The 56,954-nt window shown below is 71.3% G+C and carries 53 protein-coding genes (2 of these 53 cut by a window edge); 23 read left to right on the top strand and 30 right to left on the bottom strand.

Annotation, left to right across the window (positions count from 1 at the left end; all coding sequences use genetic code 11):
- The 3 genes in view from IE325_RS27195 to IE325_RS27205 are tightly spaced (at most 10 nt apart) and all read left to right on the top strand, a layout consistent with a single transcriptional unit that may run on beyond the window.
- Positions 1-1,077 carry the 3' end of an FHA domain-containing protein gene (locus tag IE325_RS27195; protein ID WP_190072709.1) on the top strand. The gene continues 1,269 nt to the left of window position 1, outside the view, so only the last 1,077 of its 2,346 coding nucleotides appear in the window; the start codon falls outside the window, past its left edge; the stop codon is at positions 1,075-1,077.
- A 10-nt stretch (positions 1,078-1,087) separates the two neighbouring features.
- Entirely contained in the window at positions 1,088-1,633 is a 546-nt protein-coding gene (locus IE325_RS27200) for an SH3 domain-containing protein (protein ID WP_190072710.1), read from the top strand.
- Positions 1,623-2,618: a serine/threonine-protein kinase gene (locus tag IE325_RS27205; RefSeq protein WP_190072711.1), complete on the top strand. Its 996-nt coding sequence runs from the start codon at positions 1,623-1,625 to the stop codon at positions 2,616-2,618. Before IE325_RS27200 ends, IE325_RS27205 begins: the two co-directional genes overlap by 11 nt.
- A 365-nt stretch (positions 2,619-2,983) precedes the next feature.
- Here the strand turns inward: IE325_RS27205 and IE325_RS27210 are convergent, their stop codons facing one another.
- Positions 2,984-4,270, bottom strand: coding sequence for a streptophobe family protein (locus tag IE325_RS27210; RefSeq protein WP_190072712.1), 1,287 nt, complete (start codon positions 4,268-4,270; stop codon positions 2,984-2,986).
- A 147-nt stretch (positions 4,271-4,417) separates the two neighbouring features.
- On the opposite strand from IE325_RS27210, the gene IE325_RS27215 reads away from it, so the two are divergent.
- From IE325_RS27215 to IE325_RS27230, 4 genes are all read left to right on the top strand, one after another.
- Positions 4,418-5,566, top strand: coding sequence for a DUF6777 domain-containing protein (locus IE325_RS27215; protein ID WP_229912063.1), 1,149 nt, complete (start codon positions 4,418-4,420; stop codon positions 5,564-5,566).
- Between the two features lie 99 nt (positions 5,567-5,665).
- Positions 5,666-6,121: an ATP-binding protein gene (locus tag IE325_RS27220; protein ID WP_190072713.1), complete on the top strand. Its 456-nt coding sequence runs from the start codon at positions 5,666-5,668 to the stop codon at positions 6,119-6,121.
- Positions 6,122-6,185: 64 nt separating this feature from the next.
- A complete protein-coding gene (locus tag IE325_RS27225; protein WP_229912065.1) occupies positions 6,186-6,767 on the top strand; it encodes a DinB family protein in 582 nt (193 codons plus the stop codon).
- A 71-nt stretch (positions 6,768-6,838) separates the two neighbouring features.
- A complete protein-coding gene (locus IE325_RS27230) occupies positions 6,839-7,237 on the top strand; it encodes a helix-turn-helix domain-containing protein (protein ID WP_190072715.1) in 399 nt (132 codons plus the stop codon).
- A 15-nt stretch (positions 7,238-7,252) separates the two neighbouring features.
- On the opposite strand, the gene IE325_RS27235 is transcribed toward IE325_RS27230, so the two are convergent.
- Together IE325_RS27235 and IE325_RS27240 are read right to left on the bottom strand one after the other, a co-directional pair.
- A complete protein-coding gene (locus IE325_RS27235) occupies positions 7,253-7,855 on the bottom strand; it encodes a ClpP family protease (RefSeq protein ID WP_190072716.1) in 603 nt (200 codons plus the stop codon).
- Position 7,856: 1 nt separating this feature from the next.
- Positions 7,857-8,495, bottom strand: coding sequence for a ClpP family protease (locus tag IE325_RS27240; protein WP_190072717.1), 639 nt, complete (start codon positions 8,493-8,495; stop codon positions 7,857-7,859).
- A gap of 186 nt (positions 8,496-8,681) precedes the next feature.
- Between IE325_RS27240 and IE325_RS27245 the strand changes: the two genes are divergently transcribed.
- The gene (locus IE325_RS27245; protein ID WP_190072718.1) at positions 8,682-9,164 is read left to right on the top strand and encodes a VOC family protein; all 483 of its coding nucleotides are present in this window, start codon (positions 8,682-8,684) and stop codon (positions 9,162-9,164) included.
- 9 nt (positions 9,165-9,173) lie between these two features.
- Here the strand turns inward: IE325_RS27245 and IE325_RS27250 are convergent, their stop codons facing one another.
- The 5 genes from IE325_RS27250 to IE325_RS27270 all read right to left on the bottom strand — a co-directional run bounded on the left by IE325_RS27250 (position 9,174) and on the right by IE325_RS27270 (position 14,887).
- Complete coding sequence (locus IE325_RS27250; RefSeq protein ID WP_190072719.1) at positions 9,174-10,055, bottom strand: SGNH/GDSL hydrolase family protein; 882 nt, start codon at positions 10,053-10,055, stop codon at positions 9,174-9,176.
- A gap of 118 nt (positions 10,056-10,173) precedes the next feature.
- Positions 10,174-11,052 carry a geranyl diphosphate 2-C-methyltransferase gene (locus IE325_RS27255; protein WP_190072720.1) on the bottom strand — a complete coding sequence of 293 codons (879 nt, stop codon included), beginning with the start codon at positions 11,050-11,052 and terminating at the stop codon, positions 10,174-10,176.
- A 50-nt stretch (positions 11,053-11,102) separates the two neighbouring features.
- Positions 11,103-12,152, bottom strand: coding sequence for a family 2 encapsulin nanocompartment cargo protein terpene cyclase (locus IE325_RS27260; protein ID WP_190072721.1), 1,050 nt, complete (start codon positions 12,150-12,152; stop codon positions 11,103-11,105).
- 16 nt (positions 12,153-12,168) lie between these two features.
- Positions 12,169-13,602, bottom strand: a complete 1,434-nt coding sequence (locus IE325_RS27265; RefSeq protein WP_190072722.1) for a family 2B encapsulin nanocompartment shell protein — start codon at positions 13,600-13,602, stop codon at positions 12,169-12,171.
- Between the two features lie 292 nt (positions 13,603-13,894).
- The gene (locus tag IE325_RS27270; RefSeq protein ID WP_190072865.1) at positions 13,895-14,887 is read right to left on the bottom strand and encodes a zinc-binding alcohol dehydrogenase family protein; all 993 of its coding nucleotides are present in this window, start codon (positions 14,885-14,887) and stop codon (positions 13,895-13,897) included.
- Between the two features lie 149 nt (positions 14,888-15,036).
- Between IE325_RS27270 and IE325_RS27275 the strand changes: the two genes are divergently transcribed.
- Positions 15,037-15,834 carry a VOC family protein gene (locus IE325_RS27275; RefSeq protein WP_190072723.1) on the top strand — a complete coding sequence of 266 codons (798 nt, stop codon included), beginning with the start codon at positions 15,037-15,039 and terminating at the stop codon, positions 15,832-15,834.
- 34 nt (positions 15,835-15,868) lie between these two features.
- Complete coding sequence (locus IE325_RS27280) at positions 15,869-16,561, top strand: ribonuclease H family protein (RefSeq protein WP_190072724.1); 693 nt, start codon at positions 15,869-15,871, stop codon at positions 16,559-16,561.
- 69 nt (positions 16,562-16,630) lie between these two features.
- Here the strand turns inward: IE325_RS27280 and IE325_RS27285 are convergent, their stop codons facing one another.
- The 3 genes from IE325_RS27285 to melC1 all read right to left on the bottom strand — a co-directional run bounded on the left by IE325_RS27285 (position 16,631) and on the right by melC1 (position 18,155).
- The gene (locus tag IE325_RS27285) at positions 16,631-16,825 is read right to left on the bottom strand and encodes a hypothetical protein (protein ID WP_190072725.1); all 195 of its coding nucleotides are present in this window, start codon (positions 16,823-16,825) and stop codon (positions 16,631-16,633) included.
- Between the two features lie 96 nt (positions 16,826-16,921).
- A complete protein-coding gene (gene melC2, locus IE325_RS27290) occupies positions 16,922-17,746 on the bottom strand; it encodes a tyrosinase MelC2 (RefSeq protein WP_190072726.1) in 825 nt (274 codons plus the stop codon).
- A 34-nt stretch (positions 17,747-17,780) separates the two neighbouring features.
- Positions 17,781-18,155, bottom strand: a complete 375-nt coding sequence (gene melC1, locus IE325_RS27295; protein ID WP_190072727.1) for an apotyrosinase chaperone MelC1 — start codon at positions 18,153-18,155, stop codon at positions 17,781-17,783.
- A gap of 289 nt (positions 18,156-18,444) precedes the next feature.
- Between melC1 and IE325_RS27300 the strand changes: the two genes are divergently transcribed.
- Positions 18,445-19,650: an FAD-dependent monooxygenase gene (locus IE325_RS27300; protein ID WP_190072866.1), complete on the top strand. Its 1,206-nt coding sequence runs from the start codon at positions 18,445-18,447 to the stop codon at positions 19,648-19,650.
- A gap of 7 nt (positions 19,651-19,657) precedes the next feature.
- On the opposite strand, the gene IE325_RS27305 is transcribed toward IE325_RS27300, so the two are convergent.
- The gene (locus tag IE325_RS27305) at positions 19,658-21,352 is read right to left on the bottom strand and encodes a cholesterol oxidase substrate-binding domain-containing protein (RefSeq protein ID WP_190072728.1); all 1,695 of its coding nucleotides are present in this window, start codon (positions 21,350-21,352) and stop codon (positions 19,658-19,660) included.
- 138 nt (positions 21,353-21,490) lie between these two features.
- On the opposite strand from IE325_RS27305, the gene IE325_RS27310 reads away from it, so the two are divergent.
- Positions 21,491-22,474 (top strand): aldo/keto reductase, encoded by a 984-nt coding sequence (locus IE325_RS27310; RefSeq protein WP_190072729.1) that lies wholly within the window; start codon positions 21,491-21,493, stop codon positions 22,472-22,474.
- A gap of 60 nt (positions 22,475-22,534) precedes the next feature.
- Entirely contained in the window at positions 22,535-23,017 is a 483-nt protein-coding gene (locus tag IE325_RS27315) for a DUF6328 family protein (RefSeq protein ID WP_190072730.1), read from the top strand.
- Between the two features lie 29 nt (positions 23,018-23,046).
- Here the strand turns inward: IE325_RS27315 and IE325_RS27320 are convergent, their stop codons facing one another.
- Positions 23,047-24,060, bottom strand: coding sequence for a hypothetical protein (locus IE325_RS27320; RefSeq protein WP_190072731.1), 1,014 nt, complete (start codon positions 24,058-24,060; stop codon positions 23,047-23,049).
- Positions 24,061-24,188: 128 nt separating this feature from the next.
- Between IE325_RS27320 and IE325_RS27325 the strand changes: the two genes are divergently transcribed.
- On the top strand, positions 24,189-25,625 hold the full coding sequence (locus tag IE325_RS27325; protein ID WP_190072732.1) for a serine hydrolase domain-containing protein: 1,437 nt from the start codon (positions 24,189-24,191) through the stop codon (positions 25,623-25,625).
- On the opposite strand, the gene IE325_RS27330 is transcribed toward IE325_RS27325, so the two are convergent.
- The 7 genes from IE325_RS27330 to IE325_RS27360 form a co-directional block, all read right to left on the bottom strand.
- On the bottom strand, positions 25,626-27,239 hold the full coding sequence (locus IE325_RS27330) for a serine/threonine protein kinase (RefSeq protein WP_190072733.1): 1,614 nt from the start codon (positions 27,237-27,239) through the stop codon (positions 25,626-25,628).
- A gap of 158 nt (positions 27,240-27,397) precedes the next feature.
- Positions 27,398-28,357, bottom strand: coding sequence for a threonine/serine dehydratase family protein (locus IE325_RS27335; RefSeq protein ID WP_190072734.1), 960 nt, complete (start codon positions 28,355-28,357; stop codon positions 27,398-27,400).
- 83 nt (positions 28,358-28,440) lie between these two features.
- On the bottom strand, positions 28,441-29,478 hold the full coding sequence (locus IE325_RS27340) for a polyprenyl synthetase family protein (RefSeq protein WP_190072735.1): 1,038 nt from the start codon (positions 29,476-29,478) through the stop codon (positions 28,441-28,443).
- The gene (locus IE325_RS27345) at positions 29,475-30,527 is read right to left on the bottom strand and encodes a tetratricopeptide repeat protein (protein ID WP_190072867.1); all 1,053 of its coding nucleotides are present in this window, start codon (positions 30,525-30,527) and stop codon (positions 29,475-29,477) included. Before IE325_RS27345 ends, IE325_RS27340 begins: the two co-directional genes overlap by 4 nt.
- A gap of 217 nt (positions 30,528-30,744) precedes the next feature.
- Complete coding sequence (locus IE325_RS27350) at positions 30,745-31,422, bottom strand: AIM24 family protein (RefSeq protein WP_190072736.1); 678 nt, start codon at positions 31,420-31,422, stop codon at positions 30,745-30,747.
- A gap of 106 nt (positions 31,423-31,528) precedes the next feature.
- A complete protein-coding gene (locus IE325_RS27355) occupies positions 31,529-32,902 on the bottom strand; it encodes a CAP domain-containing protein (protein WP_190072737.1) in 1,374 nt (457 codons plus the stop codon).
- A gap of 99 nt (positions 32,903-33,001) precedes the next feature.
- The gene (locus IE325_RS27360; RefSeq protein WP_190072738.1) at positions 33,002-34,246 is read right to left on the bottom strand and encodes a serine hydrolase domain-containing protein; all 1,245 of its coding nucleotides are present in this window, start codon (positions 34,244-34,246) and stop codon (positions 33,002-33,004) included.
- A 195-nt stretch (positions 34,247-34,441) separates the two neighbouring features.
- On the opposite strand from IE325_RS27360, the gene IE325_RS27365 reads away from it, so the two are divergent.
- The 4 genes from IE325_RS27365 (at position 34,442) to IE325_RS27380 (ending at position 41,111) form a co-directional block, all read left to right on the top strand.
- Entirely contained in the window at positions 34,442-35,638 is a 1,197-nt protein-coding gene (locus IE325_RS27365) for an ROK family transcriptional regulator (protein ID WP_190072739.1), read from the top strand.
- 24 nt (positions 35,639-35,662) lie between these two features.
- Positions 35,663-37,468: an alpha-galactosidase D gene (locus IE325_RS27370; protein ID WP_190072740.1), complete on the top strand. Its 1,806-nt coding sequence runs from the start codon at positions 35,663-35,665 to the stop codon at positions 37,466-37,468.
- A gap of 62 nt (positions 37,469-37,530) precedes the next feature.
- Complete coding sequence (locus IE325_RS27375) at positions 37,531-39,891, top strand: glycosyl hydrolase family 95 catalytic domain-containing protein (RefSeq protein WP_190072741.1); 2,361 nt, start codon at positions 37,531-37,533, stop codon at positions 39,889-39,891.
- Positions 39,888-41,111, top strand: coding sequence for an SGNH/GDSL hydrolase family protein (locus IE325_RS27380; protein ID WP_229912069.1), 1,224 nt, complete (start codon positions 39,888-39,890; stop codon positions 41,109-41,111). Before IE325_RS27375 ends, IE325_RS27380 begins: the two co-directional genes overlap by 4 nt.
- Here the strand turns inward: IE325_RS27380 and IE325_RS27385 are convergent.
- The 5 genes from IE325_RS27385 to IE325_RS27405 all read right to left on the bottom strand — a co-directional run bounded on the left by IE325_RS27385 (position 41,086) and on the right by IE325_RS27405 (position 48,008).
- A complete protein-coding gene (locus IE325_RS27385) occupies positions 41,086-44,031 on the bottom strand; it encodes a helix-turn-helix transcriptional regulator (RefSeq protein WP_190072742.1) in 2,946 nt (981 codons plus the stop codon). The genes IE325_RS27380 and IE325_RS27385 overlap by 26 nt on opposite strands.
- A 40-nt stretch (positions 44,032-44,071) precedes the next feature.
- Positions 44,072-44,425, bottom strand: coding sequence for a UBP-type zinc finger domain-containing protein (locus IE325_RS27390; protein WP_190072743.1), 354 nt, complete (start codon positions 44,423-44,425; stop codon positions 44,072-44,074).
- Positions 44,422-45,861, bottom strand: coding sequence for an ATP-binding protein (locus IE325_RS27395; RefSeq protein ID WP_190072744.1), 1,440 nt, complete (start codon positions 45,859-45,861; stop codon positions 44,422-44,424). Before IE325_RS27395 ends, IE325_RS27390 begins: the two co-directional genes overlap by 4 nt.
- The gene (locus IE325_RS27400) at positions 45,858-47,534 is read right to left on the bottom strand and encodes an NAD(P)/FAD-dependent oxidoreductase (RefSeq protein ID WP_190072745.1); all 1,677 of its coding nucleotides are present in this window, start codon (positions 47,532-47,534) and stop codon (positions 45,858-45,860) included. The genes IE325_RS27395 and IE325_RS27400 overlap by 4 nt, the downstream gene beginning before the upstream one ends.
- 120 nt (positions 47,535-47,654) lie before the next feature.
- Positions 47,655-48,008 carry a VOC family protein gene (locus tag IE325_RS27405; protein WP_190072746.1) on the bottom strand — a complete coding sequence of 118 codons (354 nt, stop codon included), beginning with the start codon at positions 48,006-48,008 and terminating at the stop codon, positions 47,655-47,657.
- A gap of 61 nt (positions 48,009-48,069) precedes the next feature.
- On the opposite strand from IE325_RS27405, the gene IE325_RS27410 reads away from it, so the two are divergent.
- Positions 48,070-48,942: a universal stress protein gene (locus IE325_RS27410; RefSeq protein ID WP_190072747.1), complete on the top strand. Its 873-nt coding sequence runs from the start codon at positions 48,070-48,072 to the stop codon at positions 48,940-48,942.
- Positions 48,943-48,952: 10 nt separating this feature from the next.
- On the opposite strand, the gene IE325_RS27415 is transcribed toward IE325_RS27410, so the two are convergent.
- The 4 genes from IE325_RS27415 to IE325_RS27430 all read right to left on the bottom strand — a co-directional run bounded on the left by IE325_RS27415 (position 48,953) and on the right by IE325_RS27430 (position 52,939).
- Positions 48,953-50,188, bottom strand: coding sequence for a DUF4032 domain-containing protein (locus tag IE325_RS27415; protein ID WP_190072748.1), 1,236 nt, complete (start codon positions 50,186-50,188; stop codon positions 48,953-48,955).
- Positions 50,189-50,228: 40 nt separating this feature from the next.
- Positions 50,229-50,975, bottom strand: coding sequence for an MBL fold metallo-hydrolase (locus tag IE325_RS27420; protein WP_190072749.1), 747 nt, complete (start codon positions 50,973-50,975; stop codon positions 50,229-50,231).
- A 49-nt stretch (positions 50,976-51,024) separates the two neighbouring features.
- Positions 51,025-52,197: an acyltransferase family protein gene (locus IE325_RS27425; protein ID WP_190072750.1), complete on the bottom strand. Its 1,173-nt coding sequence runs from the start codon at positions 52,195-52,197 to the stop codon at positions 51,025-51,027.
- A gap of 109 nt (positions 52,198-52,306) precedes the next feature.
- A complete protein-coding gene (locus IE325_RS27430) occupies positions 52,307-52,939 on the bottom strand; it encodes an alpha-ketoglutarate-dependent dioxygenase AlkB (protein WP_190072751.1) in 633 nt (210 codons plus the stop codon).
- A gap of 154 nt (positions 52,940-53,093) precedes the next feature.
- Here IE325_RS27430 and IE325_RS27435 point away from each other — a divergent pair, with 154 nt between their 5' ends.
- Positions 53,094-53,720, top strand: coding sequence for a TetR/AcrR family transcriptional regulator (locus tag IE325_RS27435; RefSeq protein ID WP_190072752.1), 627 nt, complete (start codon positions 53,094-53,096; stop codon positions 53,718-53,720).
- A gap of 16 nt (positions 53,721-53,736) precedes the next feature.
- On the top strand, positions 53,737-55,410 hold the full coding sequence (locus IE325_RS27440) for an FAD-binding dehydrogenase (RefSeq protein WP_190072753.1): 1,674 nt from the start codon (positions 53,737-53,739) through the stop codon (positions 55,408-55,410).
- Positions 55,411-55,422: 12 nt separating this feature from the next.
- Here IE325_RS27440 and IE325_RS27445 read toward each other — a convergent pair whose 3' ends face one another.
- Positions 55,423-55,773: a DUF488 domain-containing protein gene (locus tag IE325_RS27445; protein WP_190072754.1), complete on the bottom strand. Its 351-nt coding sequence runs from the start codon at positions 55,771-55,773 to the stop codon at positions 55,423-55,425.
- 77 nt (positions 55,774-55,850) lie between these two features.
- On the opposite strand from IE325_RS27445, the gene IE325_RS27450 reads away from it, so the two are divergent.
- Both IE325_RS27450 and IE325_RS27455 read left to right on the top strand, forming a co-directional pair.
- Positions 55,851-56,591 (top strand): L,D-transpeptidase family protein, encoded by a 741-nt coding sequence (locus IE325_RS27450; protein ID WP_190072755.1) that lies wholly within the window; start codon positions 55,851-55,853, stop codon positions 56,589-56,591.
- Between the two features lie 29 nt (positions 56,592-56,620).
- Positions 56,621-56,954: the start of a response regulator transcription factor gene (locus IE325_RS27455; protein WP_190072756.1), read on the top strand. 362 nt of this gene lie beyond the right edge of the window; 334 of the gene's 696 nt are visible here — the first part of the coding sequence; its start codon is at positions 56,621-56,623; its stop codon lies off the right edge, out of view.

The following is a 56,954-nucleotide window of genomic DNA, read 5'->3' on the forward strand; positions in this document are numbered from 1 at the left end:
CTCAGCCTCGACATCTGCGACCGCCTACTCGTCCTCGCCCCCGGCGGCCGTATCGCCTACTACGGACCGCCCGAGGAGGCCCTGACCTACTTCGGCTTCGAGAACTGGCCCGAGGCGTTCGAGGCATTCGAACGCGACCAGGACCGGGACTGGGCGACCCACTACCGGACCTCGCTCTTCCAGCAGCAGTACGTCGCCGACGCGACCGCCCAGCCGCGCAGACCCGACTCCGCGCCCGTCGCCATCAGCCGCCCGCCCCGGCCCCGCACCCGCGGCGCCCAGCTGAACACCCTGATCCGCCGCTACATCGCGGCGCTCAGCGCCGACCGCACCTTCATCGTCATCATGATCGCCCTGCCGTTCGTGATGGGGGCGATGACCCGCGCCCTGTCCGGCGGCAGTCTGACCCAGGACAAGGCGACGGCCGCGCTGCTCATCCTGTGCGTCGGCGGAGTCCTCACGGGCGCGGCGAACGCCGTACGCGAACTCGTCAAGGAACGGGTCATCTACCAGCGCGAACGCGCCGTAGGCCTGTCCAGATCGGCGTACGTGCTGTCCAAGGTGGTGGTCCTCGGGACGATCACCGTGCTCCAGGCGATCGTGCTGACCCTGGTGGCGCTGCTCGGCGTCGACCTCAAGGCCCCCGGCGGCGAAGGTGTGCTGATGCCGCCCCTGGTCGAGATCACCATCGCCGTCGCGCTGCTCGCCTTCACGGCGATGATGCTCGGGCTGGTCATCTCCGCGCTGGTCAGCAAGGAAGAGGTGACCATGCCGCTGCTGGTGCTGGTCGCCATCGTCCAGGTGGTCTTCTGCGGCGCCCTGCTCAAGCTCGACGGCGTCGTCGTGCTGGAGCAGCTGTCCTGGCTGGTGCCCTCGCGCTGGGCGTTCGCCGCGATGGCCGGCACCGTCGAACTGTCCCGGATCGCGCCCGGCGACCTGACCGCCGATCCGCTGTTCGAGCACTCGGCCGGGGTGTGGCTGTTGAACCTGGCCGTACTGGTCGTGCTCTCGGTGATCTTCGGCTTCCTCGTCTCCTGGCTGCTGCGCCGCCGCGAACCCGTAGTGATGCGGAAGTAGGCGCAAGGCGATGGCCACCCCCGGCTTCCGGCCCACGCATGTCGTCCCCGGGGACGGCATGCCCGCCTGGCAGGCCCCCGACCCCGCCCGGCCCACCGTGCCCCTGGACGCGTTCCTGCCGGTCCAGCTCGTCGAACGCCGCGGCGACTGGGGGCGCGTCCTGTGCGCCAACGGCTGGTCCGCCTGGGTCGACGGCCGCTTCCTGGTCGCCGTACCGCAGGACCCGCCCACCACCGACGCCGGCCCGCTCGCCCGCACCGCCGACCCCCGCCCGCTCCTCGCCCGCGCCGAGCGGGCCCTGTCCGACTACCGGGCCTCGGTCGAGGACTTCGCGGCCGGCGGCCTCGGCGGCGAGGCCTTCCGCGCTCGCACCCGGGGACTGCGGCTCGGGGTGGTCGTCGACGGCGAGTCCGTGTGGCTGTACGACGCCGACCACGGGCGGTGGGTGTACGCCGACGGAACACGGCTGAGCACCTACGCCACGGACGACGGGCCCCACGCCGAAGCGGAGCCCCGGCACACCTCGACCCGGGTCGTGACCCCCGATGGCCCGTGACACCAGCCTGTTCTCGGGCCGGCCCTCCGAGCTGATCGGCCGCCAGGTCGCCGACTACCGCATCGAGAGCGAGATCGGCCGGGGCGGGATGGCCGTGGTCTACCGGGCCCGGGATCTGCGCCTGGACCGAACCGTCGCGCTGAAGCTCCTCGCGCCCGAGCTCGCCCGCAACGACACCTTCCGTCGGCGCTTCACCCATGAGTCCCGCACCGCCGCAGCGATCGACCACCCGCACATCGTGCCGGTCTTCGAGGCGGGCGAGACGGACGGCGTGCTGTACATCGCCATGCGCTACGTCGCCGGACGTGACCTGCGTTCCCTCCTCGACCGACAGGGCCCCCTGCCGCCGGGGACCGCGCTGCGCATCGCCGCCCAGGTCGCCTCCGCCCTCGACGCGGCCCATGAGCACGGCCTGGTCCACCGGGACGTGAAACCCGGCAACATCCTCGTGGCGCGCGGCACCGACAGCGACCACCCCGAGCACGTCTATCTCACCGACTTCGGCCTGACGAAGAAGTCGCTGTCCTTGACCGGGTTCACCACCGTCGGCCAGTTCGTCGGCACCCTCGACTACGTCTCGCCCGAGCAGATCTCCGGCAAGCCGGTCGACGCCCGGTGCGATGTCTACGGGTTCGCCTGCGTGGTCTACGAGTGCCTGGCGGGCCACCCTCCGTTCCGCCGCGACGATGACATGGCCCTGCTGTGGGCCCACCAGTTCGACGAGCCACCGCCACTGACCGAGGCCCGTCCCGACCTCGCCCCGCCGGTCGACGCCGTATTCGCCCAGGCGCTGGCCAAGAGCCCCGACCACCGCCAGGACTCCTGCCTCGCCTTCGTCGCCGACCTGCGCGCCGCGATGGCCGGCGGCGCGACGAGCGGGCACGCGCCGACGGAGGTCGATCACAGGGTTATGGAACCGGGGACGAAGCCGGGTGAGGACGGGCCGAAGCCACCGCCGGGATGGGCCGCGCCGGTGTTTCCGTAGGGGGCAGGTCTTGGGGTGGGAGGCGCGGGGGCCTGTCATGGCCTCGGCGCGATGCTGGCGCGGCTGTGCCCGCGCCCGTCGGTCGATCACAGGGTTGTAGAACCGGCGAAGAAGCCGGGCGAGGACGGGCCGAAGCCACCTCCGAGTTGGGCCGCGCCGGTGTTTCCGTAGGGTCTTGGAGGTGCCAGGGGGCAGGTCTTGGCCTCGGCTCGATGCCGGTGCGGCTGTGCCCTTAGCCCGTCCCGGAGCAGGTCCGGGGCATGACGCGCTCAGCGGCGGGCCCCTGCCAAGGCCACGCCCCGATGCCGCACGAGCCGCGCCCGCATCCCGCCACTGAACAGGCCCCACGCACATGACACGACCCCTCAGCCCCCCGCCCCCGCCACGACCTCGCCCCGATGCCGCACCCGTCGCGCCAGCAGCCCGCCGAGGAACCCGGTGACCAGGCCCCACAGCAGCGCGAGCCCCATGGCCGACCACACCTCGGGTCTCAGGAAGAGCTCGCCGCCCAGATCACCGCCCAGGTCGCCGATGCCCAGGACCGACAGGCCGTAGTGCGCGGAGATCCGGCCGACGAGGCAGATCATCAGCACCGTCAGCGCCAGCGCCACCGCCATGTGCACGCCGTGCTGCCAGGCGCGCATCCGGGCCGGTGAACGCCTCGCCATGACGAACGCGGCGGCCAGCAGCGCGGCCGCGTCCACGGCCACCAGCCACCACACCCGCCCGTCGTGCTCGGCGAGCGTGCCCAGATTGAGCTCGGCGGTCTGCTTGCCGCGCAGCACCTCGTCCAGCACATGCGGCATCGGCAGCCCGAACGGCCCGTCCACCCGGCCGTTCCAGGTCGCGCCCAGCCCGATCGTCAGGGCCAGCCACACCAGGTTCGGCAGCCCGAGCAGGATCACCGCGAAGGTCTCCGCCACATGACCGCGGGTCGCCGCGACGACCAGGCCGATGACCACACCCAGCCCGACATACCCGAGCAGCAGCGCCACCATCGCGTACGCCGCCGGCCGCACCGACTCCTGGAAGCGCAGCAGCCGCCCCGGCAGCGGGGCCCCGCGCGAGACCAGCAGGGCCAGCACCAGCACACCGGCCAGCCACAGCAGGCCGAAGAACACGCTCGCCACCACGTCCGTGGCGAATCCGACCTCGGGCGAGATGTCCAGCAGATCGCCGAGGTCACCGAGCTCGTCCTGCCCGAGGTCACTGAGCGAGAGGGAGAAGTTCTGGCGGGCGGAGAAGGCCAGCCCCAGCAGTCCGGCCAGCCACAGCACGGCGATCCTCACGGCCCACCCCGCCAGCTCCCCGGCGCCCGCGACCGCCCGGTGCCGCAGCGGCCACAGGAAACCGGCCGCCAGCACCAGCGCACCGGTGAGCGTGACCGACAGCGGGATCACCGTCAGACCGACATCGGACTCGGCCAGATCCCCGGCGCTCCCCGACAGCTCGACCGTGCCGCCGACCGCCGTGATCACGGTCGCCGCGACGACCCGGGGGAAGGCGCCGTCCGGGAGATCGCCCGCGCCGGCCGCCCACAGCCCGAGCGCGGCGACCACCCCCATCGCGGCCAGCCCGGCCAGCACCGTGGCGAGGGCCTGCACCCAGCCATGGGCGGCCACAGCCGGACGGGAGGGGGTCGGCACACTCACCCTGCCCACGCTAAGCAGCACTTCAGCGGCGCGCTCGCCGGGAGGTCCGTCCGCGTCGGCTTGCGGGCGGCGAGGGCTCGGAACACAGAATGGGAGCGTTGCGAAATGCCGCGAACGGTGCGAAAGCCGCGCCGGGAAGAAGGCCTCGTGAGCGTCGAACCTCCGTCGTCGGGCCGCCCCACAGGACCGCCCTCCGGCCCCCTGTCGGGCCCCTCCGAACCGCCGTCCGGCCCGCCCCCGTCACCCCCGACCGGCGGCGGCCCGGCGAGTCCAGGCCCCGAACCCGGGCGGCCCTGGTGGCGGTCCGCACCCAGGATCGCGGTGCTCACCACCGCGGTCGTGGCCGCCGTGGTCCTCGCCGTCGTCTTCTCCCGCGGCGGCGGTGGTGGCGGAGGCGGCGGTCAGAGCGGGGAACTCTTCCTCCAGGCGGCGGACAAGTCGGGCCCCGACCCGTTCACCGAATCCACCGCGACGGACACTTCCGCCGCGCCCGCCACCCCGTCCTCCCCCACCGGGACGGCGACGTCGAACGTGGTGCGCGGCGTGGACGGCGGCTCGCCCGGCCTCTACGGCGGCAGCCGCAAGGTCGCCGCCTGCGACGTCGAGAAGCAGATCAAGTACCTCCAGGCGGCCCCGGACAAGAACGACGCGTTCGCCTCCGTGGCCCGGGTCGAGCCCTCCGGCGTCCCCGCCTACCTGCGCTCCCTCACCCCCGTCCAGCTGCGTCTGGACACCCGCGTCACCAACCACGGCTACGTCGACGGCGCCGCCACCAGCTACCAGGCCGTCCTCCAGACGGGCACCGCCGTCCTCGTCGACGACCGCGGGGAGCCCCGGGTGCGATGCGCCTGCGGCAACCCGCTGACCCGGCCGATCGCCCAGCAGGGCACGATCAAGCACACCGGCGACTCCTGGCCGTCGTTCCGCGCTTCCGATGTCGTGGTGATCGCGCCCTCGACGACCGTCGTCGACGTCTTCGTCATCTACGACGCCGACGGCGACGAGTGGGTCGCCCGCCACCGCGGCGACGACGGCGACAAGGACCGCAGGACCCGCCCGCCGGCCCGGCCCTCCCCGTCGGTCAGCATGTCCACGCCGACGTCACCGACCTCCCCGACGAGCCCGCCCACGTCGACACCGGAGACCTCCGAGCCGGAGACATCCACGCCGAGCACACCGTCGGAACCCCCGACGAGCGAGCCCGAGTCGCCCGATACCTCCAGCGCGCTCTCCCCGCCGGAGGAGGAGACGACCACCACGTCACAGTCGGCCCCGTCGCTCTCGCCGTCGCTGTGACGTACGGCGCCACCTGCACGGTGACTGCGCGGCTCCGCTCTGGGTACGAGGACTGGTGCAACAGCGTCCGGCCAGTTCCGGCTTCCGAGAGAGAAACGCATGACCGAGCACGTGGACGGTGCAGTGATTACGACTGGTTTCGACGTGCCCGTCGAACCGCTGCGGCGGGCGGCGCACTACAGCGGTGAACCGGGATGCATCGCCGAGGCGCGGACCTTCGCCGCGCTGTTCCTCGGCCGGCTCAGGACCGAGTGGTGCGCCACGATCGGCGCGCCCGCCGAGGACAAGGTGCTCCTGGTGGTCAGCGAGCTGGTCACCAACGCCGACCGGCACAGCAACGGCCCGTACATCCTGGACCTGGAGGGCACCGACGACGCGGTGACGGTCTGCGTGTACGACAGTAGCTCCGCCCTGCCCCGCCGCTACCCCCGGGACCCGGAGCGGGTCGGCCGGCACGGCCTGGAGATAGTGCACGCCCTCGCGACCGAGGTCGCGGTGGAGCGGGTGCCCGTCGGCAAGCGGGTGCGGGCCCTGCTGCGGCTCGACGAGGAGTGACGGCGTCCCGCCACGGCCGGAAATCGGGTGGCGGTCCCGATGCCGACCGCCCATGCTCGCCCGTATGACCGATGTGACGGAGTCGGACGACGCGCTGCCCGAACGCAGCTTCGGCTGGTGGGACATGTGGGTCGGCCCCGCGGAGGACCCCCGCAGCGACGGCGGCTACGTCGGTGAACTCGCGACCCTCGTCGGCTACCTGAGCGACCAGCGCCTCACCTTCGAGATGAAGTGCGCCGACCTGGACGCCGAGGCCATGGCCCGCCGCTCGGTCCCCCCGTCCAACCTCTCCCTGCTGGGCCTGCTGCGCCATCTGGCCGGTGTCGAACAGGGCTGGTTCCGCCGTGTCATGGCCGGACAGGACGTCCCCCGGCACTACCGCACCGAGGCCGACCCCAACGGCGACTTCGACGGCGCCGTGCCCGACCCCGCGGTCGTCGCCGAGGCCTGGGCGACCTGGCGGTCCGAAGTCGCCTTCGCGGAACGCTTCGTGGACGAGGCACCGAGCCTCGACATCATCGGCAACGGCGCCGACGAGCCGATCGCCCTGCGCGAACTGCTGGTCCACATGATCGAGGAGTACGCCCGGCACAACGGCCACGCCGACTTCCTGCGGGAGCGGATCGACGGCCGGGTGGGGCAGTGACAGCCGGGGATTTCCCCCAGGGCGGAACGCCGATGCCTTCCCCTCCCGCCCCATGTTCCTAGGCTGGGAAGGTGACCGAACAAGCGTCGAAAGAAGCCCGCGTCATTCCCCTGCGCCCGGGAACGACCCGCCCCACGTCCGAACGCCCTGCCCCCGCCCCACCCCGGCCCCCCGCCCCCAAGGAACCCCTCTGGCGCGACCTGGTCGGCGACGTCCTGCGCCGTGAGCGGCTCGCCCAGGAGCGCACGCTCAAGGACGTGGCCGACGCCGCGCGGATCTCCATGCCGTATCTCTCGGAGGTGGAGCGCGGCCGCAAGGAGGCCTCCTCGGAGGTTCTCGCGGCCGCCGCCCACGCCCTGGGACTCGGCCTCGGCGACCTGCTGTCGCTGGCACAGGGCGAGCTCGTGCGGCACGCCTCCCGCCCAGTCAGGACAAGGGCGCCGTACGACGGGCTGTGCCTGGCCGCATGAGGCTGCGCCGGCGCCTCAGACCCGCACGAGGCGCCGGCTCACCACCTCGTCGGCCAGCCCGTACGCCACCGCCTCCGGTGCGGTGAACACCTTGTCGCGGTCCATGTCGGCCCGCAGTGTCGCGAGGTCGTGTTGGGTGTGCCTGGCCAGCACCTCTTCGACCTGCGCGCGGATCCGGACCATCTCCTTGGCCTGGACGGCGAGGTCGGAGATCATGCCCCGGCTGCCGCCCGCGGCGGGCTGACCGAGCAGCACACGCGCGTGCTCCAGTACGAACCGCCGCCCCGGATCCCCTCCGGCCAGCAGCACGGCGGCCGTCGATGCCGCCTGCCCGACACAGAACGTGGAGATCGGCGCCTGCACATACGTCATGGTGTCGTAGATCGCCATGAGCGAAGTGAACGAGCCGCCGGGGGAGTTGATGTAGATCGCGATCTCGTTCTCCGGCGCCGCGGACTCCAGATGGAGCAGCTGCGCGATGACGACGTTGGCGACGCCGTCGTCGATCTCGGTGCCGAGGAAGATGATGCGCTCCGACAGCAAGCGACTGAAGACGTCCGAGGACCGCTCGCCGTGTGCGGTCCGCTCCACGACGTACGGAATCGTGTAGTTCCCCATGTCACAGCCCCATCCGTCGCTTGGAGGTGGCCGGGCGGACGTCCGCGAGGGACTGGACGACCTGGTCCACCATGCCGTACTCCCTGGCCTCCTCGGCCGTGAACCAGCGGTCGCGGTCACCGTCCCGGGAGATGGTCTCCGGGGTCTGGCCGGTGTTCTCGGCGAGGAGCCGCTCCATGGTCCGCTTGCTGTGGTCCAGGTTCTCCGCCTGGATCTCGATGTCGGCGGCAGTGCCCCCGATGCCCGCCGACCCCTGGTGCATCATGATCCGCGCGTTCGGCAGGGCGTACCGCTTGCCGGGCGCGCCGCCGCAGAGCAGGAACTGGCCCATGCTGGCCGCGAAACCCATGGCGAGCGTGGAGACGTCGTTCGGGACGAGTCGCATCGTGTCGTAGATCGCGAGACCGGCGTACACGGACCCGCCGGGGCTGTTGATGTACAGGCTGATGTCGGTACGCGGGTCTTCCGCCGACAGCAGGAGCAGCTGGGCGCAGACCCGGTTCGCGGAGGCCTCGGTGACCTCAGTGCCGAGCAGCACGATGCGCTGGCCGAGCAGTTGGGCGGCGAGATGGTCGTCGAACCGGGTCGGTGAGGCATCCCCCTCCTCGGCCCGGGGCGCGAACGCGGCGAGTGCAGTCATCAGGTCTCCTCGTGGTGGTCGGAATGCCGATGACTCCACCCTCGGCCCCGGACGGCGCCGACGACCGATTTCTCTGCCCGTGGCAGATCAGCTGACGGCAGAGCCCTCCCGACCGATGAGTTTCGCGGCGCGCGCCAGTCGACACACATGACAGCGGATCCCCGCTCCACGCTCCAGGAGGAACTCATGGCAACCGACGGTTTCACCACCTGTCTCTGGTTCGACGGGCAGGCCGAGGACGCCGCCCATTTCTACGTCTCCGTCTTCAAGAACTCCAGCGTCGGCAAGATCGCACGCTACCCGGAGGGCGCGATGCAGCCCGCCGGCAGTGTGATGACGGTCGAGTTCACGGCCAACGGCCACAAGTTCCTCGGGCTCAACGGCGGGCCCCAGTTCAAGTTCACCGAGGCGACCTCCTTCATGCTGTTCTGCGAGAACCAGGAGGAGATCGACTACTACTGGACCAAGCTCACCGAGAACGGCGGCGAGCCCGGCCCCTGCGGCTGGCTCAAGGACAGGTTCGGCGTGTCCTGGCAGGTCGTCCCGGACCGGCTCGACGCGATGGTCACCGACCCCGACCCGGTGAAGGCGGCCCGCGTGACCAAGGCGTTCATGGCGATGCACAAGTTCGACATCGCCGCCCTGGAGAGGGCGTACGCGGGGGAGTGAGCCCCCGTTCTACGGGTTCTCCCGGATCACCCGGGTGATCTCCAGGGCGATCCGCAGGATCCCGGGGGAGCGGGCCGGGCAGGGCTTCGGCGTCGAGGTGGTCGGCGCCAGACAGAAGTGCAGATAGTCGTCGTCGCGGTGCAGGGCCGTACGGTCCCGGCCGGGCTGGGTGCAGTACGCGTCGTGCGCGCGCTCGTACGCCGTGCACGGCAGGTACTGCACCCAGGAGTAGCGGGCCCCGTCCGCGCTCACCGCCCTGCCCGCATCGGCGACCAGATCACCAGAGGCGGCGGCCCGCTCCTCGTAGAGGGCGTTCACCCGTCGGACCCGGTCCGGGGTGATCGGGTCAGGGCCCTGGAGCACCCAGACGATCCGAGCGTCCCCGGCCGCCGCGATCTGGTCCGCGAGCCGCTTCATGTCGGCCGCGTACCGCTTGAAGTACTTCTCCGGGGCGGCGTCGTACGTGATGCCGTCCATGCACGGCGTGTAACCCCACGCGTTGCCCCAGAACTGCAGCACCACGAAGTCGGGGCGCACCTCACGCACCAGGGCGGCCGCCTTGTCCCCGTCCGGGACCAGGGACCGCTCGCGCGTGCCCTCCAGGTAGTCGCACAGCGTCGTGCCCGAGTACGGGGCGCTGGTGTACGTCGCCCCCAGCTCCCGGCGCGTCTCCTGGCCGAGCACCTTCTGCGCCTCCATCGCGAGCGAGTCACCCAGATACAGCACGCGGGGCGCCTTCGGTGGGGCCGATGCCGGCGCCTTCTGCTGCGTGGTGACCGAGGCGCGCGGCACCTCCGGAGGCGGCGCGACCTCCGGCCCGGACGCCGGATCCCCGCACGCGCCGAGCAGCACGACGGCCAGCAGTACTCCCACGAACCACGGCTTGCGCATACGGCGACTCCCGCCCCGGAGACCGAAAACGGCTCCCCAGGCAAGCACGCCCGGGCGCAGGGCGGAAGACCCGCGTCGGCCACGGAATGCCCATGGCCGACGCCGACTTGACGATTGGTCAGACGCGGTCCGCCGCGATCAGCAGATACTGGAAACTGCCGTTGCGGTACGCGTTCAGGAACGTGTCCTCGATGCCCGTCACCAGGTGATCGGCCTCGCGGCGCAACTCCCAGTAGGGGATGGTCGCCTCGGTCAGGTCCTCGACGTGCACCGGGACCAGCCGGTTGCGGGCCATGGCGCGGAAGTACTCCGAGCGCGGGTGGATGTCGCAGATGTAGTGCGCGTTGATGAGGGACACCTCGCGCGAGGCCTGCCCGTAGGTGTCGTTGTAGCAGCCGGTGATCGTCACATAGCGACCGCCGCGGCGCAGCAGCCGGGCGTGCTCGGCGAACAGCAGGTCCAGCTCGACGTACATGGTGGACTCGTTGTTCCAGGAGGCGGCGTACGCCCCGGACTCAAGGCCGGTGTCCAGCATGTTCCGATGGTGGTAGCGCACCCGGTCGTCGATGCCCCGCTTACGGGCCTGCGCGTTGGCGAACTCGGCCTGCTTCTCGGAGATGGTGACCCCGTCGGCGTGGCAGCCGTAGCGCAGATTGGCCACGACACTGCCGCCGCCGCGCCCGCAGCCGGCGTCGAAGACCCGGTCGGCGGGGGAGAGCGGACCGAGCCGCTCGGCGAGGAACTCGGCCTGGGCGTGCTCCAGCCGGTGCAGTTCGGTGGTGATCCGCTCCCGGCGCAGCTCGGCGTCGGGCTCATCGAGCACGGAGCGGTCGGCGGCCCCGATGCCGTAGTGATGGTGGTACAGGTCGTCGAGCTTTCCGAGTTCGAGGTTGACCGGGTTCTCCTCGGCGTTCCAGTAGTCCGCGACGCGGGTCTGGTACGTGGACTGGGTCGGCAGCGACACTTCGGCGGTGCCGGCTTCGGGGGCGATGGTCAACGGTGACTCCTCGGGTTGGTGCGTGTGACGTTCTGTCATTCGACGGCGCTCTACCAGTAGTTGGGCAGGTGATAGCGGTGGGTGTTGGTGGCGTGCCACTCGTGGTTGCCGGCCACCCAGTCGGACAGACCCTGGGCGTAGCGCTCGATGAGCGGTGAGGTGGCGGCGAGCAGCGCGGACTCCTCCTCGAACGCCTCCATGATCCGGTTGTGGATCTCGACGGCCTTCAGATAGGCGGCCTTGAGACCACAGCGCTCGTTGCGGGCGATGACCTGCGGCAGGTTCAGATGGTCGGGGTCGCCGGCCAGTTCCTTGGTGAAGGAGTACAGGTCGTTGACGATCGTGGTGGCGTTGCAGGCGAGCGCCGTGATCCGCTGGATCTCGGGGCGGGCGTACAGCGCCTCGGGCAGTTCGTAGCCGTCGATGGCGTCCACGATCGACAGACAGGGCCGGAAGTTGTTGAACTGCCGCATCACCAGGTACTCCCAGACGTGCGGGACGTACCGGGTCTCGCTCCAGGCACCCTCGGCGAGATAGCCCAGGTGCAGCCGGGCCAGGTCGTGCACCAGGCGGTCGGTCTGGCTGGGCGTGGCGACGGCGGCGTAGTCCTTCAGCGCCCAGTGGTACGAGCGCAGCGGGCCGTCCCCCTGCATGCCGTGCGCCCACTGCTCCTGGTACTCCGGTGGGCCGTGGAACGGGTCGAGGGCCGACTGGGCCATGATCAGCCGCCCGCCCAGGCCGCTGCGCGAGGCGCCCCGGCCCTCGTCCTCCTCGCAGTAGCAGGAGTCCACGATGTTCTCGGCCAGCAGCAGCTTCCCGGCCGCCGTCAGACGCTCCAGGTCGGCCCCGGCCGGATGCTGGAGCACCACCGCCCGGCCGAACTGGAACCCGGAGAAGTCCCCCGACCAGGCCGGCGGGAACAGATCCAGGTCGCGGGCCCACTCCTCCAGCCTGCGGTCGACCTCCGCGGCCTTCTCGGGGTCGGCGGGGGCGACCTGCCGGTACTTGAGCCCCGGGATCGCACCGCCGCGCCGGGCCTTGAGACTGCGGGCGAGGTTCGGCGGTCCGGGCAGGGACGGCGAGGAGGGGGTCGTACTCATCTCAGACACCGCGCGATCACTCAGGGGTCCGGCCGATCTGGGCGTTCTCGAGGATCCCCACCGCGTCGGGGACGAGGATCGCCATCGAGTAGTAGGCGGTGACGAGATAGCGGATGATCGAGTTGGCGTCGATGCCCATGAACCGCACGTTCAGACCCGGCTGGTGCTCGTCCGGGATGCCGGTCTGATACAGCCCGATGGCGCCCTGGTCGCCCTCACCGGTGCGCAGCGCGATGATGCTGGAGGTGTGCTGCGGGCTGACCGGGATCTTGTTGCACGGGAAGATCGGGACACCGCGCCAGGCGGGGATCTCATGCCCGTCGACGCTCGCCGTGCCGGGCACCAGGCCACGCCGGTTGCACTGCCGGAAGAACGCGGCGATCGCCTTCGGATGGGCGATGAACAGCTTGGTCTTGCGCCGCATCGACAGCAGCTCGTCCATGTCGTCCGGGGTCGGCGGCCCGGTGAAGGTGCTGATCCGCTGCCCGTAGTCGGCGCTGTGCAGCAGCCCGAACTCCCGGTTGTTGACCAGCTCCCACTCCTGGCGCTCGCGGATCTCCTCGACCGTCAGCCGCAACTGCTGCTCGGTCTGGTTCATCGGGTTGTTGTAGAGGTCCGCGACCCTGGTGTGGACCCGCAGCACGGTCTGGGTGAGCGACAACTCGTACTCGCGCGGGGAGAGTTCGTAGTCGACGAACCCGCCGTCGATGGTCGGCTCCCCGACATGGCCCGCCTGCACCGGGACATCGGCCTCGCCCTTGCGGTTCATGGGCAGCCGCTGCTGTTCGGCGTAGGCCGCCAGATGCGCGGCGAGCGACGGCGACCGGTCGGTGAACTCCTGGACCACGGTCCAGGGCAGCACAAGGAGCACACCGGAGGTCTCGGCCCGCACCGAGCTCAGCCACAGCGGGTCGGGCTGGCCGATGGCCTCGTCGCCGATCTGGTCGCCGTCGGTGACGACGCCGAGGATCTCCTCCTCGCCGTACTTGCCCTCGGTGAAGCGGGTGAACCGGCCGTGTACGACGAGATAGGCCTCCTGGACCGGCTGCCCGGCCTCGACGAGCACCTGGCCGGCGCGGATCTCACGCACCCGGAACCGGGTGGCGACCTCTTTCAGGACGTCCAGGTCGGAGTAGCCGCGCAGCGCCGGCAGTTCGGTGAGCGTCTGGGGGATGACCCTGATGTCGTCCGCGCCGTTCTGGTCGAACTGCACCCGGCCGCGGCCCACGCGCAGCTGCAGACGCCGGTTGACGCGGTAGGTGCCGCCCTTGACATCCACCCACGGCAGCATCTTCAGCAGCCATCGCGAGGAGATGGCCTGCATCTGGGGTTCGGACTTGGTGGTGGTGGTGAGCTGGCGCGCGGCCTGGGTGCTGAGACTCGTGAGTGCGTCGGGTGTGGGGGCGGGGTCGTCGGCGGCGGGTCCGGTTGCACTCTCGGGTACGGTCACTATCCCCTCCTGGAGGGTGGTCAGGGGTGAGCGGAGTGGTCGGTGACGACGGCAGCCTCTGGGCGCGATGACGGCGGCTCTGTGGCACGGATGGGCCGTACGCGTCGCAGGGACAAGCCAAACAGCGCCGGTGGTTTGCCCGGTACGGCGTGAAGGGGGCGGTTTCTTCACATGGGTGGTGCAAACCCTCGCCGGGGGCGGACGGCGCACGGAGCCGATCTTTCACGCCGGTGGTGATCGCCGGGACGGGCGGGCGTGAGTCGGTATCGTGCGCGCCCCAGCCCTACGCGGGTCAGGACAGGTCGTTCACCAGCACCGCAGCCCCGTCGAAGCGCCCCGCCGCGAGATCCCGCAGCGCCTCGTCCGCCCGCGACAGCGGATAAGTGTGCGTGGTGGCGTGTACGGAGTGCTCGGCGGCGAGCGCCAGGAACTCACGCCCGTCCTCGCGGGTGTTGGAGGTGACGCTGCGCACCTGCTTCTCATAGAAGAGGTCGCTCTCGTACGTCAGCGCCGGGACGTCGCTGAGGTGGATGCCGGCGATGGCCAGCGTGCCGCCCCGGTCGAGCGCCCGCAGCGCGACCGGCACCAGCTCCCCGGCCGGCGCGAACAGGATCGCGCTGTCCAGCGGCTCCGGCGGCAAGTCGTACGCGTCCCGCGCCGAGGCCGCCCCCAGATCGAGCGCCAGCTTCCGCGCCGCCGCCCCGCGTGTGAGGACGTGCACGGTGGCACCCTCGGCCAGCGCCACCTGCGCGCACAGATGAGCGCTGCCGCCGAACCCGTACAGCCCGAGCCGTCCGCCCGCGGGCAGTGCCGAGCGGCGCAGCGCGCGATACCCGATGATCCCGGCGCACAGCAGCGGCGCGAGCGACACGTCGTCCGGCCCGTCAGGCAGCCGGTAGGCGAACGCGGCCGGCACGGTCGTGTACTCGGCGTACCCGCCGTCGGCGTCCCAGCCGGTGTACGACGAGCCGGGGCACAGGTTCTCCGACCCACGCACGCAGTAGCGGCACGTCCCGTCGGTCCACCGCAGCCACGCCACCCCCACCCGCTCCCCGCCGCCGAAGCCACGCACCGCCGCCCCGACCCCGGCCACCTCCCCGACCACCTCGTGCCCCGGCGTCACCCCCGCCCGGTGCACCGGCAGATCCCCCTCGACGACATGCAGATCCGTACGGCACACCCCGCACGCCCGCACCCGCACCAGCAGCTCGTCGTCCGCGGGCACCGGCACCGGCCTGTCCACCAGCCGCAGCGCCCCCGCCCCGGCCACCGACCACGCCCGCATCGTCCCGTCCGCCATCCCGAGCCCCGTCCGCCGTCCGGCCCCCGCCTTCCCAGTCTGGAACGGAACCCGGCATTCGGCGCGCGACCCGACGGCCCGGTGACTAGCGTAAGAATCCGGACAACTCACCGATCCGGGAGAGGGCCGCAGTCATGGCCGTGAAACCTGAGGGAACCCCGATCTGGGCCGACGCGATGTTCAGCGACATCGAGGGGGCCAAGAACTTCTACGGAGACGTCCTGGGCTGGACGTTCGGCGAGCAGGCGTCGGAGTACGGCAACTACACGCAGGCCTACGCGAACGACAAGGCCGCCGCCGCGGTCGTCCCGCCCATGCCGGGCCAGGAGGGTCAGTCGCAGTGGTGCCTCTACCTCGCCACCGCCGACGTGAACGCCACCGCCGCCAAGATCCGTGAGAACGGTGGCGAGATCCTGATGGAGCCGATGGCGGTCGGCGACTTCGGCAGCATGTGCCTGGCCCGCGAGCCCAGCGGAGCCGTCTTCGGCCTGTGGCAGGCCGGCACCCACGAGGGCTTCGAGGCGCCGGCGGAGGAGCCGGGCGCCTACTGCTGGGGCGAGGTCTTCACCCGCGAGCGGGAGAAGGCGGACACCTTCTTCCCGGCGGTCTTCGGCTACCGCTCGAAGCAGATGGAGGACGACGCGGTCGACTTCCGGATCTACTCGATCGGCGAGGACATGGTGCTCGGCCGGATGCAGATGACCGACGAGTTCCCGCCCGAGGTCCCCTCCTACATCAACCTCTACTTCTCCGTCGAGAACTGCGACGACGCCGTGGCCCGCGCCACCAAGCAGGGCGCCATCCTGCGCTTCGGCCCGATGACCTCGCCGTTCGGCCGGTTCGCCGCGCTCAGCGACCCACAGGGCGCCAACTTCTCGGTGATCGACGTCACCACCACCGAGGGCGAGATGCCGAAGACGACGGAGGTATAGGCAGCGGCGGGCGGACCGCCCGCCGGCCCATGGCATGATCGGGCACATGCTTGAACGAGTTGTGGCCGCGTGCGACGGGGCTTCCAAGGGAAACCCCGGGCCGGCGGGCTGGGCCTGGGTGGTGGCGGACGAGTCGGAGACCCCCGTGCGCTGGGAGGCGGGAGCACTCGGCAAGGCCACCAACAACGTCGCGGAACTCACCGCCCTCGAGCGCCTGCTCGCCGCGACCGACCCCGGCGTACCGCTGGAGATCCGCATGGACTCGCAGTACGCCATGAAGGCCGTCACCACCTGGCTTCCCGGCTGGAAGCGCAACGGCTGGAAGACGGCCGCCGGCAAGCCCGTGGCCAACCAGGACCTGGTCGTACGCATCGACGAACTGCTCGACGGCCGCAAGGTCGAGTTCCGCTACGTACCCGCCCACCAGGTCGACGGCGACCCGCTCAACGACTTCGCCGACCGTGCCGCCAGCCAGGCCGCCGTCGTGCAGGAGTCCGCGGGCACCGAGCTCGGCTCACCGGAGCCCCCGCCCTCCCCGGACACCCCGCAGACCAAGGCCCCGCGCCGCAAGGCGGCGGCGTCCCGGAAGAACGGCAGCTCCTCGCGCACCATCAAGGCCAAGTTCCCCGGCCGGTGCGTGTGCGGCCGCGGCTATGCGGCGGGCGAGCCGATCGCCAAGAACGCCCAGGGCTGGGGCCACCCGGACTGCCGTACCGCCGAGGCCTGACGACGAGGTGATTTCCTCGAACTGCTTCTGAGGAATCGGCGGCACGGGCACCGACTGGGCCGGGCAGCCCTACTCCCGGTGGGCGACCCAGGTGGCCTGGCTGGTCGGGGGGTTGAGGTCCCCGGTGAGCGTGCCGTCGATGTTCCCGCTGTTGCCTTCCCACGAGGCGAATCCGGTGAAGGTGCCGTTGCTGCACCCCGACCGTGCCGCGTCCCGCCCCTCGAGGGCAGAAGCGTCCGCCGTGGAGACAGTGAAGGCCAGCACGGCTGCCACCGCCGCCCATGGGGGTACCGCCGAGGTGAGGCCGCAGTGGGGGTCAGCCGGAGTGCGACCGGGCATGGCCGCATCGGCAACAGGCGCTCAGGCCGCGTCGAACGTGTAATGCGCGGTGTGGTCCAGCAGATCCGCGGGGCGCACGTCGTTCCACGGCTTCATCGTGTCGCCCAGATCGATCACATTCGGCGTCCCGGCCACCGGCACATACCCGGAGCCGGGGTGCCGTCTCTGCCAGTCGGCCCACAGCTTGTCGATGTAGGCGTGGTGCAGCCAGAACACCGGGTCGTTGGGTGACATGCCGGTCGCCATGTGCCCGCCCACCCACACATGCACCCGGTTGTGGAGATTGACGCCGCGCCAGCCTTCGAGGTGGTTGCGGAAACCGTCCGACGCGCTGTTCCACGGCGCCATGTCGTACGTCGGCATGGCCAGCACCGACTCCACCTCGGCCCGGGTCGGCAGCTCCCGTACGGCGGTGCCGAGCGAGCGGCGCAGATACGTGCGGCCGTCGACGCGCACGTTGATCGGCCAGTTGCCGGCCGAGGCGGCGAACGGCCCGTCCATCACCTGTCCGTCGCGGCTGCGCCCGGTGCCGCCGAGGAAGTCGGGCGCCCACAGTGAGGACCGTATCGAGCGGTCGGTGCCCCAGTCCCAGTACGGCAGCGAGACCGAGGCGTCCACCTCCTGCAAGGCGCGTTCGAAGTCGAGCAGGAATCTGCGGTGCCAGGGCAGGAACGACGGTGAACGGTGGCCGGTGCGCTCGCCGTTGTCGGTGTCGCCGACGATGAAGGCGTTGTGCGTGGTGACGAACGAGTCGTAGCGGCCGAGGCGCTTCAACTCAAGGAGGGCGGCGACGAATCGGCGCTTCTCGTCGGCGGAAAGGGTGGCCTGGTTCTTGCGGACGGTCATGGTCGCGGGTGCTCCGAAGTGCTGGTGGGGTGGGTCAGTTGGCGGGGAAGGGCAGCAGTACGGCGCCCTGGAGCTCATCCACGGCGGCGCGGGCCGCGGCGCGTGGGGTGGGCACCGGGTCGTAGTGGCTGACGACGCTGATCCAGGTGCCGTCGGCGTTGCGCATCACATGCAGCTCGACGCCGTCGACGAACACGGCGTAGCCGCCGCCGTGATGCTGATGGGCGCCGCCCGAGGCGGGGCGGCCCTGTATCCGGCGGCCCTTGTAGACCTCGTCGAAGGACGCCGGGGAATGGTGATCGTGCCCGTCGGCGGCGGACGTGGTGGGGGAGGCGGCCACCCCGGCACCGGCCGCGGTGGCGAGGGCGGCCGCGACGGTGAGGGCATGACGACGACTGAGTTCCGGCATGCGGATCTCCTGGGTGTGGTTCGGTGATGCGTTCGGATGTGGACCCCGCATGCCTATCGGGCCGGATGAGAGCGGGAGAAATCGGTCGCGAGTGGTTGGCTGCGATCCGGACAATTGCCTACATGTCATGCAAGGTTGAACGAAGGTGATCTTGCCGTGAGAGGTGGCCGGGCTCCCCGGAACGGGGAATTCCTTCCCCTGGAGATCGCGTTCCCGGTGATCCTTCGCGGACGGGCGTGGCGGCAGTGGCGTGTCTCACCCGTAGAAACTGGCGGGATCCGTGATGGTGGTGCGCGTGAAGATCGTCTGCGTCGGAGGCGGGCCCGCCGGCCTGTACCTCGCGATCCTGCTCAAGCTGCGCGACCCGTCCCACGACCTCACCGTCCATGAACGCGACGCGGAGGGCTCCACCTACGGCTGGGGCGTCACCTACTGGCGCGGACTGCTCGACCAGCTCCACGCGCACGACCCCGAGACCGCCCGCGCCATCGAGGCGAGCTCGGTCCGCTGGAGCGAGGGAGTCGCCCACGTACGGGACCTGACGACCCGCCAGCCCGGCGACGAGGGACACGGCATCGGCCGCCACCGGCTGCTGCGGATCCTCGCCGAGCGGGCCCGCTCACTGGGCGTACGGCTGGAGTTCGAGAGCCTGATCACGCCGGACGACCTGCCCGCCGCCGACCTGCTCGTGGCGGCCGACGGCGTGCACAGCGCCCTGCGCACCCGGCACACGGACCACTTCGGAACGCGGATCGACACCGGCCGCAACCGCTACACCTGGCTCGGCACGACCAAGGTCTTCGACGCCTTCACCTTCGCGTTCGTCGAGACCGACCACGGCTGGATCTGGTGCTACGGCTATGGCTACGGCCCCGAGGCGAGCACCTGCGTCGTCGAGTGCGCCCCGGAGACCTGGACCGGCCTCGGCCTCGACACCGCGCCCGAACCCGACGGGCTGGTCCTGTTGGAGAAGCTCTTCGCGGACGTCCTCGACGGCCACCCCCTCATCGGCCGCCCGTCCGCGCAGGCCCCGTGGCTGAACTTCCGCACCGTCACCAACCGCACCTGGCACCGCGGCAACCTCGTCCTCATCGGCGACGCCGCCCACACCACCCACTACTCCATCGGCGCCGGCACGACCCTCGCCCTGGAGGACGCCATCGCCCTGTCCGGCGCACTGCACGAGCGGCCCACCCTCCCGCAGGCCCTGACCCGCTACGAACAGCGGCGCAAGCAGGCCCTGCTGACCCTCCAGAGCGCGGCCGGCCACAGCGCCCGGTGGTACGAGGATCTGCCCCGCTACATCCACCTGCCCCCGCAGCAGATGTTCGCCCTGCTCGGCCAGCGCCACTCACCCCTGCTGCCCCATGTGCCGCCGCGGCTGTACTACCGGATCGACCGGGCGGCCGGGCGGCTGGAGGCGATGCGCCGGTTCAAGCGCTGGCTCGGCCCGAAGCTGGCGCGCACCGCGCAGGCCAGGGCGCCCCGCGAGTAGCCGCACCTCACCGCAGCAGCCGGTCCAGGAAGGCGTTGCCGAACACCCGGTGCGGATCCAGCCGGTCCAGCACCTCGGTGGCCTGCCCCCACGCCTCCTCCCCGAAGCTGCCCGGCACCACATGCCCCAGCACCTCGCCGTCGCTCCAGGCGGCGTCGCGGGTATAGGCCCAGCCCTTCGACCACTCGACCCTCGTCATCGCGTGCTCACCGTCGAAGGTGCGCAGCAGGAACCGCTCCAACTGGCTGCAGAACTCCTCCGCGTACGGCGTCCCCGGCAGCGTCAGGATGTTCAGCCACACCGCGGTGTCCCACTCGGGGCGGTCCTCGGGCGGCCGGAGCGCCGACAGCAGCGGGGTCCGCGCCCCGGCCGCCCCGACGTCCCCCGGATCGTCGAGGCCCGTCACCCGGATCTCCACCGAACCGTTCACCGGGAAACGTCCCCGGTCGGCGTAGGCGGTGAGCCGCTCGCGGTAGAAGGCGGTGAACTCGGCGACCACGCGCTGCACCTGATCCCGGCCGGTCAGCACCGCGTATCCGTTCGTGGCGATCCTCAGCGTCGTCGGCCGCAGATACAGCAGCGTGTTCTTGGACGGCCCCCAGATGTCCGCCGACCCCGTCGCCACCAGCCCGAGCGCGGCCACGTCGTACTGCGCTGCGCCGAGCAGCGGCGCCAGATACCAGGCCCCGTCCGCCATGATGTGCCCGACCAGGTCCGCGACCGGGCCCGGGACGCTGTCGGAGAACGGATAGTTGTACGGCGTCCGCACCCGCCGCGAACCCGGCGGCCGGGTGGGGGAGACGCTCCACACCTTCAGCCACGGATGCTCGGTGAAGGCGAACCAGATCGCCTCGACCCGCCCGGCCCGGTCCAGGAAGCTCGCGAAGGTGCGTCCCCCGCCACCGCCGCCGGGCGCGGCGAACAACTCCCCGGCCGGGATGTCCGTGCGGCTGACGCACCGCAGATCGCTGTTCGCGCCCACCCGCAGCACGACCTCGGTGACGAAGGAGCGGCCGAGATGGGTGAGCAGCGCGGCGCAGTCCGCCTCGTCCCGGGCGTAGGTCCGCAAGCCGTACGCGCCAGTCTCCTCGTCCCAGACGACCGCCGTGAGCGACAGCACGAGATTGCTCAGCGAGCCGTAGGTGTGGCCGGGCAGCCGCTGTTCGCCCCGCGCCGGTACGGCGGTGCCGTGCGCGTCGATGGCCAGGGCGCCGCCCAGGGTGAGGTTGCCGGGCGCGGGTGCGGCGGTGACGCCGAGGCCGTGGCCCTCCAGATGGGTCAGCAGGGCCTCCAGCGTGACGCCAGTGCCGACGCGCACCGAGGTCGGGGACTGAAGGGCCAGGCCGGTGAGGTGGGTCGCCGTGTCGACGAGGAGGACCGGCGCGTCCGGCGGGGTGCCCCGGGTGATCGTCAGCGGCGACCAGCCGTGCGAGGAACCCCGGGCGCGCACTCTCCAGCCGTGCCGCCAGGCCCAGTTGACGACCTCGACCACCTGCTCCGGGCCGGCCGGGGCGCAGGCCCACAGCCCGTCGGCGGTGATCTCCGCGACCCAGTTGCGGTACGCCGAGCGGCCCAGCGCCACGCCCGGCGGAAAGTCCGGCAACTCCTGCGCCGCGACGGCCGGATCCGCCGGGAGGAACGTCGGTACGGCGCCCAGCGCGGCGGCACGGAGGAAGCCCCTGCGGGTGAACTTGTCGATCACAGGGTCAAGCTAGGGACGTGCCCGGGGGTAACCGCTTGCCCACCGAACGGATTCACTCTTGTGAGTGAAGGATTCACAGGTGACGGAGCGGAGGGGCCCGCTCCGCGCAGGCGCACGACCAAATGGCAGACTGACGCCATGGACGAGCGTGTAATCGGTAGGTCGGGTCAGCGGGCATCCGTCGTCGGTCTCGGCACCTGGCAGCTGGGTGCCGACTGGGGAGACGTCGACGACAAGGAAGCCCTTTCGGTACTGGAGGCGGCGGTCGAGTCGGGGGTGACCTTCTTCGACACGGCCGATGTGTACGGCGACGGGCGCAGCGAGCAGACCATCGCCGCGTTCCTGCGGGAGCGGCCCGAGCTGGACATCTTCGTGGCGACCAAGATGGGCCGCCGTGTCGACCAGATCCCCGAGAACTACGTTCTCGACAACTTCCGCGCCTGGAACGACCGTTCCCGGCGCAACCTCGGCGTGGACCGCCTCGACCTGGTCCAGCTGCACTGCCCGCCGACGCCCGTCTACTCGACCGACGAGGTGTTCGACGCCCTGGACACCCTGGTCGAGGAGGAGCGCATCGCCCACTACGGCGTCAGCGTGGAGACCTGCGCCGAGGCGCTCACCGCGATCGCCCGGCCCGGCGTCGCCAGCGTGCAGATCATCCTCAACGCGTTCCGTATGAAGCCCCTGCTGGAGGTGCTGCCCGCCGCGCAGGAGGCGGGCGTCGGCATCATCGCCCGCGTCCCGCTGGCCTCCGGCCTGCTGTCCGGCAAGTACACCAAGGACACCGTCTTCCCCGCGAACGACCACCGCACCTACAACCGGCACGGCGAGTCCTTCGACCAGGGCGAGACCTTCTCCGGCGTCGACTACGCATCCGGTGTCGAGGCGGCCGTGGAGTTCGCCGCCCTCGCCCCGCAGGGCGTCACACCGGCCCAGCTGGCGCTGCGCTGGATCATCCAGCAGCCCGGCGTGACCACCGTCATCCCCGGCGCCCGCTCGCCCGAGCAGGCCCGCGCCAACGCGGCCGCCGCCGCACTGCCGGAGCTGTCCGGCGACACCCTCACCGCGATCCGGGAGCTGTACGACAGGCGGATCAAGGACCAGGTGGAAAACCGCTGGTAGAAGCGCCGGTGGCCCCGCCGCCCCGTTTGAGAGAGGCGCGGCGGGGTTACCCGTACCGGCATGACCGAGCAGGAAAGACGGACCGGCCGTGACGAGAGCGAGGAGGAGCGAGCCGACCGCAGATGGGGCGAGCTCCTCCAAGAGGTCCGGGTGACCCAGATGGGCGTCCAGATCCTGTTCGGCTTCCTGCTCACCGTCGTCTTCACCACGAAGTACGACAGCCTCGCCGACACCGACCAGAACATCTACATCGCGACGGTGATCGTGGGCGCCGCCGCCACCGGCGCGCTGATCGGCCCCGTGGCACTGCACAGGCTCGTCGCCGGGCGGCGCATCAAGCCGCAGGCGGTGGAGTGGGCCTCCAAGATGACCTTCGTCGGCCTGCTCCTGCTGCTGTGCACCATGGCCGGCTCGCTGCTGCTGATCCTGCGGGTCGCCACCCACGACGACTTCGTGGTCTGGCTGGTCGCGGGCATCGTCGTCTGGTACGTGCTGTGCTGGTTCGTGCTCCCGCTGTGGGCACGCCGCCGCGCCACGGAGTGAGCGGCGGCGGACCGGCCCCCAGGACGGGGCTACCGCGCCGCGCGCAGAGCCGAGATGCAGGTGGCGATGGCCTGCTGGAGCTCCTCCAGCTGCTGCACCATGTCGTCCTCGACGAACTCCTGGACGTCGTCGAAGGTCAGCTCCTCGAAGACCTTCGTCGCCCGCTGCAGGCTGTTGTAGAACTTCGTCCGCCGCTCCTGCACCCGCAGCTCGGGATCGGCCTCCACGGCCTCGGCGACGAGGGACTTCATGGTGTCGTAGGCGTCCGTGGCCCACTCGCCGGTGTCCTCGTCCTCCTCCAGCTCGTCGATGAGCGACAGATGACGCTCGGCCTCCTGCCGCACATCCACCGGCGCGTCCACGGTCTGCCCGGCGGGCGTCTTGATCTGCCCGGACTCGGCGATCTGACGGACGTATCCGATCCGGTCGGCGGAGCGGCTCTCGGTCGCGACCGCCTTCTTCAGATCGTCGGTGCGTACGACGTCCCGCGCCAGCTCGGCCTGCAGGTCGGGGTCCTCGCGGACCCGGTCGAGGAGGGCCTGGCGGGCGGCGCGGGCGGTCGAGGGGTCGGCGAGGATCGCGGCGCGCAGCGCGGTGGGGTTCTCGGCGACCTCCAGCGCCTTCGTCGGGCGGATCCCCTCGGCCTCGGCGGCCTCGGCGATGGCGGTGCCGCGCTCGGAGGTGGCGCTGTTGCGGGAGACGTAGTAGCTGAGCCAGACGTCGGAGTCCGGCAGCTCCACCTCCTGGCCCGGTGCCAGCGCCTCGAAGTGCGGCACGAGACCGTCGTCGGCGGCCCGGTCCCACGCCTTGTAGTAGCGCATGACACGCTCCGCCGAACATCCGGCCAGCTCGGCGAACTCCTTCGCGGAGACCTTGGGCGTCTCGTCCGCGCCCTGCCCGCCGGGCCGCACACTGCGCGCCACCATCAGGCCGAAGGCCCACCCACCGGTCCGCGCGTAGACCCCGAACTCGCGCGCGTCCCGGGCGACGAGGTCGGACAGGGGCGCGGGGGACGTCTCGGACGGGACGATCGCCAGGCTCACGGATGACTCTCCTGTACAGGCTGTTCGGAAGGCAAAAGTGCCGACCGGCAGCCTATGGCACCCGCGCACACGGATCCTGCCCGGTAAATGTGTCGGCCCTCGCCCCGGCGCCGGGAGAGGATGCCCGCATGCCTGTTCGCCCGCTGCCTTCGAGCACCCCCACCGCCCAGGGCGTCGACGCCGCCGGTGTCCTCGCCTTCCTCGACGCCCTCGACGCCGCCCCCGCGATCGAGCCCCACAGCCTGATGATCCTGCGCCACGGCCACCTGGTCGCCTCCGGCTGGTGGGCGCCGTACACCCCCGAACGCCCGCAGCTGCTCTACTCGATCAGCAAGAGCTTCACCTCGACCGCCGCCGGGATAGCCGCCGGCGAGGGGCTGATACGGCTCGACGACCCGGTGATCTCGTACTTCCCCGAGTTCGACGCCGACATCACCGACCCGCGCAGCCGCGCCATGCTCGTGCGGCACGTGGCGTCCATGGCCAGCGGGCACGAGAGCGACACCGTCTTCCAGGCGTACGAACGCGACGGCCAGGACCTCGTGCGCGGCTTCCTCCTGGTGCCCCCGCAGCGTGATCCGGGCACGGTCTTCGCCTACAACCAGCCGGCCACCTTCACGCTCTCCGCCATCGTGCAGCGCGCCAGCGGCCAGTCGCTGACCGAGTATCTGCGGCCGCGGCTGCTGGATCCGCTCGGCATCGGCGACATCGCCTGGCTCACCGACCGCGGCGGCCGTGAGTTCGGCTTCAGCGGGCTGCACGCCACCACCGACGCCATCGCCCGGCTCGGCCAGCTGTATCTGAACGGCGGCGTCTGGGAGGGCGAGCGGCTGCTGCCCGAGTGGTGGGTGGCCGAGGCCACGCGCACGCAGGTCCCGAACGCCGGTCTGATGCCCGGCGACGACTGGCAGCAGGGTTATGGCTTCAAGTTCTGGATGTCCCGGCACGGCTATCGCGGCGACGGCGCCTTCGGGCAGTTCTGCATCGTGCTGCCCGAGCACGACGCCGTGATCGCGACCACCGCGGACACCCGGGAGATGCAGGCCCTGCTGAACCTGGTCTGGGAACATCTGCTGCCCGCGTTCGGACCGACGCCCGTGGCGGGCGGCGAGCAGGCGGACGCCGAGCTGGCACAGCGGCTGGCCGGCATGGCGCTGCCGCCCGCCGCGGGCGAGCCGCTGCCGCCCGAGGAGGCCGACGCCTGGTCCGCCGCCGCGTTCACCCCGGACGGAGGCGTCTGCGTGGCCCTGCCCAAGCTGACGGCGATCGACCTCGCACCGGACGCGACCGGCTGGACGCTGACGCTCACCGAGGACGGCCACCGGCTCGACGTACGCCTCGGGGACGCCGGATGGACCGTCACCGAGGGACCCGTGCCCACCGCGGTGAGCGGCGGCCGGCGAGACGCCGGCACCCTCGTCGCGGACATCGCCTTCCTGGAGACCCCGCACCACCTGGAGGTGACGTGCTCCCTGAAGGACCGGACGTTCACGGCCCGTTGGCGCACCGACCCGCTGCACACCATGCCGCTGCGGGCGATGCGCGCACCCCGGGCGTCGGGCTGATCAGTCCTCGGGCACCCGGAAGGTCCGCAGGATCACATCCAGCGCCTCCTGGTTCTCCGGGTCGTCCCAGTCGTCCTCCGGGGTCGTCCAGCGCAGGGAGTAGCCGCGGTGCTCGGCGATGAGGAAGCCGCGGCCGAAGGTGCGCAGCCGGGTGCCGTCCTTGTCGGAGACCCACTCCATGTCGGCGGCCTCGTATCCCTGGTACGTGGTCGCCTTGATGTCGCCGATGCGCCGGAAGCCGGTCCGCTCCTCCAGATCGGGCTGGACGTCGTCGCGCCACACGGCGACGGGGTCCGGGCCCAGGGCCTCGCTGTAGGTGACCGTCAGCTTGCGCGGATCGCCGTCGGCGCTGAAGAAGGAGCGGTACGCCACGTCCCCGGCACGGCTGGTGGCCACCGCCTCCCAGCCCTTGGGCAGGGCGACGGAGAAGCCGTCCGGTGAGGTGTATGTGCGGTAGCCGGGCGGCAGGGCCGTGCCCGACGGGGACGCGGTGGGGGGCGCCGAGCCCGTCGGTGTCGGGGTCGTCGCCTCCGCGGAGGGCGGCGTACTGGGCGTGGCCGTGGGCGCCTGGCCGGTCGGCGGGCCGGCGGAGGCGGACGGGGAGGGTGCCGAACCCGCCGACGAGGGACCGGAGTCGTCCGACCGGCTGTTGGTCACGACCAGGACGGCGGCCGCGACGGTGACCACGGCCAGGGCCGTGCCGGCGACCATGGCCCGTCTGCCCCAGGTGGGTCCCACCGGGAACCGGCCACGCACTCGGGGGTGCCGCAGCGGCTCCGTGGCCGCCTCGGGATCCTCGCTGAGGACCCGTACGAAGGCATCGCGGACCACCGGCCGGCTCAGCCGCTCCCGGGAGTCCTTGCGCAGCAGCCCCTGCACCGACTGGGTGAGCGGCCCGGCGCGCACCGGGGCACGCAGCGGAAGCCGGTCGACCCCCTTCAAAGTGGCCTCGGGCCGGTCACGTTCACGGTAGGGCGGTCGGCCCTCGAGCATCGTGTAGAGGATCGCGCCGAGCGCCCACAGGTCGGAGGCCGGCCCGATGCGCTCGTCCCGGGCCTGCTCCGGCGAGGCGTACGACGGTGCCGCGACCCGGGGTGCGAGGGTCGCGCCGGCCAGTCCGAAGCCGGTGACCATGACGGACCCGTCGCCGCCCACGAACACCTGTCCGGGGCTCAGTTCGCCGTGCGTGATGCCCGCGACATGCGCGGCCTCCAGCACGTCGAGCAGTTCGAGGCCGATGCGCGCGGCCCGCACATGGTTGAACATGCCCTGCTGGGCGATGAGTTCGCCCAGGGGTGTGGTGCCGTCGATCCACTCGGTGACGATCCACAGGGTCCCCGACTCCTCGACGGCGTTCAGGACGGTGGCGACCCGGCCCGGGCGCAGCAGCCCCATCCGTTCCGAGGTGCGCAGGATGCGGGACGTGGTCCGGCGCCGGTCGTCGGGGCTCGGATCGTCCGGGAGCCCGATCTGGGTGAGGAGGCACGGGCGTTCGGTTTCCATGTCCTCGCCGTAGTAGCCGACGCGATTCGTCTCGCGCTGGACGACATCTACGAGCCGATACCTTCCGGCGACCAACTCGGCTGTGGTGACACGCGCCTTGACCATGGTCATCCCTCGCTGAACCCCGGGCTCTGATTTCTCACAGGAAGTACGGGGGACATGACGGGAAGCGTTCAACGAAAACCTCAACCAAAGGCCGCTTCTTTTCCTTTGCTTTCTTACGCATCAGTAAGCTTCGGAAAACAACCGGGAAATTGAGTCTGAATGCTTCAGCGAAGGCCGAAATCGGCCGCCCAGCGCAGCACGTCCGAGGTCGTCGCGTTGCCCCCGCAGACGACAAGACCGAGCCGGGCGCCGTCCCCGACCCGCTCCAGGACCCGCCGGGCCGCGGGCAGCAGACAGCCGGCGGCCGGCTCGGTCCACAGCTTGGCGTGTTCGGCGAGGTCGAGCACACCCCGTACGGCTTCCCGGTCCGGGACCACGAGCACCTCGTCGACCAGGGCGGACACATGGTCATACGTCAGCTGCGAGACGGACGGCGCGCTGAGCGTCGACACGATCGACGACAGCGGCACCGGCACAGGACCGCCCGCCGCCAGTGCCCGGGACATGGCCTCGGCGCCCTCGGTCTCCACGCCCCAGATCCGCACATCAGGACGGCGGGCCCGCAGCGCCGCAGCGACGCCGGCGATGAGGCCGCCGCCCCCGACACTGACGATCACGTCCGTGAGGTCGCCCGCGTCCTCGGCCAGCTCCAGCCCCACGGTGCCCTGACCGGCGATCACCAGCGGGTCGTCGAAGGGGTGGACGAGGGTGAGCCCCTCGTCCCGCAGTCGCGTGACCAGCGAGAACGCGCCGTCCATGTCGTCCGTCAGCCGCACCGACGCCCCGGCGTCCCCGGCGATCCGGACGGCGTGCGCGGGCGCCGAACGCGGCATGACGACGGTGGCCTTCACATGATGGACAGCCGCCGTCATCGCCAGGGCGATGCCGTGGTTGCCCCCGCTGACCGCCACGACCCCGGCGGCCCGCTGGTCGTCGCTCAGCGACAGCAGCTTCGCCGTCGCCCCGCGCGCCTTGAACGACCCCGTGCGCTGGAGGAGTTCGAGCTTGGCGGTGACCGGGACGCCGAGCAGGGCCGACAGACCGGGGCTGGGCACGGTCGGGGTGTGCACGACATGTCCGGCGATGAGGCCGGCCGCGGCTTCGACGTCCGAGATCCCGATCAAGGCGGTCACCTTTCCGGTGCGGGGCGGGAACTGCACCCTGACGTGGCCGGACGTCACCGGTCAACCCGACGGCCTGCGCGCTCTCACAGATCGCGCCGCACGAGGAAGTCCAGCAGCGCCCGCAGCTCGTCGGCGGGCCCCGCCGCGAGCGGTACGTCCTCCAGTGCCCTCTCCACTGCGGCGACATGACGCCGTGCCTCCGTGAGCGCGGCCGAGCGACCGCCCGCCTCCTCGATCGACGCCGCCACCTCGCCGAGGTCGGCGGGCGACTCCAGCAGCGTGGCGAGCCGGCCGGCGGTGGGGGAGTCGAGCGCGGCCAGCACCGGGAAGGTCTTCTTGCGCTCCCGCAGATCGCCGTGGACCGGCTTGCCGGTGACGGCCGGGTCGCCCCAGATGCCCAGCAGATCGTCCACGATCTGGAAGGCGACGCCCAGATGCCGGCCCGCGCGGTCCAGCGCGGCGACGGTCGCGGGCGGCGCACCGCCGAGCAGGGCGCCCAGCGCGGCGGCACAGCCCAGCAGGGCGCCCGTCTTGAGCTCGGTCATCGTCCGGTACTCGTCCGGCCGCACCCGCTCCGGCCCCGTCCAAGGACGAGTGGCGAACAGCAGATCGTCCGCCTGTCCGCGCACCAGGTCCTGCAACGCCACCGACAGCAGTCGCACCCCCCGAGGCCCCGCCGGCGCGACGGCGAGCGTCTCGACGGCCAGCGCGAACAGGGCGTCGCCCGCGAGAACGGCGGGGCCCGTGCCGTACGCCTTCCACACCGTGGGGCGGCGGCGCCGTGCCTCGTCGCCGTCCATGATGTCGTCGTGCAGCAGGGAGAAGGCGTGCACCAGCTCCACCGCGACCGCCCCGGGCACCGCGACCGGCCCGGGCGCACCGGCCGCCTCCGCGGCGAGCACCGCCAGCGCCTGCCGTACGCCCTTCCCGCCGGAGGCGACGGCCGGGGCACCGCCCACCTCGCACCAGCCGAAGGAGTAGGCGGCCATCTCACCGACCCAGGGGTGCGTCCGCCCCACCGCCTCCCGCAGCGCGGGCCGCACCAACGCCCGGCATCGGTCAAGGACTTGAAGCGCGTCCGGCGCGACGGGGACGCGGACCGCCGAAGGGAGCGCCGTCACCGTCCGACCCCCGCCATGGCCTGCGCGTCGACGCCGAACTCCTCCTGCGCCCGAGCCACCATCGCCCGCGCGTGCCGCAGCCCGATCCGCTCCAGCACCCCGGCCAGCTCGGCCAGTTCCGCGGCGGTCTCGGCACGGTCGCGCCCCAGCCGGGCCCGCGACTTCGCCAGCCCCAGCCGGGACAGCGCCTCCCCGCGCGGCTCGCTCATGGCGCGGAACTCCGCGAGCGCCTGCTCGTACATCTCGCGCGCCTCGGCGTAACGCCCCGCGCGGTAGAGGACGTTGCCGCGCATCTTGTGGTTGTAGGCCAGCGCGCTGGACAGCTTCATCGCACGGCAGCCGGTCTCCGCTTCGCTCAGCAGCGTCAGCGCCCGCTCCACGTCGCCGTCGCGCACGGAGACGACGTCGGCGAGACCGCGCAGCGCCCAGGCGTGCCCCCGCCGGTCGTCGGCGCGCGCGGCGATGCCGGCCGCCTCCTCGAACAGGTCGTACGCCTTGTCGTAGGAGCCGGTGTTGCGATGGATCTGGGCGATGCCCTCCAGCGCCCACACGGTGTGCCGCGCCTCGCCGCGCCGCCGGGCCTCGGCCAGCAGCTGCTCGTGCAGCTCGTGGACGGCCTCGTAGTCGCCCTGGATCCGGCCGGTCTCCGCCAGCCCGGCCAGCGAATAGCCGCGTACGACGATGTCGCCGCCGCGTTCGCCGAGGTCGGCCGCGAGCTGGAGCAGCCGCCAGGCCAGCGGGAACGCGCCACGCTGGCGGGCCAGTGTGCCGCCGCTCCACAGCGCCCAGGCCATCGCCCCGGTGTCACCGGCCTCCCGGGCGGCACGGTAGCTGGCCTTCCACGCCCGGTCCGCGTCCCCGACCTGCCCCAGCCTGCGGTGCGCCTCGGCGACCGCGAGCCCGGAACGCGCCGCCTCGCCGTGCTGCCCGGTCTCCTCGGCCGCTCTCAACTGCTCGGTGCCGGCGGCCAGTACGTCGGTGAGCGACGAGTTCACGGACAGGGTGGTGAGGGCGCCCTGGTACTCCGGGGCGAATGCCTTGCCGTACATCGATGCCTTTCGATCGATATACACGCCGTGTCTACTCTGTGGGTATGCATGAAGTGTATACATCCTGCGTATACGTCATCGGTATACATGGCGTGTATAGAGCGTTGAGAACCAGCCCCGGCCGAAAGCTCGGCCGGGGCTTCACTTGTTGTCGATCAAGACGTCGGCAGGGCGGAGAGGGTTGCTCGTGAGGCGCAGATCACCTCGCGGGGTCGGTTCAGTGCTGCTGCGGCTTCTGCGGTGTCGCCTCACTAGGCCGCACGACGACATGGCCCTGACCCTGCAGCATCAGCTGCACGGCCTCCCCGGAGCCGCCGCGCAGCATCGAGCCGAGCGACTGCGAGCGATGCAGCGAGGTCTGCAGCCCCGCGGTCCAGCCGACCACCGCATCCGTGTCGACGTACACCGGGTACTGCGGCGAGACCGGGATGACCAGGGGGTTGCCGTCGCAGATCAGCCCCAGCCTGCCCTGCCCCGTGAAGACGCTGTTGAACAGACCGCCGCCGGTGATGCCCGCCCCCTTCACCGTCGCTATCCGGTACGACAACGAGGCGTCGAAACACAGCACGTTGCGGCCGTTGACCGTGAACTCGTCGCCGGGGTCGACGTCGACGATGAAGCAGTTCTGCGCCTCGTGCGCGAACCAGGCCTCGCCCTGTCCGCGCACCGCCATCAGCGGCAGCCCCTCACCGGTCACGGCCCGCTTGAGCATGCCGCCCACGCCCTGGCCCTTGCGCTCGAACTGGAGGTTGCCGCGGTAGGCGACCATGGCGCCCTGCCGGGCGTGCATCTCGCCGTTCACCGCGTACTTGATGCACTTGGCGTTCTCGATCGTCATACCCGGCGCCGCGGCCGGCTGGACCATGTGCTCACTGGAAAAGAGGTCACCCTTCATGCGGGCATCCTGTCCCGGACGGTCCCGTTCCGCCTAGATCGCGGCGTGTCGTGACTTCGACCCCGGTCCCCGCTCTCACACCGGCCCCCCGACGGGACGGATCCGGTCAGCCGCCGAAGAGCTGCGTCCAGTACGTGCCCGCCGGGCCGCCGCCCGCGAAGCCGATGCCTATGTGGGTGAAGTCGGGCTTGAGGATGTTTGCGCGGTGTCCCGGGCTGTTCATCCAGCCCTCCACGACCTCGGCCGCCGAGCGCTGGCCGCACGCGATGTTCTCTCCGATCGCCCGCATCCGGGAGCCCGCGGCGGCCGCCCGGTCCCAGGGCTGGGTTCCCTCGGGGGAGGTGTGGGAGTAGAAGGCGCGGGTCGCCATGTCGGTGCTGTAGGCCTGTGCGGCCGTGGTGAGCGTGGGGTCGGCGGACAGGGGGCGCAGCCCGGCCCGGGTCCGCTCCCGGTTGGTCAGGTCGACCACCTCGGTCGCGGTGCGGGACAGGTCGCCCGGTGTGAGGGGCCTGGCCCACAGAGCCGTCCAAAACGTATCCCCTGAGCGGCCGCCGCTGACGTGGGCCACGGCGGCATGGGTGAAGGCCGGGTCCCGCAGGGTGCGGCGGGCGAGTTCGGTGCGCAGGCAGTACGCGACGAACTCGTCGGGTGTGCGGGGACCGGAGACCAGGTGCTCGCCGACGGTGACATACGTGTACCCGGCGGCGGTGATGCGCTGGTACACGGAGACGCCGTCACGGCCCTCGACGCCGAGCGTGCCCGAGGCGGCCATGGCGGCGGCGTGGGCCTGGGCGGCGGAGGCGAGACGGGCGTCGAGAGTGACGGGCGGTGAACCGGCGCCCGCACGGGCCGAGTTGACCAGGCCCACGAAGCCGTCAGGGGCGGGGGAGTGCGGGACGTTCACGGCTGCCAGCGTCTGCATCGTGGGCCGGGTCGTCGGCATCGGCGGGGCGCTGGGCATGGGCGGGGCGGCTGTCCGCCGGTCCGGTGAGGGCGTCGCGTCCTCGATGACGTCCACCCCGAAGTCGCGCGCGATCCCCGCCAGTCCGTCCGCGTACCCCTGCCCCAGGGCCCGCACCTTCCAGCCGGCGCCACGCCGGTAGACCTCGGCGAGCAGCAGCACCGTCTCCGGCCCCGGACGCGGCGGGGTGAACCGGGCGATCGGGCGCCCGCCCTGGTCGGTGACCTGGAGCACCGGCGCGGGCAGCCGGCCCAGGGGAGTGCCGGGGTCGGCGGGGCTGACGACCACCGTGACCCGGGTCGCCCCGGAGCGCAGACGCGGCGGGTCGACGGTGAGTGTGTCGCCGTGCAGACGGGCGCCCGGCGCGGAGGGCTGGTTGTAGAACACGAAGTCGGCGTCGCCACGGACCTTGCCGCTGTCGTCGGTGATGAGCGCCGACACATCGAAGGGGCCGGGCACCCGGACGGTCACGCTGCCGCCCGGGAGGGGCAGATTGCCCCCGGGTACCAACTCGCTCATCGGGCCGTCCTGGTGGGTGGTTCGAGATCCGGTGGGGATGTCCGGCGCGGATGCCAGGAAAACGTCCACCGGATCTCTCGGGTTCCCGCCCGGCGCCCCTCAGTCGCGGTTCCGGTGCACGGGCACCGCCGGTGCGACGTCCTCGTACCGCTCGACGCGCTCGGCACGATGCCGGGCCTTGGCCTTCTTGCCGCAGAACGCGGACTCCAGGGTGCCCCGCATCGAGGTGAGGACCGTCCCGTTGTTGGAGGTGTTGGCCAGCGCCGCGAGGCTGCGCCTGCCGTCCTTGGACGTGAACGCGTAGGTGTAGTAGCCCTGGACGGCACCCGTGTGGCCGTACACCGAGACACCGCACGACAGATCACGCCGCCGCAGCCCGAGCCCGTACGACTGCACGCCGCCCGCCGGCACCCAGCGCTGCATCTGCGCGAGCTGCGCCCGGGAGGTCAGCTTGCCGCCCAGCAGCGCCGACAGGAAGGTGTTGAGGTCCTGTGTGGTGGAGATGACCGCGCCCGCGCTCTGCGCCCAGGACACCGTCTGCTCGGTGGCGTCGACGAACGCCGCGCCCGCCTTGTCGGGGGTGAGATAGCCGCGGGCGAACCGGCCGGGGATCTTCTTGCCGGGGTGCACATAGAACGTGTCGCGCAGATTCAGCGGCTTGAAGATCCGGTTGCGGAATTCGGTCCGCACCGAGTGCCCGGTCAGCTTCTCGATGAGCATGCCGGCGACCACGAAGTTGGTGTTGGAGTACGAGTACGCGCCGCCCGCCTTCGTGGTGCGCGGCTTGCTCAGGGACCGGTTCACCAGCTGGCGGTAGGTGAAGACCTTGCCGCGGACCGCCTCGAAGCCGGGAACCGTCCGCGCGAACATGTCGTTGGTGTAGTCGTACAGGCCGCTGCGGTGGCTGAGCACATGGCGCACCGTGATGCGGTTGTCGGGCAGCAGCCCCGGCAGATAGCGGTTGACCGGCGCGTCCAGCTTCAGCTTCTTCTCGTCGGCCAGTTGCAGCAGGACGACGGCCGAGAAGGTCTTGGTGACGCTGCCGATGCGGAACCGGTCGGCGTTGCTGATGGCCCGCCCGGTCCTGCGGTCGGCGACACCCAGGGCCGCCCAGTGGGCCGTGTTGCGGTCGTCGATCCGCGCGATCGCACCGGGCGCTCCCTGTCTGCGCACCGTGCGCAGGACGTTCCACACCCCCGTCATGTCGGGGGCGGGCAGGGCGCGCGGTGCGGCGTCCGCGCCGGTCGCGGGGGATTCGTGGGGCGTGGCATGGGCGGGCACCGCCAGGAGCAGCGCGAGGGCTGCCGCTGCCGCCGTACCCCTGACCACCGTTGCTGAGGCCATCCGGGTCCTTCCGTCGTGATCTGTCCTGTTTCGTGCGGGGCAACCTTCTCGCATCCCGTCAGATCGCCACAGGCGACGCACAGTTGGACAAGAAATGATCACCGGGTAGGAGTCCTGGATCGTCGTCCGGGGCCTTCCGGAACGAATCCTGCTTCTTTTATTGACGGCGGAAAATAAGCCATCTAGGTTCCGGGCATGTCCTCGATCCACCCCGCCGAGACGTTCCCGGCGAACACGCCGGCCGCCTCGCAGATCTTCACCACGGTCCTCAGCCATGGGCCCCTCACCCGTCTAGAGGTTGCCCGGCGCGCAGGACTGTCCCCGGCCGCCGTGACCAAGGCGGTACGGCCCCTGATCGAGGCCGGCTATCTGGTGGAGGACGTGGACGAGCCGGCCCGCCCCGCGCTCGGCCGCCCGGCCAACCCGGTGCGCGTCGACGGGGGACGGGCGCTGTTCATCGGCGTGAAGGTGACCGGCGACGAGATCATCGGCGTGCTCACCGACCTGTGCTGCCGTATCCGTGTCGCCCGCCACACCCCGCTCCCGGACCGGGAGCCGAAGGCCGTGCTCACCTCGGTCGCCGAACTGACCGGCGAATTGCTCACCGAGGCGGCCGACCTGGGCGTACCCGTCCTCGGGCTCGGCATCGCCGTCTCCGGAGACGTGGACCGTGGCGCGGGCGTCGTCCGCTACTCGCCGTTCCTGGAGTGGCGGGACGTGCCCCTCGCCGAACTCGCCGCCGCGACCACCGGGCTGCCGGTCACCGTCGACAACGATGTGCGGGCCCTCACCGTCGCCGAGCAGTGGTTCGGCGCCGGCGTCGGGCTGTCCGACTTCGCCGTGGTCACCGTCGGCGCCGGCATCGGCTGCGGCCTTGTGGTGCACGGCCGGGTCGTCGCCGGGGCGCACGGCGTGGCCGGGGAGATCGGCCATGTCACCGTCGACCCGGCGGGACCGCGCTGCCACTGCGGCAACCGCGGCTGCGTGGAGGCCATCGCCGGGGACGCCGCGATCGTCCGGCGGATCCGCGAGACCACCGGCGTCGAGGTCGCCGACACCGCCGAGGCCGTGGCGCTGGCCCACCAGGGCAACGCCGGAGCCCGGGAGGCCTACGCCCGCGCCGGCGAGGCGATCGGCCGGGGCATCGCCACCGTGGCCAATCTGCTCGGCCCCGAGCGGGTGATCATCTCCGGCGAGGGCCTCGCCGCCCACGACCTGTTCGCCGAGCAGATCCGCGACGCCTTCGCCGCGGCCGCGTTCGGCTCCGCCGACCGGTGCGACGTACAGACCCGCCCGCTGCCCTTCGAGGAGTGGGCGCGCGGAGCGGCGGCCACCGCCATCCAGTCCTTCATCCGAGCCGACGACCAGCAGCACCAGCACCAGAACCGCTGAACCAACCCCGTGGAGGTACGACCCATGCGGTCATCCCCGTACTCCGTCATGCCCGCACGCGCCCTGAGAGCCCTGGTGGTCCTGGCCCTCACCGCCGGTGTCACCGCCGCTGTCCCCAGCGCCCGGGCCGAGACCACCACACCCCCGGCCGCCCCCGCCCCCGTGGCCGCCAAGCCCTATATGGGCTGGACCAGCTGGACCATGCAGTCGTCGAAGTACCCGGGCCTCAACCCGAAGGGCGACTACAGCTACCTCTCCGAGGCGAACGTCCTCAAGCAGACCGACGCCATGGCCGCCAAGCTGAAGAAGTACGGCTACGAATACGTCAACATAGACGCCGGCTGGTGGATGGACTGGTCCTGGAAGTCGCAGTACGACCAGTACGGCCGGCAGAAGGCCGACCCGGTGCGCTTCCCCAGCGGCATGAAGGCCGTCGCCGACCGCATCCACGCCAAGGGCCTCAAGGCCGGCATCTACCTCCCGGTCGGCCTGGAGAAGGGTGCCTACGGCGACGGCAAGACGCCGATCTGGAACGCCGAGGGGTGCACGACCGGCGACATCGTCCACGCCGACCTGCGCACCACGAACGGCTGGGACAGCGCGTACAAGATCGATTTCTCGAACCCCTGCGCCCAGAAGTACATCGACTCCCAGGCCCAGATGTTCGCCGACTGGGGCTACGACTTCCTCAAGCTCGACGGTGTCGGCCCCGGCTCCTTCAAGACCGGCGACAACTACGACAACGTCCCCGACGTCGCCGCCTGGCAGAAGGCCATCGACACCGCAGGCCGCCCGATCCACCTGGAACTGTCCTGGTCCCTGGACTACGGGCACGTCGCGGACTGGAAGAAGTACTCCAACGGCTGGCGCATCGACACCGACGTCGAGTGCTACTGCAACACCCTGGTCACCTGGGAGAACTCGGTCGACGACCGCTGGGACGACGCCCCCGCCTGGACCGACCACGCGGGTCCCGGCGGCTGGAACGACCTCGACTCCCTCAACGTCGGCAACGGCGAGATGGACGGCCTCACCAAGGCCGAACGGCAGAGCTACGCCACCCTGTGGGCCATCGCCAAGTCCCCCCTCTTCACCGGCGACGACATCACCAAGCTCGACTCCTACGGCCTGTCGCTGCTGACCAACCGCGAGGTCATCGGCATCAACCAGAGCAGCGCCCCGCCCGCCGAGCCCGTCACCGCCTCCGACCCGCAGCAGGTGTGGGCCGCGAAGAACCCCGACGGCACCTACACGGTCGCCCTGTTCAACCTCGCCGACGCCCCCGCCTCGGTCACCGCCAACTGGCAGGCCCTCGGCTTCAAGGGCAAGGCCTCGGTGCGCGACGTGTGGAACAAGGAGAACCTCGGCAACCGCACCGACAAGATCACCCAGGCCCTCCCCGCGCACGGCTCCCGCCTCTTCACCGTCACCCCGCGCGGCACCACCCTCGCGTGGACAGCCCACGAGGCCGAAGCGGGCACCCTGAGCGGCAACGCCTCCGTCGCCGACTGCTCCGCCTGCTCCGACGGCCGCAAGGTCGGCAACCTCTACACGGGCGGCAAGGTCACCGTCGACGACGTCGTGGTCGCCGAGGCCGGCACCTACATGATCAAGGTCTCCTACGTCAGCGGTGACGCCCGATCGATCCTCGTCTCCGCCAACGGAGGCGGCGGCACCTCGCACAAGTTCGCCTCCACCGGCGACTGGGGGACCGTCAACAGCGTCTACGTGCCGGTGAAGCTCAAGGCCGGGGCCAACACCGTCACCTTCGACAGCGGCACCGGCTATGCGCCGGACATCGACCGGATCGACGTACCGAAGTCCCTCTGATCTCCCTCCGTCGGGGCCCGGCCGTGCGCCGGGCCCCGGCCCGGACGTACCCGGAGCCGCACATGGACACCAGACCGAGCGAGCCGAGCAGAAGAACCGTCCTCACCACCGCGGGCCTCACCGCCGCCCTCGCCGCCCTTCCCGTCTTCAAAGCCTCTGCCGCACCCGCCCGCCCCGGAGAGGTCCCACCGCCCGCCGACCGTCACCAACTGTGGTGGCAGGCCCCCGGCGACGAGGGCTCGCTCATCGAACAGGGCCTGCCCATCGGCAACGGCCGTATCGGCGCCCTCGCGAGCAACGACCCCGGCCGCGAACTTCTCCTGATCACCGACGCCACCATGTGGACCGGCGGTCTCAACGACACCCTCGACCAGGACGGCCAGTTCCCCTACGGCCGCTCCGACTTCGGCTCGTTCACCCTGCTGGCCAAGCTCACCGTCGACATCCCCGACCACGACCTCGGCGGAGTCAACGGCTACCGCCGCACCCTCGACCTCGCCCAGGGCCTGGTCACCAGCTCCTACGTCCGCTCCGGCGTCACCTACCGGCGCGAGATGTACGCCAGCCGGCCCGACGACGTCATCGTCCTGCGCTTCACCCAGAGCGGCGGCGGCCGCCACACCGGCTCCATCACGCTGACCGGCACCCACGGCGAACACCCCACCGCCGCCGAGTCGTTCGGCGCGACCCTCCCCAACGGCCTGCGCTACGGCGCCGCCGTCAAAGCTCGCGGCACCGGCGGCAAGGTCACGGTCAACGGCACCCGTATCGACTTCGCGGGCTGCAAGGACCTCACCGTCGTGATCACCGCCGGGACCAACTACGCGCCCGACGCCGACTCCGGCTTCCGCGACCCCGCACTCGAGCCCGAGCGACTCGCCCGCACGAAGGTCCGCGCTGCCGCCGCGGAGTCCACCGACGCCCTGCGCCGCACCCACGTCGCCGACTACCGCGCCCTGTACGGACGACTCGACCTCTCCCTCGGCACGTCAACGGCCGAGCAGCGCGAACTGGACACCTGGGAGCGCCTGCACGCCCGCAGCCGAGACCCCGAGCCCGACCCCGAACTGGAGGCCGCCTACCTCCAATTCGGCCGCTACCTGATGATCTGCGGCTCCCGCGACAGCCTGCCCGTGGCCCTTCAGGGCCTGTGGCTGGACGGCAACGACCCGGACTGGATGGGCGACTACCACACCGACATCAACATCCAGATGAACTACTGGATGGCCGACCGCACGGGCCTGTCCCCGTGCTTCGACGCGTTCACCGACTACTGCGTCGCCCAGCTCCCGTCCTGGAACGACCTCACCCGCCGCCTGTTCAATGACCCGCGCAACCGCTACCGCAATTCCAGCGGAAAGAACGCCGGCTGGGCCGTCGCCTTCTCCACCAACCCCTACGGCGGCAGCGGCTGGTGGTGGCACCCGGCGGGCAACGCCTGGCTGTGCACCACCCTGTGGGAGCACTACGAGTACACCGGGTCACGCGAGCACCTGAAGAAGATCTACCCGCTCCTCAAGGGCGCCTGCGAATTCTGGGAGGCGCGACTGCTCACCATCACCCTCCCCGGCACCTCCAAGGAGGTGCTCGTCGACGACAAGGACTGGTCCCCGGAACACGGCCCACAGGACGCCAAGGGCATCACCTATGCTCAGGAAGTCGTGTGGATGCTGTTCGGGAACTACTGCACCGCGGCCGCCGAACTCGGGCGGGACACCGACTACGCGGATACGATCGCGTCACTGCGCAGAAAGCTGTACCTGCCGCAGGTCAGCCCGACCACCGGCTGGCTGGAGGAGTGGATGTCGCCGGACAACCTGGGTGAGACCACGCACCGCCATCTCTCCCCGCTGATCAACCTCTTCCCCGGCGACCGCATCCGCCCCGACGGCTCCACCCCGGCCGACCTCGTCGCCGGCGCCACCGCCCTGCTCACCGCACGCGGCATGGAGAGCTTCGGCTGGGCCAACGCCTGGCGCAGCCTGTGCTGGGCCCGCCTGAAGAATGCCGACAACGCTTACCAACTGGTCGTCAACAACCTCCGCCCCTCCGTCGACGGCAGCAACGGCACGGCCTTCAACCTCTTCGACATCTACGAGGTGGAGCGCGGCCGGGGCATCTTCCAGATCGACGCCAACTTCGGCACCCCCGCCGCCATGGTGGAGATGCTGCTGTACTCCCGGCCCGGACACATCGAACTCCTTCCCGCCCTCCCCGACGCCTGGGCCGCCTCCGGCCACATCCGGGGAGTCCCCGCGCGCGGCGGCTTCGAGGTCGACCTGCGCTGGCGGGACGGCAAGCCGACCGAGGCCCGGATCCGCAGCGTCGGCGGCCGCACCACGACGATCGCGTACGGCGAAGTGTCCCGAACCGTCACGCTGCGGCCCGGTGCCTCCGTCACGCTGAAGGACTTCTCCCGGTGAGGGCGGTGAGGGCCGTCCTGCCGGTTGCGGCGCTGCTGCTGACGGTCGCCGCCTGCCAGTCCGCGCCCGCCGAGGCGACGAGCGAGGCGGGCGGCGTCGTCACCTGGGCGGCGAGCGCCGACCGTATGGCCGAAGGCGTGGCGGGCCGCAGCTACCGGCTCGTCGTGCACACCAGCGTCGGCGGCACCGGCGTCCGGGTCCGCCTCTCCAACGCCTTCGGAGACCGGCCGCTGACCCTCGACAGCGTCTACGCCGGACTCCAGAAGCAGGGCGCCGAGCTGCGGCCCGGCAGCAACCGGCGCCTGGCCTTCGGCGGAAAGCCCACAGTCACCCTGCCGCCGGGCCACACCGTGTGGAGCGACCCCCTGCCCGGCAGACTGCCCGCCGCCACCAACCTGGTCGTGAGCCTGCACAGCCCGGACGCGGGCGGCCCGGCGAGCGGCCACTGGATGGCCATGCAGACGTCGTACGCCACCCAGGGCGACCACGCCGCCGAGGAGAGCGGCACAGCCTGGACCATCCCGACCGGCTCCTGGTTCTACCTCGACGCCGTCTCCGTGCACGCCCCCAAGCACACCGGCGCGGTGGTCGCCCTCGGCGACTCCATCACCGACGGCTGGCAGTCCACCTCCGACCTGAACCGCCGCTGGCCGGACTACTTGGCCCGTCGTCTGAGCACGGCGGACACGGAGGTGAAGGGCGTCGCCAACGAAGGGATCTCGGGCAACAAGGTTCTCGCCGACGGCCCCGGGCAGAGCGCGCTCAACCGGCTTGAGCGGGACGTCCTGTCCCAGCCCGGTGTGCGGACGGTGTTCCTCTTCCAGGGCGTCAACGACATCAAGGCCCATACGGGAGTCACCGCCGACAACCTGATCGAGGGCTACCGCGAGATCATCGACCGGGCGCACGCGGCCGGCAAGTGCGTCGTCGGCGCGACCATCGGTCCCTTCAAGGGCTGGCACGAATGGGACGAGGCCGGTGAGGCCGTGCGCCAGGAGGTCAACTCCTTCATCCGCACAAGCGGCGAGTTCGACGCCGTCACCGACTTCGACCGCATCCTGCGCAGCCCCTACGACCGGGCGCGGATGCTCCCCGCTCTCGACGGCGGCGACCACATACACCCCAACGACAAGGGCATGCAGGCGATGGCGGACGCCGTCGACCTGAACGCCCTCGACTGCGACACCATCGGGGTCAACTCACCGTCTCCCCGTGGCTGATCAGACCCTCCCGATAGGCGATCGCCACCGCCTCCGTACGGCTCGCCGCGCTCAGCTTGGCGAGGATGTTGGAGACATGCACGCTCGCCGTCTTGCCGGTGATGTACAGCTCCTCGCCGATCTGCCGGTTGCTGCGGCCGAGGGCGAGGAGCCGCAGGACCTCCTGCTCCCGGGCGGTGAGCAGGGCGGACCGGTCGGCGCCGCCGCCCCCGAGCCGACCGCGCCGGATCAGGTCGTCCACCCGCTCCAGCAGCGGTGCGGCACCGAGCCGGGCCGCCGTCTCCCGGGCGGCGCGGGCCTCGACGGCCGCGGCCTCACGGTCGTCCGCCGCCAAGAGGGCCTCGGCGTGCCGCAACCGGCACCGGGCCCGCTCGTAGTCGTCGCCGTAGTCGAACGCGGCCACCGCCTTCGCCCACGCGGCGGCGACGTCCGGCCCGGCGACGGCCCGCGTCCACTCAGCCTCCGCACGGGCCAGCCACGCCATGCCCTCCGGGCCCTGCGGCGTACCGTCCTCACCGCGCAGGGCCGTGGCCCGCGCGAGCTCGACCAGTTCGGTCGCCGTGTCCGCCCAGCGGCCCGCCCCCGCTTCGTCACCGGCCAGGCGCAGCTCGACGGCCCGGTCGGCGACCGCGGACAGCGCGAGGGCGGCGAGCCGCACGGTGGCGTCGGGCAGCGTCCCCGCGTCGTCGGTGAGCGCGGCGACGGTGGACCGCATCCGCTCCACGGCCGCCTCCGCGTCACCGCGCAGCGCGGCGGCGTCGGTGAGCGCGATGCCCGCGACGAGCGTGCCCATCCAGTCGAAGGGCCCGTCGAGCAGGGCACCGGCCCGCTCGGCGGCCCGGAAGTCACCGCGCGCGAGCGCCACGTACAGCGCGGGACCGGCCGTGTAGCCGCCCGCCGCGGGCAGCACCTCGGCATCGGCCGCCGCGGCGCTCAGGCACTCGTCCCAGCGGCCCAGCGTGTACAGCACCAGCAGCTGAAGATGCCGCATCGCCAGCGGATAGGGCGCGGACAGCAGTCCCGCGCGCCGGGCGCGCTCCAGCCCCTCCGCCAGCCAGGGCACACACTCCTCCAGGTCACCGGACTCGAAGCAGCCGAGGGCGAGATGGAACAGGGCGCGCATCTCCACCGGCGCGTTCCCCGAACTCCGCGCCAGCTCCCGCGCCTCGTGAAGCCGTTCCCGCCCCTCCGGCGTGCGTCGGCCGCCGCCTTCGAACACGGCCAGCGAGATCAGCAGGTCGGCCCGGGCGTCCGTCAGCTGGAGCTGTTCGGCGATGCGCAGCGCCTCGCGCGCGACGCGCAACGCCGTGTCGTTCTCCCCGACCTGACGTGCCGCGAGGACATGCGTGGCCGCCGCCCACACCCAGGTCCGTGAGGGCGGCTCGGCCGGGATCAGGGCCAGCGCCTCGCTGCTGTAGGTGTAGGCCGCCGTCAGGCTGTCCACGTCGAGCAGATTGCCGGCGAGGGTGTAGCGCACCCGGGCGGCGAGTTCGGCGTCGGTGTCCTGGCCGACGCCCGCGAGCGCTGAGCGGGTGAGCGAGACCGCGCGATGCGACTCACCGGCGTGGGCGGCCGCCGCCGACGCGCGCAGGGTGAGGGTGACCCGGTCGTGGCCCTCGCCCGAGGGACGCGCCGACGGCTCCACCGACGACCACAGGTCGAGAGCGGCCTCCAGATGACGTAGCTCCTCGGCGGGCGCACCCATCCCGTGCGCATGCCCGGCGGCCTCCAGCGAGGCGGCCAGCGCCTCGGGCAGATCATGGCTCGCGCGGTAGTGGTGGGCCCGCTCGGCCGCCGTCTCGTCCGGACGGTCACGCCCGGCGAGCAGCCGCGCGAACGTCCCGTGCAGCCGGGCCCGTTCACCGGGCAGCAGATCGGCGTACACCGCCTCACGGGCGAGCGCGTGCCGGAACGCGTACGTGTCCCGGTCGCCGGGCACCAGCAGCTGCCGCCCCACGGCCTCACGCAGCGCCGACTCCAACTCGTCCTCCGGGATGCCCACGGCACCCCGCAGCAGCTCATGCTCGACACGCCGCCCCGCGACAGCGGCCGTACGCAGCACCTGCTGGCCGGTGTCGGACAGCTGCTCGAACCGGATGAGCAGCACATCGGCCAGCCCGCTGGGCACCCCACCGGCCTCGGCATCCGTGGCCGCGACCAGCTCCTCGGCGTAGAAGGCATTGCCCTCGGCCCGCTCCACGATCCGCCGCACCGTGCCGTCCGACAACGGCCGCTCCTGCACGGCCCGCACCAGCCTCGCCACCTCGGCATCGGGCAACGGCCGCAACTCCAGCCGCTCCACGGCGGGCAGCCGCACCAGCTCGGCGAGCAGGGGCCGCAGCGGATGACGCCGATGCAGATCGTCGGCCCGATACGACGCGAACACCGCGACCCGATGTGCGGGCGCCCCCGCGACCGACCGCTGCAGAACCCCCCGACTCAGCAGGAACCGCAGCAGATCCCGAGACGACTGATCGGCCCAGTGCAAGTCCTCCAGGACAAGCAGCACCGGCGCGACGGCCGAGACCTCGGCCAACACCCCCGCGATTCCCTCGAACAACCGCAGCCGATCACTGACCCCGTCCGTGCCGCCACCCAGGAGCCGCTCGACGACAGGGTGCGCGGCGATGACACCGGCGAACCTCTCGTCACCGGCGAGCACGCCCAGCACCTCGGTGAACGGCAGATACGGCAGCCCCACATCCCCGAGATCAACACAGTGCCCGACCAGCACGACCATCCCGTCGCCGGCGGCCCGCCCGGCGACTTCATCGAGCACGCGGGTCTTACCGACGCCTGCGTCCCCGGCGAGCAAGACGGCCCGAGCGTCCCCACTTCGGGCACTCTTCAACACAGCAGAGAGCCGAGCGAGTTCAACATCCCGCCCGATCAACGGAGCACTAAAGGAGGCCTGCGACATTCGAACATCCTGTCACTCCGCGACCTCAGCCCCCGAGCTATTACGCACGCAAGACCTTCGCCCAATCATCCGGCACCCGCCCCGCAGGCCCCGGCGCAGGCTGATCCGCAGGATGACTGACAGGCGCAGCCAACTCAGGACCGGCCTCGAACAACTCGCTCGTCGCGTAGTTCCAGTACCACTCCTCACCCGGCTCGAAGCTCTGCACCAACGGATGCCCGGTCTCCCGGAAATGCGCCGTCGCATGCTTGGCGGGCGAACTGTCACAGCACCCCACATTCCCGCACTGCGCACACCGCCGCAGATGGAACCACCACCCACCGACCGCGTCGCAGGACGCACACCCGCTTCCGCTCGGCGGCACGCTGGGGTCGATACCGTCGATGTCGGTCATGAGGCCTCCTCGGAGGTGAAGGGCAGCAGCACCTGGAACCGTGTGTCGCCCGGCTCGGACTCCACCTGGATCGTGCCGTGGTGCTTGTTGACCACGATCCGCCAGGAGATGTCGAGACCGAGCCCGGTGCCCTCGCCCACGGGTTTGGTGGTGAAGAAGGGGTCGAAGATCCGCCCCCGGTCCGCCGCCGGAATGCCGATCCCGGTGTCGCGGAACTCCACCAGCAGCCGGTCGTGATCGGCGGCGGTCCGCACGGCCAACGTCCCTTCGCCGCCCGCGCTGTTGATCGCGGAGACCGCGTTGTCGATGAGGTTCGTCCACACCTGGTTGAGCTCCGCCGGGTACGCCGGGATCCGCGGCAGCGAGCGGTCGTATTCCTTGACGACCTTGATCTGCGGCCCGATCTTGCTGGAGAGCATCAGCAGGGTGCTGTCGAGGAGTTCGTGCACGTCGGCGTTCTGGAAGGGCGCGCGGTCGAGCTGGGAGTACTGCTTGGCGGCGTCGACCAGATGGGAGATGCGGGTGGTGGAGTCGTTGATCTCGTCCATCAACAGCTCGGTCTCGACGGTGTAGTTGAGCCATCCGATCGCGTTCGGCAGGATCTCCTCGTCCACCGCCGTGGCGACCTGGTCGAGCCAGTCCACGTCGAGTCCGGCCTGTACGAAGGTGGGCGCGATCCGCCAGCCTTCCTGGATGTCGTGGTCGTCGAGCCAGTCGGTGACCGTGTCCTCCCGGTCGGCGGCCTCCAGCGGGCTGAGCGTCGGCGCCTTCGCGACCCGTTCCGCAGTGCGCTCCTGGATGTCGATGAGGTTGGCCATGACCTCGGGGGAGTAGGAGCCCTGGGCGATGATGGCCAGCTTGTGCCGCATCTTGCCGACCCGCTCGCGCAGCGTCGAGGTGGCCCGTACGGCCGCCGCGGCCGGGTTGTTGAGTTCGTGGGTGAGTCCGGCGGACAGCGAGCCCAGCGCCAGCAGCCGCTCACGCTGGTTGATGGCCAGCTGGGTGCTCTTCTGCCCGAAGAAGAGGCCCTCCAGCAGATGCAGGGCCATCGGGAACCACTCCTGGATGACGGCCGCGAACGTCTCGGCGGGCAGCACGAAGAACCGCGTCGGTTCCGTGACCCGCATCGAGCTGTTGTAGACCTGCGGCACCCGGTCCCCGAGATAGGCCTGCCAGGCCCCGGAGTACACCCCGCGCTGGGAGGTGCGATTGACCTCCACGTCGTCCTCGCCGACCCGCCGGGACAGCACGACGGTGCCCTCGACCATGACGTAGAAGCAGGTCGCCGGGTCGCCCTCGGTGTAGACCGGGCCGGGCTCGAACTTCTCCACCCGGCCCTCGCTGCACAGCCGGCCCAGCTGCTCGGGGGTGAGCTTCTCGAACAGGAACAGCGACCCGATCTCGGCGGGCTCGCACGGCATCAACCGGCCGCTCATGACTGCTCCAGGTAGCGGTGGACGAGCATCACGGCCATGGCTCCCTCTCCAACGGCGGACGCGACACGCTTGGCGGACTCGGCGCGGGCGTCGCCCGCCACGAACACGCCGGGCACATTGGTCTCCAGGTGGTACGGCGGCCGGTCCAGCTCCCACCCGGCCGGTGGCCGCCCGTCGGCGGTCAGGTCGGGCCCGGCCAGGATGAACCCGCGCCCGTCCCGCAGCACCGTCTCGTCGAGCCAGTCGGTCAGTGGGGCCGCGCCGATGAACACGAACATCCACTGCGCGTCGACGAGTTCGGTGCGCTCGCTGTCGATGTCGCGCAGCGTCAGCTGCTCCAGGTGGTCGGAGCCGTGCGCGGACTCGACGACCGTGCGGGCGCGCACCGAGATGTTCGGTGCCTCCTCGATCTGCTGGATCAGATAGTGCGACATGGACGTCGACAGCGACTCGCCGCGCACCAGCAGCGTGACGGACTTCGCGCCCCGGGACAGATACATCGCCGCCTGCCCCGCGGAGTTGGCGCCGCCGACGATGTACACGTCCTGCCCCTGGCAGGCGGGCGCCTCGGTGAGCGCCGATCCGTAGTACACCCCGCATCCGGTCAGGTCGTCACAGCCCGGCGCCTGAAGCTGCCGGTACGACACGCCGGTCGCCAGGATCACGCTGTGCGCGGCGACCGCGGAGCCGTCCGAGAACCGTACGATCCGTGCGGCGCCGCAGACCTCGAGACCCGTCACCTCGCGCGCGGTGAGGATCTCGGCACCGAACTTCGCCGCCTGCCGCCGGGCCCGGTCGGTGAGCTGGCCGCCCGACACACCGTCCGGGAAGCCCAGGTAGTTCTCGATACGGGAGCTCTGCCCTGCCTGCCCACCGGTCGCCGACCGCTCCACCAGCACGGTCCGCAGCCCCTCCGACGCCCCGTACACGGCCGCGCCGAGGCCGGCCGGGCCGCCGCCGATGACGACCAGGTCGTAGAAGTCGGCGGTCGGCGTCGTCGCAAGGCCGACCTTCGCGGCCAGCTCGGGTGCCTCGGGAGCGATGAGGGGCGTCCCGTCCGGGGTGATCACCAGCGGCAGCCGCTGCCCGTCCTGCTCCGCCGCGGCCAGCAGCCGCTGTCCCTCGGGTTCGTCGGCCGAGTACCAGCGGTACGGCACCTGGTTGCGGGCCAGGAACTCCCGGACGTCCGACGACCGCGCCGACCAGCGGTGTCCGACCACCTTGGTGCTGGGCACCGGTCGGTAGTCGCTGCGCCGCCACGCCTCAAGGAGATCGTCCAGGACCGGATAGAGCTTCTCCTCCGGCGGATCCCACGGCTTGAGGAGGTAGTGGTCAAGGTCCACGACATTGATCGCGTCGATCGCCGCGCTCGTGTCCGCGTACGCGGTCAGCAGCACCCGCCGCGCACCCGGGTACACGTCCAGGGCCTGTTCCAGGAACTCGATGCCGTTCATCTGCGGCATGCGGTAATCGGCCAGGATCACCGCCACGAGATCACCGCGCAGCTTCAGCTCACGCAGCGCCTCCAGCGCGGACGCGCCGGACTCCGCCCGCACGATCCGGTGCGACGCGCCGTAGCGCCGCCGCAGATCGCGGGCGACCGCCCGGGAGACTCCCGGGTCGTCGTCCACGGTCAGGATGACGGTCCGCGCTGCTTCGGCGGCCTGTGTCATACGTCTCCCACCCCGAGAGTCCGATGTCAGGGCACGGCATCCCCGTCGTCACCGGCCCGGTCCCGCCCATCGTATGTTCGATCGCCCTGCTTCGCGCGGGTATGCCTGACCCTGCCGGTGTCAGCCTCGGCGCGCCCCGAGCACACAGAACTCATTGCCCTCGGGATCCATGAGGACCACCCACGGCTGGTCGCCCTGCCCCACGTCGGCGCGGCGTGCGCCGAGCGCGAGGAGGCGGTCGACCTCCGCGTCCCGGTCGTCGGGGCGGAAGTCGAGATGGAGACGGTTCTTGATCGTCTTGCGCTCCGGCACCGGCACGAAGAGCAGTCCCGGCAGCCGGTCCTTCTCTGGGCGGATCTCGTATTCGTCGGCCGAGTCGTTCAGCACGACCCAGCCGAGGGCCTCGGCCCACCAGCGTCCCAGGGCCCCGGGATCGGCCGCGTCCACGATCACCTGTTCCCACTGCAATGCCATGGCCGCAGCGTAGTGAAGACTGGTCCCACGGATGTGATCGTGACACGAGGAGGCAGCCGGAATGACGCGCCCGATCACCGCAGGGGTGGACGGTTCGCAGGAGAGCCTCGCGGGGCTGGCCTGGGCCGCCCGTGAGGCCGTCCGCCGGGGGCTCGCGCTGCGGGTGGTGCACGCCTGGCGGTTCCAGCCGCACGACGCCATCGACGCGGGGGACCCGGACACCCAGGCCCAGTGGGCGCGCGAAGGGCTGGCCGAGGCCACCCGGTCCGTCACCGAACGGCACCCGGGCCTGGAGGTCGCCACCGACGTCCTCGACGGCGGGCCCGCCGAGACGCTGACCGCCGCCGCGGCCGAGTCCGAGATGCTGGTCCTCGGATCCCGGGGCCGCCCCGCGGTCGTCGGGTTCCTGCTGGGTTCCGTGGGCCAGCAGGTGATCGCCGGCGCCGCGAGCACCGTCGTCCTCGTACGGTCCGGGGACCAGCCGTCCGCCGAGGCCGCCGGGCGGGAGATCGTCGTCGGCCAGCACGGCGACGAGGAGGACAGCGCCGCACTGCTGCGGTTCGCCTTCGAGACCGCCGCGGCGCGCGGCGCGACCGTGCGCGCCGTACGGGCGTGGACCCTGCCGCCCCTGTTCGCCTACAGCCCGGGCTCCCTCAAGCTTCTCGACGAGGCCGGGGGACTGGAGCCGTACGAGAAGAAGGCCCTGGGTGACGCGCTGCGGCCGTGGCGGGAGCGGTTCCCGGACGTCCATGTCGTCGAGCATGTCGAGATGGGCAGCGCCGGGCAGGTGCTGCTGTCGGTCTCCGGGCGGGCCCAGCTGATGGTCGTGGGCCGCCGCGCGCGCCGTACCGCCGTGGGCGCTCGGATCGGCTCGGTGGCGCACGGCGTCCTGCACCACGCGGACTGCCCGGTCGCGGTCGTGCCGCACAACTGAGGCGGTCGGGTCAGTCGGACGCGGTCGGGCGCAGTGTCTCGCGGGCCGTGGGCAGGATGTTGCTGATGTAGTCCTCGACCGCCGTGTCCAGGCCTATGTCGTGCTGTGCCCGCTCGGACAGGTACCAGCGGTGTTCGAGCAGCTCGTGGTAGATCTCGGCCGCGTCCATGGAACCGCGCAGCTCCCGCGGCACGGCTCGCACGGTGGGCCGGAAGACATCGCGCACCCAGCGGTGCGCGAGCACCTCCGGGCTGGCGCCGAGCGGGTCGCCCGGTTCGTAGTCGTCCTGGGTGGCCATCCAGCTCTCCAGGTCGTTCAGCAGCCTTCGGGCCTGGTTCTCCTCGGCGTCCAGGCCCGTCAGGCGCAGCAGCTGGCGCTGATGGTGGCCGGCGTCGACGACCTTCGGTACGAAGGTGACCGTGTCGCCGTTGGTGGCGTGCTCGATCTGCATCTCGGCCACATCGAAACCGAGGTCGTTGAGACGACGTATCCGGCGTTCTATGTAGTGGTACTTGCCCGCCGGGTACACCGAGGTGCGGGTCAGCTCCTGCCACAGGCTGCCGTAGCGGGCGCAGATCTCGGTGCCGAACTCGATCGGGTCGACGGAGGGGTGCAGCGCCCCGGACGCCTCCAGGTCCAGCAGCTCCCCGCTGATGTTGACCCGGGCGAGGTCCAGGTCGTAGTCGCGCTGGCCGTCGCTGAGCTGCGGATGCAGATCGCCGGTCTCGGCGTCCACCAGATACGCGGCGTAGGCCCCGGCGTCGCGCCGGAACAGCGTGTTGGACAGCGAGCAGTCACCCCACGCGAACCCGGCCAGGTGGAGCCGGACCAGCAGCACGGCCAGGGCGTCCATCAGCCGGTGCATGGTCGCCGGGCGCATCGTCGTCTCGAACATCGAGCGGTACGGCTGGGAGCCGCGCAGATGCCGGGTGACCAGCACCGACTCCAGCGGGGCGCCGGCGGCGTCGGTGCGGCCGGTGACCACGGCCAGCGGGTCCACCGCCGGGATGCCGAGCCGGTCCAGGTCGCGCAGCAGCTCGTACTCGCGCAGGGCCGGGCGCTCGGCGAGTTCCTTGACGGCGATCACCTCGCTGCCTGCCCGGGCGTAGCGCACGATGTGGCGGGAGATACCGCGCGGCAGCGGCACCAGGACCTCCTCCGGCCACTGCTCCAGGGGCAGCTGCCAGGGCAGCTCCAGCAGGAGCGCGGGGTGCTCCGGATTCGTCGCGCTGATCTGGAGTGCCATGGGCCGTTCGTCCTCGCCTCGCGGTGATCGTCAGCTCAGCCTAAAGGGCCCGCTCGCGGGCCTGAAGAGCTGCTTCCCGCACCGAACCCCGGTGCAGCGGGCCATGCCCCGGCAGCAGCACATCGCCCTTGAGGCTCTCGAGCGCGGCCAGCGACGACACGGCCTGCGCACGCTCACGGTGGAACATGTCCGGCAGCAGCTGCGGCCCCTTGACCCGCGAAGTCGGGTGCCCGCTGACCAGGGCGTCGCCCGCGATCACCACACCGGCGTCCGGCAGATGGTAGGAGCAGTGCCCGTCGGTGTGGCCGGGCGTGTGCACCGGGAGGGGGCGGCCGGGCAGGTCCAGCGGGCCCGGCGCCGGGAACGCCTCGGGGGAGTCGACGGGGACGTGGGCGGTGCCGCCGGAGCGGATGGCGTGGATCGCCCAGGGCAGGACACCGGGCCGCCAGCCGTTCCTCAGCACCGTCCCGACGCTGACCTGGTGCAGGAACTCCCGGCGGGCGTGCGGCACTTCGGCCTCGTGCAGATATATCGGCGTGCCGTACGTGGTGCGCAGATACTCGGCGTTGCCCAGATGGTCGGTGTGCGCGTGTGTGATCAGTACGGCCTTCACCGCCTCCGGGGCACTGCCCACCTCCGCCAGCGAGGCGAGGAGCTTCTGCCGGTCCCCGGGGTAGCCGGTGTCGATCAGCGTGACCGCGTCCCCCTCGGTCAGGATCACCCAGTTGGTGTTGCTGCCGTGCACCAGATAGGTGCCGTCCGCGACTTGCTGCACTTCTGCCCGCATGATCGTCCCGCGTGGTGAGGTCCGTGCCCGACGGACACAGCAAAGCAGATCAAGGTGAAAGCGCGTTCGTCGGGGCCGTACGCATCCCGAACAGGAACCGCGTCAGCCGCGTCCTGCGCACCAGGCCCTCGTACAGGGCGAAAATCACCACCAGCGAACCGGCCACGATCACCGCGTACTCGACCACGATCGGCGCCGACCAGCCCACCACGCCGTACGCCAGCGCGACCACGACCGGCTGGTGCAGGACGTACACCGGCAGGGCGGCGACGCCCAGGTATCGCATGACCGGGCCGGCCGGTGCGCGCGGCCGGTCCAGCAGCCCGAGGATCGCCACCACCAGGCACCAACCCGCCGCGCTGAACAGAGCGCGGGTGACCAGCGCCAGCGGAGTGCGGTCGGTGAACGGATCGTCCAGCGTCATGAAACCGGGACTGCACGCGGCGAACAGGACCACCCCCGCCAGGCCGAGCGGCCGGGCGAGCCGGCGCATGACGGCACGGATCCGCTCGTCCCCGGCGAGTGCGAAGCCGTAGAGGAAGAACACGAGGTAGGCCCAGTGGTGCCAGGCCGCGTAGTTCTCCTCCATGCCCAGCGGCACATTGATCAGCGCGAGCGGCAGCACGGGCAGCAGAAGCAGGGCGGGGCGGCGGGCGACGATCTCCGCTGCACGGTCGCCGCCGGCCGCGAGGCGTTCCGCGACCGGGGCCAGCAGCAGGCAGAACGCGAGCAGCAGGAGCACGAACCACAGATGGCCGGACTCGAAGTGCTCCCCGTCCACGAAGAACGGGAAGTCGGCGAGGTCGAGGTGGACGGTGAAATAGCGGGGCAGGAAGCGCCAGTACGACTCGTGGTACTCCGGGTCGGCGGCGCGCAGCCGCAGCCACTGGGGGAGCGGGTTCAGCACGACCATGGTGAAGACCAGGGGAACTCCCAGGCGCACCAGGCGTTCTCGGGCGAAACGGCCGGCGCCGCGGCGGCTCACGGAGTACCGGGCGCCTAGCCCGGCGACGAGGAACAGCACGGGCATCGCCCAGACCACCGCGCACCCCGCGAGGATCGTGATCGCCTCGGTGGTCTCCGTGTTCTGGACGTAGTAGTCGCCCTCCGTGGCGAAGACCAGGGCCGCGTGGAAGAAGACCAGACCGAGGACCACGAGGACGCGCAGCGCGTCGAGTTCGCCGCGCCGGGGAGGAGCCGTGGCCGGTGCCTGAGCGCTCATCCGCCTCAGTGTGGCGGCCCCGCAGGGCTTCGCCCAGAGGAAGGGCTGCCTCCGGCACCGTCCGCCGGAGGCAGCCCCCGCGCACACCAAAAGCGGCCGCCTCTCCGCCTCAGTGCACGCCGTCCGGACGGAACTGCACGCTGATGCGCGGTCCCGTCGCGCGAGTGGTCTTCGGTATCGCGTGCTCCCAGGTCCGCTGACAGGAACCGCCCATCACGATCAGATCGCCGTGCCCCAGCGGACGCCGCACCGTCTCGCCGCCGCCCCGCATCGGGCGCAGCAGCAGATCCCGGGGCGCGCCCACGGAGAGGATCGCGACCATCGTGTCCTCGCGTGCCCCCCGCCCGATCCGGTCCCCGTGCCAGGCGACGCTGTCCCGGCCGTCGCGGTAGTAGCAGAGCCCCGCCGTGGTGAACGGTTCGCCCAGCTCCTCGGCGTAGTGCGCGCTGAGCGCCTCGCGGGCCTCGGACAGCACCGGGTGCGGCAGCGCGTCGTCCCGGCCGAAGAACGCGAGCAGTCGGGGTACGTCGACGACCTGGTCGTACATCTTGCGTCGCTCCGCGCGCCAGGGCACCTCGGCGGCGAGCTCTTCGAACAGCGCGTCGGAGCCCGTCAGCCAGCCGGGCAGGACGTCGATCCAGGCGCCGAGGCCGAGCGCGGTCCGGTGGATCCCGGCGAGGGAGCCGAGCCGCAGCTGGTCGGTCTGGTCGAAGAGGGAGCCCTGGAGGTGGTGCGTGCTCATGGAGCCAGCGTACTCCTTAATCGAATATCTGTTCCCATTCTGGTTTGGTCTCTTCGACGGCCTCTTCGGTGGCCTCCTCGAATGCCTCTTCGATGGGGCTCTTTCGATACATCGACGTATCCGATACATTCCTGCATCGAACGGAGGTCCTGACATGGCGGTCCACGGAACGACCAAGCGCGTCACCAAGCGCCGGGTCCGTACGCGCGCCAATCTCCTGGACGCCGCCTTCATGGTCTTCGCGGCCAAAGGCTTCGGGCGGGTCTCCATCGAGGAGGTCTGCGAGGCCGCCGGCTACAGCAGGGGCGCCTTCTACTCCAACTTCGACAGCCTGGACGAGCTGTTCTTCGCGCTCTATCGGGAGCGCGCGGACCTCATCGCCGACCAGGTCGCCGGGGCGCTCGCGCTCGACGGACCGGACCTGGACGTGCCCGCCGCCGTGGACCGGGTGACCGAGGCGCTGCTCCTGGACCGCGACTGGCTGCTGGTGAAGACGGACTTCCTGGTGCACGCCGCCCGCGACCAGGCCGTCGCCCAGACCCTGCTGGAGCACCGCGCCCGGCTGCGCGGCGCGATCGCCGAACGGCTCGCCCGCGCACGGGGCCGCGCCACGCTGCCCGCCGTGCTCGGCGACATCGAAGGCGCCGCGCACGCCGTGGTCGCCGCGTATGACGGCGTCACCACCCAACTGCTGCTGGACAAGGACGTGGAGCACGCCCGTGCCTGGCTGAAACAACTGCTCACCGCGCTGCTGACCGACGGCAGCGACAGCACCGGATGAAGAGGGGACGGTCGCCATGGATGCCGACGTCATCGTCGTCGGAGCGGGACTCGCGGGCCTGGTCGCCGCGAGCGAACTGACCAGCCGGGGCCGCAGGGTCGCGCTGGTCGACCAGGAGAACGCCGCCAACCTCGGCGGGCAGGCGTTCTGGTCCTTCGGCGGGCTGTTCCTCGTGGACTCCCCGGAGCAGCGGCGCCTGGGCATCAAGGACTCCCTCGACCTGGCCTGGAACGACTGGCAGGGCAGCGCCGGGTTCGACCGGGTGGACGACGAGGACTCCTGGGCGGTGCGCTGGGCGCGCGCGTACGTCGAGTTCGCGGCCGGCGAGAAGCGGTCCTGGCTGGACACGCACGGCATCAAGTTCCTGCCCACCGTGGGCTGGGCCGAGCGCGGCGACCTGCGCGCCGACGGCCACGGCAACTCCGTGCCCCGCTTCCACATCGCCTGGGGCACCGGTACGGGGGTCGTGGAGCCGTTCGTCCGGTATGTCAAGCAGGCGGCGCGCGACGGGCTGCTGACCTTCTACCACCGGTACCAGGTGGACGAACTGGTCATCGAGGACGGCTCCGCGCGCGGCGTACGCGGGACCGTGCTCGCCGACGACCACTCGCCCCGCGGTGTCTCCTCCAACCGGGACCGTGTCGGTGAGTTCGAACTGACCGCGCAGGCCGTCATAGTCACCAGCGGTGGCATCGGCGCCAACCACGACATCGTCCGCCGCTACTGGCCCGAGCGGCTCGGCACCCCGCCCACCGAGATGGTCACCGGCGTCCCCGCCTACGTCGACGGACGCATGCTCGACATCAGCGCCGAGGCCGGCGTACGCCTGGTCAACCGCGACCGCATGTGGCACTACACCGAGGGCCTGCAGAACTGGGACCCCATCTGGCCAGGCCACGGCATCCGCATCCTCCCTGGCCCGTCCTCCATGTGGTTCGACGCCCTCGGCCGCCGCCTGCCCGACCCCTGCCTGCCCGGCTACGACACCCTCGGCACCCTCAAGCATCTGCGCACCGACGCCGACATCGCCGGCCACGACCACTGCTGGTTCATCCTCACCCAGAAGATCATCGAGAAGGAGTTCGCGCTCTCTGGCTCCGAGCAGAACCCCGACATCACCGCCAAGGACCGCACCGGGTTCCTGAAGGAGCGCGTGCTCGGCAAGGGCGCCCCGGGACCGGTCGCGGCGTTCCTGCGCAACGGCGCGGACTTCGTGACCGCGCCCAACCTGGAGCAACTGGTCGAGAAGATGAACCAGTTGACGGACAAGCCACTCCTCGACGTGGACGGCATCCGACGCCAGATCGAGGCCCGCGACCTCCAGATCGCCAACCCCTACAGCAAGGACGCCCAGGTCCAGGGCATCCGCAACGCCCGCCGCTACATCGGCGACCGCCTCGGCCGCGTCGCCACCCCGCACCGCATCCTCGACCCCGCGGCCGGCCCCCTCATCGGCGTCAAGCTGCACGTCCTGACCCGCAAGACCCTCGGCGGCATCCAGACCGACCTCGACTCCCGTGCCCTCGGCACCGACGGCACCCCCATCGACGGCCTGTACGCGGCCGGCGAGGTCGCCGGCTTCGGCGGTGGCGGCGTCCATGGCTACAACGCCCTGGAGGGCACCTTCCTCGGCGGCTGCCTCTTCTCGGGGCGGGCGGCGGGACGGGCGGCGGCACGGCAGATCGCCTGATTTTTAAAAGCTTCAGGATTGGAGGAGGCGGGCCAGCACCGCGGCGTGACTCTCAGCGGGGGTCTTCGACGCGGTCAGCAGGGTCACCGCACCCTTGCCCGCCAACTCCCTCACCTGATCGAGGAGTTCGGCCGCCTCCGGGGCGGCCAGCTCCGCCTCGTAACGCTCGGCGAACTCCTCGTGGGAGCCCTCGCCCGCGTGATACCAGCGCCGCAGCTCCGTGGACGGAGTGAGCCCCTTGGGCCACTCGTCCACGCGGGCCGCGTCCTTCGACAGGCCGCGCGGCCAGAGCCGGTCGACCAGGACACGCACACCGTCCTCGGGCTCGGGTGCTTCATAGACACGACGGATGCGGACGCTCATGGCCGGGCCTTTCCGGTAGACGTGATGGACGTGACGGACCTGACGAGTTCCTCACAAGTGTCGGTCAAGGTCGACGCATGATCACGTACAAGTCCCGTGTCGCCCTGCTCGGCGCCGCCCTGCTGCTGACCGGCTGCGGCGGCGGTGCCGAGGCGGCGCCGGACCACCAGCCCGCCGCGACCAGGACACCGACCAGCACGCCGCTGCCCGACGTCGCCCTTGAGGTGGCCCCGCAGCAACTGCCCGGACTCGGCCCCGAGACCTGGGCGAAGGTGCCCGACGAGGCCCGGCAGGCCGTCGTCGTCACCGGGAACGGCAGGAACTCCTCGCGGTCCACGGTCGTCCTGTACGAGCGCAGCGACATCGGCTGGGAGGCACGCGCCGAGTGGCCCGCGCACAACGCGCTGCGCGGCTGGAGCGACCATCACCGGGCCGGTGACCTGCGCTCACCCATCGGGGTCTTCACGCTCACGGACGCCGGGGGCCTGCTCCGCGACCCCGGCACCCGACTGCCGTACGACCAAGGCTCCGGATTCACCGTCAACGGCACCGGCTTCGAGGGCGAGCCCCTCGCGGGCTCCTTCGACTACGTCATCGCCATCAACTACAACCGGCAGCCCGGTACCACCCCGCTGGACTGGACCCGCCCGCTCGGCGCCGGACGCGGCGGCGGCATATGGCTGCACGTGGACCATGGCGGACCCACGCAGGGCTGCGTCAGCGTCGCACGCGAGCACATGAGGAAACTGCTGCGCACACTCGACCCCGACCTGCATCCCGTCGTCGTCATGGGCGACGCCAAGTCGCTCGCCCGCTGAAATCCCCCCGACCGCTTAGGATCCGCCGCGTGTGCGCACATGTGCTGGTCGCCGAGGACGACGAGATGCAGGCCGAACTCATACGCCGCTCCCTGCTGGCAGAGGGCCATACGGCGACCGTCGTGCACGACGGCCCGGCCGCTCTCGACGCGGTCCTGCGGCGACGTCCCGACCTGGTCGTCCTGGACCTGATGCTCCCCGTGATCGACGGCTTCGGGGTCTGCCGCGTGCTGCGCCGGGACGACGACATCCCGGTGCTGATGCTGACGGCCCGGTCCGCCGAGGACGACGTCCTGCTCGGCCTGGAACTCGGCGCGGACGACTACATGACCAAGCCGTACAGTCCGCGCGAGCTGATGGCCC

It is taken from the genome of Streptomyces lanatus (assembly GCF_014655715.1).
GTDB lineage: Bacteria > Actinomycetota > Actinomycetes > Streptomycetales > Streptomycetaceae > Streptomyces > Streptomyces lanatus.

Coding starts and splice junctions, on each gene's coding strand:
- IE325_RS27200 (WP_190072710.1), top strand. CDS start 1,088: ATGGCCACCCCCGGCTTCCGGCCCACGCATGTCGTCCCCGGGGACGGC.
- IE325_RS27250 (WP_190072719.1), bottom strand. CDS start 10,055: ATGCGCAAGCCGTGGTTCGTGGGAGTACTGCTGGCCGTCGTGCTGCTC.
- IE325_RS27240 (WP_190072717.1), bottom strand. CDS start 8,495: ATGACTGCACTCGCCGCGTTCGCGCCCCGGGCCGAGGAGGGGGATGCC.
- IE325_RS27360 (WP_190072738.1), bottom strand. CDS start 34,246: ATGGCCTCAGCAACGGTGGTCAGGGGTACGGCGGCAGCGGCAGCCCTC.
- IE325_RS27270 (WP_190072865.1), bottom strand. CDS start 14,887: ATGCGGGCGTGGTCGGTGGCCGGGGCGGGGGCGCTGCGGCTGGTGGAC.
- melC2 (WP_190072726.1), bottom strand. CDS start 17,746: ATGACCGTCCGCAAGAACCAGGCCACCCTTTCCGCCGACGAGAAGCGC.
- IE325_RS27345 (WP_190072867.1), bottom strand. CDS start 30,527: ATGTACGGCAAGGCATTCGCCCCGGAGTACCAGGGCGCCCTCACCACC.
- IE325_RS27440 (WP_190072753.1), top strand. CDS start 53,737: ATGGATGCCGACGTCATCGTCGTCGGAGCGGGACTCGCGGGCCTGGTC.
- IE325_RS27400 (WP_190072745.1), bottom strand. CDS start 47,534: ATGACACAGGCCGCCGAAGCAGCGCGGACCGTCATCCTGACCGTGGAC.
- IE325_RS27350 (WP_190072736.1), bottom strand. CDS start 31,422: ATGAAGGGTGACCTCTTTTCCAGTGAGCACATGGTCCAGCCGGCCGCG.
- IE325_RS27385 (WP_190072742.1), bottom strand. CDS start 44,031: ATGTCGCAGGCCTCCTTTAGTGCTCCGTTGATCGGGCGGGATGTTGAA.
- IE325_RS27225 (WP_229912065.1), top strand. CDS start 6,186: ATGACCGATGTGACGGAGTCGGACGACGCGCTGCCCGAACGCAGCTTC.
- IE325_RS27435 (WP_190072752.1), top strand. CDS start 53,094: ATGGCGGTCCACGGAACGACCAAGCGCGTCACCAAGCGCCGGGTCCGT.
- IE325_RS27310 (WP_190072729.1), top strand. CDS start 21,491: ATGGACGAGCGTGTAATCGGTAGGTCGGGTCAGCGGGCATCCGTCGTC.
- IE325_RS27275 (WP_190072723.1), top strand. CDS start 15,037: ATGGCCGTGAAACCTGAGGGAACCCCGATCTGGGCCGACGCGATGTTC.
- IE325_RS27420 (WP_190072749.1), bottom strand. CDS start 50,975: ATGCGGGCAGAAGTGCAGCAAGTCGCGGACGGCACCTATCTGGTGCAC.
- IE325_RS27450 (WP_190072755.1), top strand. CDS start 55,851: ATGATCACGTACAAGTCCCGTGTCGCCCTGCTCGGCGCCGCCCTGCTG.
- IE325_RS27445 (WP_190072754.1), bottom strand. CDS start 55,773: ATGAGCGTCCGCATCCGTCGTGTCTATGAAGCACCCGAGCCCGAGGAC.
- IE325_RS27260 (WP_190072721.1), bottom strand. CDS start 12,152: ATGAGTACGACCCCCTCCTCGCCGTCCCTGCCCGGACCGCCGAACCTC.
- IE325_RS27365 (WP_190072739.1), top strand. CDS start 34,442: ATGTCCTCGATCCACCCCGCCGAGACGTTCCCGGCGAACACGCCGGCC.
- IE325_RS27245 (WP_190072718.1), top strand. CDS start 8,682: ATGGCAACCGACGGTTTCACCACCTGTCTCTGGTTCGACGGGCAGGCC.
- IE325_RS27425 (WP_190072750.1), bottom strand. CDS start 52,197: ATGAGCGCTCAGGCACCGGCCACGGCTCCTCCCCGGCGCGGCGAACTC.
- IE325_RS27375 (WP_190072741.1), top strand. CDS start 37,531: ATGGACACCAGACCGAGCGAGCCGAGCAGAAGAACCGTCCTCACCACC.
- IE325_RS27415 (WP_190072748.1), bottom strand. CDS start 50,188: ATGGCACTCCAGATCAGCGCGACGAATCCGGAGCACCCCGCGCTCCTG.
- IE325_RS27405 (WP_190072746.1), bottom strand. CDS start 48,008: ATGGCATTGCAGTGGGAACAGGTGATCGTGGACGCGGCCGATCCCGGG.
- IE325_RS27355 (WP_190072737.1), bottom strand. CDS start 32,902: ATGAGCGAGTTGGTACCCGGGGGCAATCTGCCCCTCCCGGGCGGCAGC.
- melC1 (WP_190072727.1), bottom strand. CDS start 18,155: ATGCCGGAACTCAGTCGTCGTCATGCCCTCACCGTCGCGGCCGCCCTC.
- IE325_RS27330 (WP_190072733.1), bottom strand. CDS start 27,239: ATGACCATGGTCAAGGCGCGTGTCACCACAGCCGAGTTGGTCGCCGGA.
- IE325_RS27205 (WP_190072711.1), top strand. CDS start 1,623: ATGGCCCGTGACACCAGCCTGTTCTCGGGCCGGCCCTCCGAGCTGATC.
- IE325_RS27395 (WP_190072744.1), bottom strand. CDS start 45,861: ATGAGCGGCCGGTTGATGCCGTGCGAGCCCGCCGAGATCGGGTCGCTG.
- IE325_RS27315 (WP_190072730.1), top strand. CDS start 22,535: ATGACCGAGCAGGAAAGACGGACCGGCCGTGACGAGAGCGAGGAGGAG.
- IE325_RS27410 (WP_190072747.1), top strand. CDS start 48,070: ATGACGCGCCCGATCACCGCAGGGGTGGACGGTTCGCAGGAGAGCCTC.
- IE325_RS27325 (WP_190072732.1), top strand. CDS start 24,189: ATGCCTGTTCGCCCGCTGCCTTCGAGCACCCCCACCGCCCAGGGCGTC.
- IE325_RS27235 (WP_190072716.1), bottom strand. CDS start 7,855: ATGGGGAACTACACGATTCCGTACGTCGTGGAGCGGACCGCACACGGC.
- IE325_RS27370 (WP_190072740.1), top strand. CDS start 35,663: ATGCGGTCATCCCCGTACTCCGTCATGCCCGCACGCGCCCTGAGAGCC.
- IE325_RS27390 (WP_190072743.1), bottom strand. CDS start 44,425: ATGACCGACATCGACGGTATCGACCCCAGCGTGCCGCCGAGCGGAAGC.
- IE325_RS27280 (WP_190072724.1), top strand. CDS start 15,869: ATGATCGGGCACATGCTTGAACGAGTTGTGGCCGCGTGCGACGGGGCT.
- IE325_RS27430 (WP_190072751.1), bottom strand. CDS start 52,939: ATGAGCACGCACCACCTCCAGGGCTCCCTCTTCGACCAGACCGACCAG.
- IE325_RS27220 (WP_190072713.1), top strand. CDS start 5,666: ATGACCGAGCACGTGGACGGTGCAGTGATTACGACTGGTTTCGACGTG.